Raw genomic sequence first — 56,629 nt, 5'->3', positions numbered from 1 at the left:
CCGAACGTTATCCGCACGAGTTTTCGGGCGGGCAGCGGCAGCGCATTGGCATTGCGCGAGCGCTGGCGGGTGAACCCAAGCTGATCGTCGGCGATGAACCCGTCTCCGCACTCGATGTCTCCGTTCAAGCTCAAGTCATCAACTTGCTTGAGTCGCTGAAGCAGAAGCTTGGCCTGACGCTGATCATGATCGCGCACGACCTCGCGGTGATCCGCCATATGAGCGATCGCGTGGCGGTGATGTATCTCGGCGAGATCGTGGAAATGGCGGATGTGAACGATCTGTTCGATCAACCGCTTCACCCCTATACGCAAGCGTTATTGCAAGCGATCCCGGCGAGCAGTCCGCGTCAGCGCCGCAGCAAACCTTCATTGACCGGCGATCTTCCGAGCCCCACCGCACCGCCTTCAGGATGCCGTTTTCATCCGCGATGTCCGCATGCGCGCTCACGTTGCGCCGACGAACAACCGGTCAGCGAAACGCTCGCAAACGGCCACCGGGTTGCGTGTCATTTCTGGCGTGAGATCCAAAACGCGGGTGGCGGCGCGCCTCTTGTTTCCATCGTCAGCCCGAAGCTTACCGAGCGTCTGGCGGTGTATCGACAACGTCAGGCTACGGTCGACGGCGCTGCGCAAGAACAATCGAACTAAACGTACACGGGGAAGTCCAGATGCGAAAGATTTTGTTGGCCGCGGCGCTCGCCGCGGGTTTTTCAGGCACTAGCGTTGTGATGGCTCAGTCGAACTCTACGATCCGCATCGGTTTGCAAGACGACATTGGCACGCTTGATCCGGCGCGCAGCAGTCAGGTGGTCGATCGCATCGTGTTCAGTTCGCTCTGCAATTCGCTGGTCGATATTGGCCCGGACCTGAAGATCGTGCCCATGCTCGCGACCTCGTGGAGCATGAGCGCAGACAACAAAACGCTCACATTCAAGCTGCGCCACGGCGTGAAATTCCACGACGACGAGCCGTTCAACGCCGCCGCCGTGAAGGCAAATCTCGACCGCGCGCGTTCCATGCCGGCGAGCAATCGCAAGAGCGAGCTGGCTTCCATCGATCACGTGGATGTAGTCGATGAGTTCACCGTCGCGATCGTGTTGAAAGCGCCCGATGCCGCGTTGCTCGCCACGCTTACCGATCGCGCCGGCATGATGCTCGCGCCGAAAACGCTCACCGATGACGCGGGCGTTTCCACGCATCCTGTGTGCTCGGGTCCGTACAAGTTTGTCGAGCGCGTGCAGAACGACCGCGTGGTGCTGCAGAAATTCGCGGGTTACTGGGACGCCGATAAATACCCGATCCAGAAAGTGATTTTCCAGCCGATTCCTGACAGCACGGTGCGCCTCGCGAACCTGCGCTCGGGTTCGCTCGACATGCTGGAACGCCTCGCGCCTTCCGATGTGGCTTCGGTGAAAAGCGACAAGAATCTCAACTTCATTTCGATGAGCGGTTTGGGCTTCTATGACCTCACGTTCAACGTCTCGAATGGAGCGCGTGCGCCGAAGGCGTTCAAGGACAAACGCGTGCGCCAGGCGTTCGAACTTGCCATCGATCGCGACGCGATCAACCAGGTGATCGGCGGCGGGATTTTCTCGCCGATCAACCAGGCGATACCATCGAACAGCCCGTACTTCGACGCATCGATCAAGACGACCAAGCGCGATATTCCGAAGGCAAAAGCGTTGCTCAAGGCGGCGGGTTTCGAGCAGCTGAATGTGGAGCTGACCTTCGGCAACAACACGGTTTCGAACCAGATGGCGCAGATGCTGCAAGCCATGCTGTCGGAAGCCGGCATCAACCTGAAGCTGCGCCCGACTGACTATGCCGCCGCGCTGAATGCATCGACGAAAGGCGACTTCGAATTGCTGTATCTCGGCTGGTCGGGCCGCACGGATCCGGACGGCAACCTGCATCAGTTCGTGACCTGCAAGGGCAACCTGAACTACGGGCGCTATTGCAATCCGGACGTGGACAAACTCCTCGACGACGCACGCGTTAAACCGACCGTCGCCGAGCGCAAGCCTATCTACGATGCCGCGCAGAAGTTGCTCGCCGACGAAGACCCGATCATCTATCTCTACGCGCAACCTTGGCCTTATGCGTTGTCGAAGAAAGTGCAGGGTTTCACGCCCTATCCTGACGGGCTGATCCGTCTGCGTGGCGTGAGCATCAAGGGATAACCGTTCATGTTGCGAATCATCGCCAACCGCGCGCTTGTCGCCATCCCGACACTCATCCTCGTGTCGATGATGATCTTCGGCCTGCAAAAAATGCTGCCCGGCGATCCGGTTCTGGCGATGGCCGGTGAAGACCAGAACCCGCAAGTCATAGCAACGCTACGGCTGAAGTATCACCTCGATGAACCCGTGCCCGTGCAGTACGCGCTGTGGGTGAAGGACATTCTGCACGGCGATTTGGGCGCATCGCTCAGAACCGATGTGCCGGTGACCAAACTCATCGCGCAGAAGTTGCCGGTGACGTTGCAACTGGCCGTGATGGCGATGATCTTCGCGATTGGCATTGGCGTGCCGCTGGGGGTTTTATCGGCGGCGAACAAGGGAAAAGCGCTGGACTATGGCGCGAATATCCTCGCGCTCACCGGCATGTCGATACCCAATTTCTGGCTCGGGATCATCCTCATCTTTTTGGTGTCGGTGAAATGGCAGTTGTTGCCATCGTCCGGGTACGTGTCGCCGACCGAGGACTTCTGGCTGAGCATCAAGACCATGTTGATGCCCGCGTTTGTGCTTGGCGCGGCGCTCGGCGCGCAGTTGATGCGGCATACGCGTAGCGCCATGCTGAGCGTTCTGCGCAGCGACTACATTCGAACGGCGCGCGCTAAAGGGTTGCTACGCGGCACGGTCGTGGTCAAACATGGCTTTCGCAACGCGCTGATTCCGATCGTCACGGTGCTCGCTTTGTTGTTCGGCGAATTGCTTGCGGGCGCGGTGCTGACCGAGCAAGTGTTCACTATTCCAGGCTTTGGCAAGCTGGTCGTCGACGCGGTTTTTAATCGCGATTACGCCGTCGTTCAAGGTGTCGTGCTGGTCACGGCGGTAGGGTTTATCGTGGTGAATCTTTTCGCCGATGTCTTATACGTCCTGCTCAATCCGCGCCTGAGGAAAAGCTGATGGCGACTATTGTTGAAACTTTGGAAACAGCAGCGCTACCGCGCAAACGCAATCGCGCATTGGGTCGCTTCATGCGCAACCGCGCGGCGGTGGCGGGCGCGGTGATCGTGCTGCTGGTGATTCTGGTCGCCCTATTCGCGCCGTGGCTCTCGCCCTACGATCCCATTCAGGCGAGCTTCATGACGGTGCGGCAAGCGCCATCGGCGAGTCATTGGTTTGGAACCGATGAACTCGGCCGCGATGTGCTCACGCGCTTGCTGTGGGGCGCACGCGCTTCGCTGCTGGCGGGCGTTGTCTCGGTGGGAATCGCCGTGGTGATTGGCGTTCCGCTTGGTTTGCTCGCGGGCTACTTCGGCAAGCTCGTCGATGGCGTGATCTCGCGCTTTACCGACGCGTTGCTGTCCATCCCGTTCCTGATCCTCGCCATTGCACTTGCTGCGTTCCTCGGTCCGAGCCTCACCAACGCGATGATCGCTATCGGCGTCTCAGCCATGCCGCGCTTCGTGCGTCTCACGCGCGGTCAGGCGATCAGCGTCAAAGCCGAGGATTATGTGGAAGGTGCACGCGCTATCGGGCTTGGGCACTTTCGCATTATCGTCCGTTATATTTTTCCCAACGTGCTGCCGCCGATCATCGTGCAGGCGAGCCTCACGGTTGCGATGGCGATCATCGCGGAAGCCAGCTTGTCGTTCCTCGGCCTTGGGCAATTGCCGCCCGCGCCATCGTGGGGATCGATGCTAAATACTGCGAAGGATTTCGTCAGCCAGGCGCCGTGGATGTCGATCTTCCCGGGCATTGCCATCTTCCTGGCTGTGCTCGCCTTCAATCTCCTCGGCGATGGACTGCGCGACGCGCTCGATCCGCGCGAGCTTTGATTTGTGCCCCAACAACTTTCATCACATAAGAGACGAGTTTCTCATGACCCGCTTCAACTGGCAGAACCCCTATCCCACGCCGCGCTTGCCCGTGTTTGCGCGCAATATTGTTTCCACATCGCATCCGCTCGCCGCGCAAGCCGGCTTGCGGATGTTGTGGAAGGGCGGCAACGCCGTCGATGCAGCTATCGCGGCGGCAGCGGCCATCACGCTGGTCGAGCCCGTCTCGTGCGGCCTTGGCGGCGATGCGTTCGCACTCGTGTGGGACGGCGCGAAGTTGCATGGTTTGAACGCGTCGGGGGTATCGCCGGCGGCGTGGAATGTCGATTACTTCAAGAACAAATACGGCGAGCAAAACGGCTTGGCGAACCAGCCCAAGCGCGGCTGGGATGCGGTCACCGTGCCCGGCGTCATCGCGGGATGGGAAGCGTTGCACGCGAAGTTCGGCTCGTTGCCGTTCGGCGACCTGATGGAACCGGCCATTGAAATTGCCGAGCGCGGTCACGCGGTGGCGAGCATCGTTGCGTATAAATGGGCTGCGGCTATCCCCGAGTTGAAGGACCAGCCCGGTTTCGCCGATACCTTCATGCCACGCGGCCGCGCGCCGGAGATCAGTGAGTTGATGCGTTATCCCGGTCATGCAAAGACCTTGCGCATACTTGCCGAGCACGGACCGCGTGCGTACTACGAAGGCGAGATCGCGGAGAAGATCGCGGCGTTTTCAAAGCAGGGTGGCGGCGCGATGACCGCTGCTGATCTGCGTAACTACAAGGCTGACTGGGTCGAACCGATATCGAAGGATTATCGCGGTCATACGGTCCATGAGATTCCGCCGAACGGACAGGGCATTGCCGCGCTGATCGCACTTGGCATCCTCGATAAATTCGATGTGAAGTCGCTGACCGTCGACAAGATCGAGTCGCAGCATTTGCAGATCGAAGCCATGAAGCTCGCTTTCGCCGATGTCTATCAGTACGTCGCCGATCCCCGTTCCATGGACGTCACCCCGGAGCAGATGCTCGACGATGCGTATCTCACCGAACGCGCCAAGCTGATTGATCCGAACAAGGCGAAGCACTTCGACTTTGGCATGCCGCCGGCGGGCGGGACGATCTATATGTCCGTGGCGGACGAGCGCGGCATGATGGTGAGTTTCATCCAGTCGAACTACATGGGATTTGGCTCAGGCGTGGTTGTGCCGGATACGGGTATCGCGATGCAGAACCGCGGGTTTGGTTTCTCGATGGATCCCAAATCGGCGAACGTGGTGGAAGGCGGCAAGCGGCCGTTCCATACCATCATTCCGGCGTTCCTCACGCAGGACGTGAACGGCACGCAGGAAGCGGTGATGAGCTTCGGCGTGATGGGCGGCGACATGCAACCGCAAGGCCATCTGCAATCCATCGTGCGTTTGCTTGATTACGGGCAACAACCGCAAGCTGCTTGCGACGCACCACGCTGGAAAGTGAATCGCGATTTCACCATCGATGTGGAATCGACGTTGGATCGCGAAACGGTCAAGGCGCTTGAGGCGATGGGCCACACGATTAAATCCGTCGATGATCCGTATATGGACTTCGGGTCGGGGCAGTACATCTGGAAGCTGGATCGTAACGATCCCGAGCGCGGGTATGTGGCGGCTAGCGATAGCCGTAGGGATGGGCTGGCGGCGGGGTTTTAAACCGAGATACGTCCAGTTACCTTTATCGCATTCCGGTAGCACTTGTATCTGACCGCTCTCCCTACACTTGGTTACGTAAACCACACGTTTGCACATCAAGTGCACGGAGAGATGCAATGAACAAGAAGATCCTGGGTGCGGTACTGGGCTTGAGTGTATTGATGGTGTCGGCGGCAGCGTCCGCTCACGTTAATGTCGACGTGGGGATCGGTGTACCGGGTTATTACGCGCCCCAGCCGGTGTATGTTGCGCCGCCTGTTGTCGTAGGGTACGGATACGGCGGTTATCGCGACGAAGGATGGCGCGAACGCGAATGGCATCGCCGCGAATGGCGCCATGAGCAATGGCGCGAGAATCATTGGCGTGAACGCCGCGGCTATGGTTATTGAGTGTTGACGGGCTGTTCAGGAGATCGCCAAACCAGGCATCAAGTCAGTCTGTACGAAGAAGGCCCGTTCCAACGTTGGTTGGAACGGGCCTTCTTTTTAGTTGGTCGATGAACGCAGGTTCCGTTACGACGCCGACCCCAGCGCATATCGACGGCAATGTTCGAGATAGCCCGCCTCGTGACTGCTAACCAACTCCACGATGCTTTTCCACAACCACGACGGCGCATCCAGCGACTTCGATTTCGCGCGACGCAACTCCGATAACCACGCGCGCCGCTGCGCCGCATCCATCTGCCGCGCGTGCGCTTTGCCAACAACCATCGCGAGATAGCTCGCCGCCTTGATCGCTTCTTCCTGCGTTAATTGCTCGACCGTCAGTTTCATGTCCTGCGGCAACAACTCGCGGATCACCACCGACCGGTCGTTCAACCGCGCCGAGCGCATCCGTTCACCGAGCCACGGCGTCAGATGCCGCGCGCCTTCCACGATGCGTTCGGCGTTATCGCGCGGCATGCGCTTGGTCACATCTGCATCCGTGTAACGCGGGGCCGCGGCCTTCACGCCTTCCTTGATATCGATCAGGCAAAGATCGTCGCCTTCTACCGCGCCGCCGTCGATATCCAGCAACACCGCATATCGCAAGCGGCCGAGCGAGCTGCAGCCCTTCACCCAGTACGCAGCATCGATCACGGTGACGTTTTCTTCGTCGGCATCCTTGCGCAAGGCGGTTGCTATATCCGCAATCTCGCGCTGCCGGAACAACGTGTCTATTGCAATGCGCTCGGTTTTATCTAGCGGCCAGAAACGCTTGCCGAGAGGAATGCTCGGCTCAATGTCTTCAATGCGTTCGATCGCCAGTTGCTGCCACGTGCGTCGGACCGCTTCTTTCATCATCACCCGCACCTCTTCGGGTTTCGTATCCCTGACGGAGCGGTGACTGGAACGATCGAACGCATGCTCGTAGCCTTGCGCGACAGCTTCCATCATGCGTGCTGTCGTCACGCCGGGCAGGTCCGAGCCGCGCGCGGCCGTCGCCAGCGATAACCCTAGCCGGATGATGTCGTGCGCCGGATTGCCGATTACGGTCTGGTCGAGATCGCGGATCTGGATTTCCACGCGGCCGTCGGCGTTGGCGATAGGTCCGAGATTGCCGGTGTGGCAATCTCCGCAGATCCAGATAGCCGGGCCTTCGGGGAGCGTGTGACCTTCAATGCCGTCGAGCCATTCATAGAACTTGGTTGTACTTCCACGCACGTAGGCATGCGCGGATTCGGCCATTTTCATGTTGCGGCGCTCGAACAGGAGCGCTTGACGATCATTGGGGCGGGGAAGCTTGAATTTCTTTTTCTTGGGCATGGGATCGTCCTGTGGTGCTCAATTGGAGCAAAGCGCATGCCGTCGCAATGTAATGCAATTGAAGGTTTATTAGGCGACGCTTGTCGCTGGCGCTGATAGTGCCGCAATCTGATGGAGCGTTGTGATCATCGGGCGCGGCGGCTGGATTTTTGATCCGGTACGGTATCGGCCTGATCTTTCGAAGGAGACACAATGACGTTGCCCATATTTTCCATGGTCGATACCGCGCCCGCCCCGGTCGGTCCTTTCTCTCACGCGGCCGAAGCGGACGGCTGGGTGTTTCTCACCGGCCAAATGCCGACCGATCCCGCCGATGACGCTAAGCCCTTGCCCGAAGGCGTTGAAGCGCAAACGCGGCGCGTGATGGATAACCTGATTCTCGTGCTGGAGGGGATTGGACTATCGCTTGATAACGTGGTCAGCGTGAGGATTTTCCTGACCGAATTCAAACGCGATTACGCCGCGATGAACATTGTTTATAAGGCCTACTTTCTGCCTAAGCCGTTGCCGGCGAGGACGTGTATCGGCGTGACGGGATTGGCGCGCGATGCGCTCGTCGAGATTGATTTCGTCGCCAGGCGCTGAGTTGATCTATGGGCGCTTGGGCGCTGCCGATGCGTCCACGTATCGGAACGTCAGGTTGATGCGTTCACCGCGCGCCTCGGGTTCTTTCGGCACCCTGTGCGCCCAGTCGAGTTGAGTGCGCCCCTGCATGATGAGCAGGCTGCCGTGCGTGAGTTGAAGCGTATGTGTTTGCCGGATCTTCGTATGCCGGAAGTCAAACGTCCGCGTCGTGCCCAGACTCACCGACGCAATCACCGGTTGCGGCCCGAGTTCGCGCTCCTTGTCGGCGTGCCAGCCCATGCTGTCCATGCCTGTGCGGTAGCGGTTGATCAATACGCTGTTGAACGCAGTTTGAGCGGCGGCTTCGGCTTTTGTTTTCAACGATAAAACCGTTGGCGTCCACGGTTTCGGGACGTTGCGGATGCCGGAGTACACATACACCGCGCCAGGATCGCCCTGCCACGCGGTCAAGCGCGGGAAGGGGATTTTGCCCGCGGGCGTGTTCATCGAGTCCTGCTGCCAGGTGATTTCATCGAGCAAGGTGGCTAGCGTGTCCGACGCAGTGGCTGCGTCCAGCCACTCAGGCAGCCAGTCGATGTCAGGCTTGGGGATGTCGTCGAAGAGATCGAACATGGAGGGTAGGTCTGCTAAGCCGGTATCTGTCGATATCTATAACTTAGCAGATTCCTTTTCCCGAAACTTGCGCACTCTTTCAACGCGCCAGCTTCGTCACCGTCACCCGCTTCTTCAGCACGCGCGCTTGCAGCACGATCACCAGCAGCAGGAACACGCCGCGAATCACCGATTGCCAGTACGCCGACAGGCTGATAAAGCCCAATCCATTCTCGAAGTTCAAGAGGTTGAACACCAAACCCAGCAGCGCGACGCCGGCTATCGTCATCGCGATCGATCCTTGTCCGCCCGTCAATAACGTCCCGCCCAGCACCACCGCCGATATCGCGAACAACTCCCAGCCCACGCCTTCATTCGGCTGCCCTGCACCAAACTGCGCCGCCAAAATCGCGCCCGCTATGCCGGCCAGCAAGCCGCTCAACGCATAGACCATGACCAGCGTCCGGTCCACGTTCAAGCCCATCAAACGCGATGCCTCTTCACTGCCGCCGATAGCCAGCGCATGTCGCCCGAAGCGTGTGCTTCGCAATGCCAGCCAGCCCAAAACAGCCGCCACCGCCGCAACGATTCCCGGAATCGGCAGACCCAAAACATCGCCTTGTCCAAAGTTGCCGAAACTGGAGGTGGGTGCAATCGATACAGCATCGTTATGGCCCAGCAACAACGCCAAGCCATGCGCCCCCAGGCTCGTCGCCAACGTGACGATAAACGGCAAGATCCGCATATGCGTGATGACGAGGCCGTTCAACACGCCGATAGCGAGCCCCGCGCCCGCGCCCGCGAGTACCGCGACCAGACCGCCATGCGGACTCGCCAGCGCGGCCACCACGCTCGCCAGCGCCGCCACCGTTCCCACGGACAGGTCTATCCCTCCCGTGATGATCACAAACGCCATGCCCACCGATATCAACGCGAACATCGAGTTGTATCGCCAGAAAGAATTGATGTTGTAGGCCGATGCAAAGTGGTCGTATCGAAGCACACCGAGCAGCAGTAGCGCCGCTAACGCCAACAGAATGGGAAGGTTCTTTCTCATGTCGATGTCTTCCTATCGCTGACGCCGCTGGACATACACCGCGACAATGATGATGCCGGCCTTGACCACGAGCGCAGCAGCATCGGGAATGCCGTGGGCGAGCAGCGTGTATCGCAGCAACTGGATAATGAGCGCGCCTATCAGCGTGCCCACGATGTACGCCCTGCCGCCCGTCAATGCCGTGCCGCCCACGGCGACCGCGGCAATGGCATCGAGCTCGGAGCCGAGGCCGATCACGTTGGCGTCCGACGACGAATTAACCGAGATCGAAATCAACCCCGCCAATCCTGCCAGCGCCGCGCACAAGGTGTACGCGATCATCTTCACGCGCGCCGTCGGAATGCCGCTCAGATACGCAGCCTGTTCGTTGCCGCCCGTCACGAGCAAGTACTGCCCGAACAAGGTCTTGCGCACGACCCAGGCGAACAACGCCACGAGCGCGAGCATCAGGAACACTTGCGCCGGCACGCCCGCTACGCGGCCCAATGCGATCCACTGGAACGCGGGGTTATCGAAAGCTTGCAGGCTGCCGTCGGTGAACACTTGCGCAATGCCGCGCCCCGCGATGAACAGCACCAGCGTCGCGACAATCGGTTGCACAGCAAGCCTTGTAACGAGGAAGCCGTTGAACACACCGCAGAGCGCGGCGGCCAGCACGGGCAACACAAACGCCAGCGCAATGCCGAAGGGTCCGGCCACGTTCATGAAGATCATCGGCGCGAGCGAACCGGCAATCGCCATGGAAGCGCCCACCGATAAATCGATACCGCCCGTCGCCACGACCAGCGTCATCCCAATGCCGACGATCACGATCGTCACCACTTGCGTCAGGTTGACGTTGAACGTCTGCAACGACCAGAAGTGCTGCGTGAACAGGAGGTTGAAGACAATCATCGCGAGCAGCACGGCGATTTCGCGCTGAATCGTGATTCGATGTTTTTTCTTCTGCGCAGCCTGTGCGATTGGCGCAGCGGTCGCCGGTTGAGTTTTCTGATTCATGACTGACCTTCTTTGGCATCGACCGAATCGACCGCTTCCGCCAGCGAGGATTCTTCACCCGAGCCGTACGCAATCGCATCCATGATCGATGCTTCGCTCATGCGCGCACCGTCGAGCTCGGCGACGGTCTTGCCGTCGCGGATCACGACAGCGCGATCGGCCACCGCGGTGAGTTCTTCCAGCTCGGACGCCGACAGCAACACGGCTAATCCCGAGTCGCGGAGTTCGCGGATGATCTTGGCGACATCGGCTTTAGCGCCGACATCGATCCCTCTTGTGGGTTCATCGAGAAGCAACAACGTCGGGTTCGTCGCCAGCCAGCGCGCGAGCAAAACCTTCTGCTGATTGCCGCCCGAGAGTTCCCGTATCGGCTGGTCGGGCGAACGCAGCTTGATCCCCAACGATTCGATAAACCGGTCCACGATCTCGCGTTGCTTCGCGACATCGACCGCGCCGCGTTTGGTCAGCGTACGCAGGCACACGAGCGTGAGGTTATCGCGCACGGAAAGCTCCGGCACAATGCCTTCGCCCTTGCGGTCCTCGGTGAGATACGCAATGCCGCGCGCAATGGCGTCTTGCGGCGACTTCAGCGTGACCGTCTTGCCATCGATGGAAAGCGACCCACGCTCGGTCGAATCCGCGCCGAACATCAACCGCATGGTTTCCGTGCGGCCCGAGCCGAGCAGCCCGGCAAGACCGACGGCTTCGCCAGAGTGGACATCGAGCGATACGTCCGACACCTTCAACCCCGCGCCAAGGTTCGTCGCGCTGATCGCCGTCGACCCGCGCTTGGCGAGATTCGCTTCCTTGACCGCGCTGTCCTCCTGCACGACGGCGGCAAGCGTGCGGCCGAGCATGGTGGTGACGAGCTGCAGCTTGTCGAGCGAAGCCATCGGGCTTTCCGCGACCGTCTGCCCGTCGCGCATGACCGTGACGCGATCGCACAGCGCGTACAGTTCATCCAGCCGATGCGAAACGAAAATCACCGCGCGGCCGTCGTCTCTCAAGCGACGCACGACGGTGAACAGCAACTCCACTTCGCGTTCATCGAGCGACGAGGTGGACTCATCCATGATGACCATCTTCGCGTCCGACGATACCGCCCGCGCCAACGCCACCATCTGTTGAATCGCGGTTGAAAACTCGCGCACGGGCTTGCTGACATCGATCTGTAATCCGAACGAATCGAGCAGTTCCTGAGCGCGGCGATGAATCGTCTTCCAGTCAATCATCCCAAACCGGCGCGGCTCGCGGCCGAGAAAAATGTTCTCGGCAATCGAGCGGAACGGGACGAGATTGATCTCCTGATAGATCGTGCTGATACCGGCTTCGCGCGCTTCTTTCGGGCTGCGGAAATCGGCTTCGCGGCCATCGAAACGAATCGTGCCCGACGTGCGCCGGTATGCGCCCGTCAGGATCTTGATCAGCGTCGATTTACCCGCGCCGTTCTGCCCAATCAGCGCATGCACTTCTCCCGCCGACACCGAGAGCCGCGCGTGCCGCAACGCGGCGACACCGCCAAAGCTGATGTCGATGTCCTGCATCTCTAGCAGGGGTGTTCCGGAATTTAGCGTGTTCATCTAGTGCGTCTCCCTGGCGGCTGGTGTTACGCACTGAATGCGTTCCGTCCGCCGGATACAAAAGAAGCGACGGCCCGCGAAAGACGGGGCGCGCCGCTTCGAACACCTTCGTTGCTCATTAGCTCAAGCTTGGTACGTTCGCTTCAACGTTCAATGAACGCATTCGCTCAATAACCGTACTGCATGCTCTCTTTAACGTTGCTCTTATCGTAAAAGCGGTCGGAGACTTTCACCCACGGCGGAACGGTTTCACCCTTCGCGAACTTCTGCGCCACGTCGCAAGCGAGCGGCCCGAAGAACGGGCTCGACTGCACGCTCGCGCCGAGTTCGCCGGCAGCGATAGCGTCCATGCCGCCCTTCGTCCCGTCGATCGTCACAAGGGTGATGTCCTTGCCTGGCTGCTTCCCGGCTGCCTTGATAGCGGCAATTGCGCCGAGCGCCATTTCGTCATTGTGTGCATAAACGGCGGTCACGTCGGGATGCGCCTGAAGCAGCGTTTCCATGACCTGGCGACCCTTGTCACGCGCGAAGTCACCGCTTTGCGACGCGATGATCTGCATGCCTGGATTCTTTGCGATCACATCGTCAAAACCCTTCTTGCGATCGTTCGCAGCGGACGCGCCCGTGGAGCCTTCCAATTCGATGATTTTGGCCTTGCCGCCGGTCGATTTGACCAGCCAGTCAGCCGCACGTTGTCCCTGGTTGATAAAGTCCGAGCCGATGAACGTGATGTAGTCCTTACCCGCTTTCGCCACCGATTGATCGACGTCGCGGTCGACCAGGATCACCGGAATGCCGGCTTTCTTCGCTTGCAACACGATAGGCGCGAGCGGCTTTTCTTCACGCGGCGGGAACACGATCAGGTCGACGTGCTGCGCGATCATGCTTTGGATGTCGGCGACTTGTTTCGATGCCGAGCTGTTCGCGTCGGTCATGACCATCTGCCAGCCGCATTTCGCCGCGACGTCCTTGAAGCTCTTGGTTTCGGCGAGACGCCACGGGTTGTTGCTTTCGGTCTGGGCGAAGCCGACGCGCAAGGGTTTCTTGGTCGCGAGCTTGGGCAGCGGAGAGTCGTCGGCGTGGGCAATGCTGACGCCTGCCACCATCGACAGCGCGAGCACTGATGAAGCCAGCACGCGCAACGGGAATTTGCGTTTGTTGAAGTTTTCAAGCGACAGCATGTCTTCCTCCGGTATGGATGGTCCTGCTTTTTTAAGTACGTCGGTCCAGCTGAGTTTTCCGTCTTTTTGCTCTATCTCAATAAGTCGGCGTGCGATGATTATTCCACCGTATTTTATTATTGGTCAATCGCTAATATTATTAATTACGAGTTGTTTTGCCACGGTGATTACCCTTACCGACGCGCGTTCGACGAGCGGCCCATCAAGCTTCACCGTACGTCGGCGCACGGGTGCACCGGCGGCGCGGTTGTGTTCTTCCTGGAGCAGCGTTTCGACCGCCCATCGGCCCAATTCGTAGTTCGGAAGGACGACGGTGGAGAGCGGCGGATGCGTGTGGCGGGCGATTTCCTGGTCGTCGTAACCGAGTACGGAGACGTCTTCGGGCACGCGTAATCCAAGCTGCTTCAAAGCTTCGATCGCGCCGAGCGCCATCAAATCGTTCGCGCAGAAAATGGCCGTGGGCGGATTGGTCTCGCGCATCAGTGAGAGCGTTTGTTCGAAGCCCGAACCCGAGCTCCAGTCGCCTTCACGCACCAGCTCAGCGGCGAACGGGAGGTCCGCAGTTGACAGCGCAGTTCGATACCCTTTCAGGCGATCGCGCGCCGCGTCTTGCCAAGGTTCACCGTTCACATATCCGATCCTTCGATGCCCCGCGTTCAGCAGATATTCCGTTGCGGCATGTCCTCCAGCAACTTCGGCCGGCACCACCGAAGAAAGCTCGGAATCGCTTGTGTAGCAGTTCAGGAGGACTGTTGGGACCTTTGAAAGCGCCGAGGGCAACATCACCTTGCGCGTATAAACCGTCGCGTAAATCACGCCGAGCACGTTGGGATTAGTCAGTGTGGCGTCGAGTACTTGCTGCTCGATTTCCGCGTTGCCGTGCGTCGAGTAAACCGCCAGCATCCGGCCATTTGCGAACGCTGCATCACGGGCGCCGTCGATGTTCACAACGGGATGCGGGCTCGTCGAAATTTCATCGGCGAGATACACAATCAGGTTCTTCTCGTTCGGCGCGATTGCTGCGGCCAGCGGCTCGCGAGCCGTCATCCGATAGCCCAGATCCTGCGCTGCCTTCAGTACCTTATTGCGCGTAGAGTCGGAGAATTTTGCGCTAGTCGCGTTGTTCAGCACCAAGGACACGGTGGATTGCGAAACGCCGGTCAGTTTCGCGATGTCGGTCATCGTTGGACGGCGTTGCGTGGATTTTTTCATTGTCTCAGGCCGCGAAAAGGCGGCGGCGGTGTGGTTGTTGCGTGGCGCTAAAGCGTTCTACGGATGCCGCCGACGGTAACACTAATATTTCCAGTCGACAACGCTCGCAAACCATTGTCTGCATTACTTTCGCGGCGAATAAAGCGGCCCTAAGTGTTATTACTAATAATATTGACTACTCCATGGTGATCGTGCGATTCTCGGGGCGCGCGCCGGGCTGTCGGATGAGTGAAAGCCAGGCGCGCCGACCGCGCCCGACTCGCGTGGCGCAACCAAGGAGACGATGATGGCCCGCTATGACGAGCGCGCTCGCGATGCGCTTGCAAAGGATTTCGAGCGTGACAGCTTTGTCCTGTTGCCCAACCATTTTCCGCGCGCAACGCTTGAGGCCTGGCGCGCGGCTTTCGCGCCGCTTTTCGAGCCGCACGAAACGGCGGCGCGCGAGCAGGGTGGCAGTGGCAATCGCGGGCCGGGGCGCTATTACGTCACGTTGCCGTTCGAGCGCGAGTTCGCCGATCCCGCCATTTTCTGCGATGACGATGTCTTGGGGATCGTCGAGCGCATCGCCGGACCAGACCCCGTGATGTGCCAGCTCGCCACCGATACCCCTGTGCGCGGTTCCGACTTTCAGGACTGGCATCGCGACACGCCGCCTTTATTCGATAACTTCCCGGAAACGCCATCGTTCCAGCTGGCGGTGAATTTTCCGCTTATCGATGTGAATGACGAAAACGGCTCGCTGGAAACGACGCGCGGAACGCACCGGATATCGCGTGAGGAAGCGCTCGCTGGTTTGGCCGATGGACGATATCCGGCGGAACGCGTTCCCATGCAACTCGGCGACGTGATGATCCGCGATGTGCGCGGGTTGCATCGCGGAACGCCGAATCTCACCGATACCCCGCGTCCGATGGTCGTGATCGGTTACAGCCGTTCGTGGTATTTCCGGCCGGAAGTGCAGGTGCAAGTGCCGCGCGACGTGTTCGCCGCGCTGCCCGCCCGCGCAAAACGGTTGCTGCGCTATAGCCCGCAAGTCGACAAGACAGCGCGGACCTTCGACGAAAGTTATCAGCGGTTCGCATATTGAACACCGATCAACGGACCCGCGCCGATGAAAGCGCCGCCGATCAAACTACTGAATTCATTCAGCTCGCGCCGGCCGCTGACGACGGGTTTCGCGTCGCGTTGAATGACGCCGCGCTGATTGAGCTGCGCTTTGAGAATCGGCGCGCGTTGCTGGCGCCGCACGTCGGCGGCGCGATCGCGGCGTTTTACGATTTGCGGGACAGCAGCAACATGCTGCATTGGTTACGCCCTGCATCGGCCGATGCGCTCGCGGCGCGCAACCCGCTCGGCATGGCGAGCTTTCCGTTGCTGCCGTACTGCAACCGGCTGCGCGATGGACGTTTTGCCTTCGATGGCCGTGAAGTCGATCTATCCGCCGATGGCAACGCGTTCGATCACGCGCTGCATGGACACGCGTGGCGTCGGTCCTGGCGCGTGGGATTGGTTTCACCCACCGCGGTGGAATTGCATCTGAATCACGAACCCAGTGACGAACCGGCGCACCACTGGCCGTATCGATACGAAGCGACCCAGCGTATTGAACTCGATGACACAGGCTTGTTCGTCACCCTGTCGATACGCAGTCTTGACGATCAGCCTATGCCGTTCGGCATGGGTCATCATCCTTATTACCCTCGCACGCCGGCCACGCGCATCCACACCAACATTCGCGCGATGTGGCACGCCACGCCGGATCTCCTGCCGACGTTTCTCGGCGCGCATCCGTGCGTTGATGCGTTGGCATCGCCGGAAGGGTTGTCCGCCGATGCCTTCGATCTCGATAACAATTTTGCTGGCTGGTCGAGGTCGGCGACCATTGACTGGCCTGACGAAAATCGCAGCGTGACGCTAACCGCCGATGCGCCGTTCGACCACATGGTCCTGTTCGCGCCCTCGTCGCATCCGGACCAACTGTGCGTGGAACCGGTCACGAACACGGTCGATTTCCTGAATCTCGACGCGCCCCGCAAGGACATCGGCGGTGGAGTGTTAATGCCGGGAGAAATAATCGAAGCGCGATTTGGCTGGATTCCGCGCACCCGTGCCATCGGCTGAACGGAGCGAATCCACTTTCCCGGTATCATCTTGAAATTATCCGCACGCTTGTTGCGCTCGGCGTGCGAGCACCTTCAGCACTCTCAAAATTTCAGGAAAGTACCATGACGATGATCGACAGCACGCCGGGCGAATCGACCCAACCGCGCCGGGTCTTGCTCGTCGATGACAGCGTCGATGCCGCCGAAGCCATGTCGATGCTGCTCGAAACGCTCGGCCACGAAATTCGCGTGATGCACGATGGCCCGAGCGCACTTGCCATGGTCGATGACTTCGCGCCCGATGTCGTGATCCTGGATATTGGTTTGCCGGGCATGGACGGCTTCGAGGTCGCGCGGCAGATGCGCACGCGGGCGGTGACCAAAACCGCATTGCTGATAGCGCTGACGGGCTACGGCGCGGAAAGCGACAAGCAGAAAGCACGCGATGCCGGCTTCGACCACCACTTGGTCAAGCCCGTCTCTTTCACCGCGATAGAAACCGTGATTGCCGCGTCATTCGCCGGCGACGCACAATAAAAAGCGGCTTTATTCCACCCGCAGCTTCGCCATATAGGGCAGATGGTCGGACAGCCATGCGGTGTCCTGCGTCGGTGTGATCCACTCGACTGGCTTCATTCCGCGCACGAACATCTTGTCGAGCGCGAGCGCGGGTGAAAACGCCGGATAAGTCCGCCCCGATTCACCGAGCATGGTCGCCACTTCGCTCATCCCCAGCTCGCCGAAGACACCCACGGAGTCATTGCGCCAGTCGTTGAAATCGCCTGCCAAAACGAGCGGCCCTTCAGGCGCTTCTTTCGAAATCCACAACGCGATCCAGTTCATTTGCCGCAACCGCGCCGCCCGCGTCAGCGCGAGATGCGCGCACAGTAACGTGACCGAGCGCCCGGCAAACGTGGCGCGCGCGACCAGCAAGCCACGCCGCTCGAATCGATGCGCCGAGATATCCCAACGTCCGCCCAGATCCAGCGGATGGGGTGAAAGAATCGCGTTGCCATGCCGCCACGATGGCTTGAACACGTTCTGCCCAAGCGCGATCTGCAGGTCAAGCGACGTCGCGATTTCCGTCGCCTGGCAATGCCAGATGTCATCGACGGGCGCATCGAGCGGATTGCCGAAACTCGCCGCCAGCACCGGCTGGGGCATCCGGCGCGCCATGGCTTCCTGCAGGAAATAGGCATCGGCTTTGGTCGACTGCACCCAGCGCTGCATTGCGCTCCACGCCTGGAGACCAAGCGGTGAGCGCCCCTTGTGCAGGTTCCAGCTCACGGCCACGAAATCAGGTGTGTCGCGAACGGAGGGAATGCCGGAGGTGAAATGTTCTGGATTTCGCATGCGATGAATGAGGTGTGGGACGCGGCTGCGTCGAGTGTGATCGACGCGCGGCGCGCTATTGCGCAGCCGTTGCCAGCGTCGCACGAACCTTATAGGTGATCGACGGATTTTTATCGACGATTTGCCACGTCGACCATTCGCCCGGCTTCAGCACAAGCCCGGGATGCGTGGCGCTGACCTGACGCGGTTGCGGCGGCAGCTTGCAACCCGCCACCGTCACCGGTGCGTCATTGCTTTGCAAGGTTTCCTGCGCGTCGATCTGCAACGTGATGTCGTCGCCGTTGGCGTGGATAGGGGAAATGGTGAGCGTGCGCTGCAGGTCGATGTCGCCGGCGGGTTTATCGGCACAACCTACGTTGTTTTTTATCACGTGATGATGGGTATCGGTGCGGGCCTGGCCGACGCTCGTCGTGCCGGTGAAACTGTCGATCTGCTGACCGTCCTGCAAAACCTGCAGTTCCCATTTGACCGGCTGCGGCGGCGTACTTTGCGCAAGGGCGCTGAAAGGCGCGGCGATCGCGGCGCAAAACAGCAACGCTGCCGTGTGATGTTTCAACATAAGTGCTTTTCTCCTGATCCCTTATTGCGTCTGGGCCGTGGCCTGTTCGATCCGGGTAGCTTGCTCTGAGACTGATTTCTGACCGTGATCCGCTGCGGGCGTTCAGCGTGGAAATGTTTCCAAAAGCGACCCGAGGCGCATTTCCTACCGCACTTTTCGCACCCGCTTGCACCCCGCTTGCACTCGACACGGCACCGCTTTTCCACAAGCGCAACCTGACGATCATACAAGCGCTTGGGCTCGCCTGCCGAAGCCATCGTATTTTTATGCGATTAGCAGCAGACGCCCGGGACTGCTCGCTTGCGTGCATCTTTATGGCCGATAAACTGAATTTGCCGATCAACAAAACCGGGGTAAGCCATGAGCACCGCCGTAGTCAAACAAGAACTCGCCGTGGCTTCGTTCAGCAAGGTCTACGACCTGGACGAGGTGGAAACTGCGTTGAACGACCTGAGCGAAGGGGGCAGCGAGGCGCTGCGCGCGACGTACGAAAAGATGCTCAAAGCGGGTAATTTGCGCTTTTGCGTCAAACCTAACCGGATGCCGTCCATAGACGATCTGGTGGCCGATCTGCCCAATTTCCAGGAGCCGCTCAACGATATCCGCAAGCAGATCGCGCTGTGCCTTGAAACCGAGGATCGCCTCGAATTGATGCCCATGCTGTTGCTCGGCGATCCGGGTATCGGCAAGACGCATTTCGCGAAGCAACTGGCGCGTTTGCTCGGCACGTCCTGCCACTACCTCGCCATGAGTTCGCTGACGGCCGGGTGGATCTTGTCGGGCGCGTCGTCGCAATGGCGCAACGCGAAGCCGGGCAAGGTGTTCGATGCGCTCGTGAACGGCAGTTACGCCAATCCGGTGATGACAGTCGATGAAATCGACAAAGCCACCGGCGATGCCCAATACGACCCGCTCGGTGCGCTGTACGCGTTGCTGGAACACGATACGGCGCAGAGTTTTATCGATGAATTCGCTGAAATACCGATCAACGCGGGCAATGTGGTCTGGATCGCGACGGCGAATCAGGCAAACACGATTCCCGAGCCGTTGTTGAACCGGATGAACGTGTATGAGATCGCGCCGCCGGATCGCGACGGCGCGCGCCGGATCGCGCAATCGATTTATCACGAGATCCGCAGCGCACACGCGTGGGGCGCACGCTTTCCGGAGACACTCGGCGGCGCGCCGCTCGACGCGTTGACCAAGGCTTCCCCGCGGGCCATGCGGCGCGCAATGCTCAATGCTTTTGGCAATGCACGTATCGATAACCGGCATGAAGTGCAGGCTCGGGACATCGAATTAGGCAATGGTGCGAGGAAGAAGTCGATCGGGTTCTGAAGGTGCGTTTTGGAGAATTCTGCAAAAACCCCTCAAAATATGGCCTGAAACTGACTTTTCCCGGGCAAAAAGGCCATATTTCCTGTTTTGGCCCGGATTATTTCGGAAAATGAGGCCTTCCTGAAGCCAATATTGCCAAGGGCACAAAAACCGCAATAAAGTGCCCGAAACGGCTCCACGGGCTGGCCTAGAATAGTGAGATGGACAGAATCGAATGTGTAGTGATTGGCGCGGGCGTGGTCGGACTCGCCATTGCGCGAGCGCTGGCCGCGCGTGGCCGCGAGGTGATCGTGCTCGAAGCGGGCGAAGCGGTCGGCACGGGCACGAGTTCGCGCAACAGCGAGGTTATCCACGCGGGGCTGTATTACCCACGGGGCTCGCTGAAGGCGGATTTGTGCGTGCGCGGCCGGGCGATGCTCTACGAGTATTGCGACGCCCACGGCGTCCCGTACAACCGCTGCGGCAAATTGCTCGTCGCCACGGCGCGCAACCAGTTGCAACAACTCGCCGCAATTCAGCAAAAAGCGCTCGAAAACGGCGTTACGGACCTGGTGCGCATAAGCAGCGCCGAAGCTGCGGAGATGGAGCCGCAACTTCAGTGCGTGGAGGCGGCGTTATCGCCGCAAACGGGCATTATCGATAGTCATCAATTCATGCTCGCGTTGCAAGGCGACGCGGAACGCGACGGCGCGACCGTGGCGTTTCATACGCCGGTGACGGATATCGATGCCCGCGACGGTGGGTTTATCGTGGAAACGGGAGGCGAGGCGCCCATGGCCTTTCAGGCCGGCTGTGTGGTCAACAGCGCGGGGCTCTCGGCGAACCAGATTGCGCGCACTATCCGCGGACTCGATGCGCGCCATGTGCCGCCGCTGTATTTCGCGAAGGGCAATTACTTCACCGTGAGCGGCCGGACGCCGTTTGATCGCCTGATCTACCCAATGCCCAATGAAGCCGGGCTCGGCGTGCATCTCACCATCGATATGGGCGGTCAGGCCAAGTTCGGTCCTGACGTCGAATGGATCCAGAAGATCGATTACACCGTTGATCCGCAGCGCGCGGCCAGCTTTTACGCCGCCATTCGAGCGTATTGGCCCAATCTTCCCGACGATGCACTGCAACCCGCTTACGCAGGAATTCGTCCGAAACTATCCGGACCGGGTCAGCCGGCGGCCGACTTCATGATTCAGGGGCGGGCGGCGCACGGCAAGGCGGGGTTGGTGAACTTGTTTGGGATTGAATCGCCCGGGTTGACGGCGTCGCTGGCGATTGCGGAGAAGGTCGCGAAAATGCTGGGCTGAGGTGACGTGAGTGCAAACCCGTTGCGACCTTTCGTCATCGGTTATCTATAAGATTTGACTGAGTTTGCTGTGCTTCGCGTTGATATGCTTTGGAGATCGTCGTCGATAAGAACGGCGCACACCCCCAATACAACGGAGCACATTCTCATGAAGTCCTCACGACGCACGTTTTTGATTTCGAGCATTGGCGTGGCATCGGCACTCGCGGTATCGCGTACCGCGTTCGCCGACCCCGTCAAACTGGCGGAATCGGATCCCATGGCGCAAAGCCTCGGTTACAAGCTCGACGCAGCAACCGTCGATAAAGCCAAATTCCCGCGCTACGCCGCCGGCCAGGATTGCGGCAACTGCTCGTTCTATCAAGGCAAGGCCACCGATGCGTACGCGGCCTGCCCAATGTTCGCCGGCAAGCAGGTTGCATCGAAAGGCTGGTGCAACGCTTATAACAAGAAAGCCTGAGCTACACGCAACGTAGCCAGGTCATGATCGAAACGCGCCCCGCCACACAGGCCGGGCGCGTTTCTGCGTGGCCGCTTGAAAACGATCACGGCGCTCTTTACACTCGCCAGCACTTGACCGGCCGTGCACGCGCCTTGTCTTGATACGTTGATCTTGACCTCTTGCAGGAAGACCCATGAAAGTTGTTAAAAGCCGCGAATTTACCGCCGAGCGTGCATGGGGTGCACTCGATATCACCACGATGAACGGCGTCTCATGCCGCCTTCACTGGACTGACGCTCCCTATAAATGGCACGTGAACGACGGCGAGGAAGTCTTCGCGGTCATGCAAGGCCAGGTGAGAATGCGCGTGCGGCGAGAGGGCGTTGAGGAAGAATTTCTGCTCGATGCCGGTGATATCTTTCACGCTCAATCCGGCGATGAACACATTGCGGAGCCGGTCGGCATTGCGCGAATCCTGGTGATCGAGAAAGAGGGGAGCGTCTGAAAAGACGCACGTAAAAAACCGTCCCTGACACGCCGGAACGGCTTCTCTATTCAGCAGACAATATACGCAAGCGGCGCTTTGGCTTAGCCCAACCTCATTCGGCCGGCAGACTCACCGAATTCGCTTAAACCGCTGCCTTGGCTTTCAGTCCTGCCTTGATCAACAATTCCGCCAGCGCTTCCGTCATTCCGCCTTCGTGCTTGGCGGCATGTTCCTGCAATTGCTTCACGAGATCGCTGTCCAGCTTGCAGGCGAAGGGCACGAGGCCTTTTTCCTGATCCTGACGGCGCTGTTCGCGCTTGTCCAGTTTCGGCTGCCCGGCTTGCGGGCCAAAGCTCGACGCGCTGTTTTGCTTCAGGCCGTTGGCCAGCTTGAGCGCCTTGTTTTTTTCCAGATCGAATTTTTTCACGCGAAGCTCCAAAAGCTATAAAGGCACAGTGCCGAGGCGCGTATTGTACGCACCTCCGCGCCCGCGCCTCGCTTGTGCCTCTCTATTGCCACTAGCCAGACGCCGGAACGGGCGGATTCCCGGGCGCGCCATCCATCAATTCTTCGATTCGCGCCCGCATCCGCTTCCAGTGCGATCCTTCCCAAAATACTCGCCTGCACACATCGCATGTGACAAATCGTGCATGCCGTTCAAGCACACCTTCTGGCACGCGATCACTTACCTCGTCCGCGCTCGCACGACGCAGCGGCGCGTTGCACATCAGGCAGAGCCGGAACGGGCGGACGTGCTGCGCAAGCCCGAGCCGCGCAGCGACTTCGCGCCACTGCGCATCGGGTTGTAGCGTGCGCACATAACAGCCGTGGACGAGCGAGCGGCGCTTCAGTAATTCACGATCGCGCGTGAGCACCACGCGATGTTCGGCGAGCGCGAGTTGCTCGATTTCATCGTCGGGAAAATGGTTGTCGTAGCGGGTATCGAAACCGGCCAGCCGCAGCAGTTGAGCCAGGCCGCCAAGATGCGCATCGGCGATAAAACGCAGCGACTCCAGCCGCAATGGCGCGCGCAAGGGATGCACGATTTCAAGCGCGCGCGGCATCATGCCGGGCGGGTAAATATCGATAAAATCGGCGTCTGCGACGAGGGTATCGAAGCCGTCGGGCAGGCCGTTGCGTAGAATCAGCGCCACTTCCGTGTGCGGCACGCCGAGTGCTTCGATCATATGCTTGGTCGTCGACGCCACCGGACACACGCACGCAAACGCCTGTTCGCGCTGCGGCCGCGCCAGGAACTCATTCAACTCCCGATGAAAACGGAACGTGGCAGTCGTCATGGATTCGAGTATCGCATCGGTTTGACGCGTCTGCTTCGCGGCGTATGGGGGCGAGGTTCGTCGTGGAGCGATGGTATTCGACATGTAATCGTCAATTGCAACAGCATGGGACCGGAGTAACCCGCTAAAGCGGGAACTCCGGTCGACAGGAGAAGAGCATGGACATTGGATTTATTGGACTCGGCAACATGGGCGGCGCGATGGCGCTGAATGCGTTGAAAGCGGGCCACACAGTGCGCGTCTGGAACCGTTCTCCCGACGCCACGAAAGTACTCGCTGAACAAGGCGCGCGCGTGGTTGCTTCGGCGGATGAAGCGTTTTCAGGCGACGCCGTGTTCTCCATGCTCGCCGACGACTCCGCGCTACGCGCCGTGCTGCTAGACAGCGGCTTGCTCGAACGTGCGCCAAAGGGCTTGGTGCACGTGAACATGGCCACGATCTCGGTCGCGTTCTGCGAAGAGTTGGCAAGCCTGCACGAGCAGCACGGCGTGGCCTACGTCGCGGCGCCCGTGCTCGGCCGACCGGACGTGGCGGCCGCGGGCAAGCTGAATATCGTGGCGGCAGGCGCCGATGACGCCATCGCCCGCGTGCAGCCCGTCTTCGATGTCATCGGCCAGAAGACATGGCGCGTCGGTACCGCACCGCAACACGCGAACGTGTTCAAGCTGGCGGCAAACTTCATGCTGGCATCGGCGATCGAAACAACGGCTGAGGCCGCATCGCTGATGGCGGGACATGGCATCGATCAACACGCATTCCTCGATGTGATCACGAACACGCTTTTTCCGGGGCCGGTGTACCAGGGATATGGCCGGATGATTGCCGACAACCGCTATGAACCCGCGTTGTTCAAGGCGCGGCTTGGCTTGAAGGACGTGCGGTTGGCACTGGCTGCCGGCGATGCCGTGAACGTCGCGCTGCCCGTGGCAAGCCTGGTGCGCGACAACCTGATCGACGTCCTCGCCCAAGGCGATGGCGACAAGGACCTGGCCGTGCTCGGAAAGGTTGCCGCGCGGCGTGCGGGGAAGAAAGTGTGATCAATCCGGTTTGATTTTTGCTCGCGGGTAAATGTAAAGCCCGTGTGAAGCCCGGATGCGCCGGTGTTGTATCGACAATAAATAGCGGCAATGGAAGGGAACGTTGCCTATACTTGTCGCGCCGTTTGCCTCAGATTCATGATTGTTTCGAATCAGACAGCATTCGGTGGCGCACAGACGGACACACGCCGGCGGTGCAGGCTTTGCAAAGGCCTCATCGGCGATGAAACCGGCTTGGAAGCGGCTTAGGAAACGATGTTGAAACGACCTGGGCGCGGGCTTCCGCGTCCATTTCCCGATTTCCCGGCCAGCTTATAAAAAGACGAAGCGGAGACAGGACAGCGCCCACTATGAAAAGCACTCTTCGGGGTCTCATGTACGTGGCGGCATCGGCGGGCCTTGGCTTGGCTTGCTTGAGTACGCCCGGGATCGCTCTCGCCGACGACACCCCCAATCCCTGCGATGCACTCAAGCGCATCGTGGCGGCTGCGCCCGATGGTTTCACTTCCTTGCGACCCGACGACGGCAAAGCAGTTGCATTGCCTTACGGCCAGGACGCGCAGTGCGCGGTGAAAGCCGGCGCATATTCCTGCTCGTGGACGAAAGGCGCGAACGCCGGATCGGCGGCCGACGCTTTACAGGGTGTCGCCGCGGATATAGCTGCGTGCTTGCCGGACGCTACGCACGATCAAAACTCGCCGGGCCGGCAGCATTTTTATATCGGGGCGCGGGGGCAGCGCACGCAGATCACTGCAAAAACGGCTGGTGCAGGAAAGTTGACGCTCGCGGTGTCGGGCAAATGAGGGGGCAGTCGTGACCAAGCGTGTTCTCATAGCCGATGACGACGATGACGCCCTGAGCTGTCTGGCCAATCTGCTGACGGGGTTGGGGCATCAAGTGGCGCAGGCTTCATGCGGCACTCAGGCACTCGATGTGGCGCGGCAGTTCGCACCGGATGTCGTGATTTTGGATCTGGGCATGTCGCCAATGGATGGTCTTTCCGCCGCGCGTGCCTTGCGGGCGTTACCCGAAGGCCCGGCCATGTTGCTGGTTGCGCTGACCGGCTGGGGCCAGCCGCAGCATCACGCCATGACGCAGGAAGCCGGTTTCGATATCCATCTGGTCAAGCCGGTCTCCATCGACCAATTGGGTTTCATTCTTTCGATGACGCAGCCGTAGCTTCGTAGACGTTGTACATCCGCAACAAATTGACGAGGGTCGACAAGGGGATGTTGCGCTGCACCAATAGTTTTGGTACAGTGGGGTTGTCTCCTCCATGTCTCCACTGATATGGATTCAGCCCGCCCATCTTAGGCGGGCTTTTTTTTATCCTTTTTTAGCCCTTTTCAGCCCCGCGCGCCTTCAAAACCGATACGACACCGCCAGGAACGTAATCAGCGGATTGGCGTTGAGCTTTGACTTCGTCGTAGCCAGTTCGGTCCCATCGGCCGCCTTGATAATCAGCGACGACGTCGTCTTCAACGGAATGTAGGTCAGTGAAGCGATCAAACCCCAGTGTTTGTCGAAGTTATAGGTCGCGCCAAGATTGAACACCGGCTGCCACGACGACGATGCCTTCGCCGACACCGACGTCGGTCCCGGCTTGCCCGCGCCCGCCGCCAGCACCGCGCCAAGATTATTCTGCGTCGAGTTCACGAAACCATTGGTGAGCTTGATGTTCGTGAAGAAGTTATACGACACGCCCAGGCCCGCGAACGGCCGGAACGCGGAAGTCGGCGAATTGAAGTAGTACTGGAAAATCAGCGCCGGGCTCCATTGCCGCACGCTTTTCACGATCGGATTGGTCTCATCGAGATTCTGGTTGCCAAGCGCGCCCGCGGGCCCGGGCGGTTGAATCGTGCCGTGACCATCGAGTTCGAACTCGGGCGGCACGCCGCCCACGAACGTGGTCGCAATGTGATCGGTGAAAAAGTGCGTGAAGACTAGGCCGAATGTATCGGAGCTTTTCGTCGATAAACTCGTTCCCGCCGACGTGAATTGCGACGGCAAGCGCAGCGGCGTATTGATCGGCGTGGGCGCCACATGCGTGGTCAGCTCGTCGCTCGAATCCTGCGGCATGACGTGGAACCAGCCGAGTCCCACGACGTTATCGCCGGCACTTTGCGCATGGGCCGACATCGATACACACGCCGCTATTGCAACCGCCAACGGTTTTCCCGCAGCCAAAAGCTTTTTCATTTCGTCTCTCTTCGGTTACAGGCCGTCATGCGAACGCGGCGCGTCTTCGTGAAAAATCGCGCGTTGTTCGCATGCAGCCGTTCTTGATGGGCTGCAGGACGGTTACTGCACAAATGAGCCGATGGTGAAATACGGTGTCGTCGGGTCGCTCTGGTCGAGGTAGCCGAACACGCCGCCGGAGAAGATGAACTTGCCGGTCGGTGTCGTGCCAGTCGATGCACCCACTACCGTCGATGTCACCAATCCCTGAACGGCTTCCGTGTAATCCAGGTTCAGCGCACGCGACAAAGCGACCTGCGATGGCTGGAAGGGATCGATCAAGGTGGCTTGTGCGCCAGCAAGCGCGGTCGTGCGGTAATCGAAGGCGTTATCCACGCCGACGTATTCGCCATTCACCGATCCCGACGCCACGCTGGTTTGCGGCGACATCATCGAGATGCCCGACTCGTCGTCGGCGAACGGCGGAATGCCCGTGGTGATCGTCGCGTTCGCCGTACCGGTGCGCACGAGGATCGGCACGTTCTGGCCACGCAGCTTGCCCACGATCATGTAGCCCTTGCCAAGCGGACCGGCGGCGAGTGTCGGCTTGCCTTGCCCAAGGAAGTTGCTGGTGACGAACGCACCGCTGCCATCCGGCGATGGCGCGAAGTTCGATCCGGCCTGCTGGCATTTGCCGGTATTCACGCCCGTGTTGTCGCACTCTTGCCAGGTGCCGTCGGCATTGATCGTGATCTTTGAATCGACGGAAAGGCGCGCGTAGTTTTGCGACGGAATCTCGTGATAGCCGAGTTGGTTGTAGGTCCCGGCGACATTGGCGAGATTCGTCTCGAGCGTCGAGAAGCCAATGAACGGGTAATACGGGAATGTCCGGTCAGGCACCACGCCTTGACCTAGAATGCCGCCGAACTGCAGTTCCTTGCCCGGAATTGTGCCGCCCGCGACGCCTTCGCCCACGAAGATGCGCGCGGGACGCGTTGGATCGAGCGTCGCGCCGTTCAACTGGTACGCGCATTGATTGAGCTTTTGCGTGGGCAGGCCGGTTTCCATCGTCAGCGTGCCGTTTTGAGACGTGCCGGCGCGAGTCGGGGAGACCGTGCCGGTGACGGCGGGTATCGGAGATTCCACGTAGGTCACTTGCCACGTGAGTTTCGTCGTGTCGAGTTGCAGCTTGATGAGTTCGCCGCTGCCGCCGCCGCCCGTGAAGGTGGTCGTGTAGTCAAGCGATGCCGGGCACAACCGGACGACCGGCGCCTGAGGCGCATCGCTGCCGCCGCCGCAACCGCCAAGCAACGGCGTAACGCCGGCGACTGCCGCACCCATCGCACCCAACGCAAAAGTTCTCCATTTCATACTGCTGTCTCCATCGACATTTGTTCGTTCGTTGGTAGCCGGCGCATGCCGGCTACCCTGGTCTTGCGTGCTTGTACCCGGCAGTGCTTATTTGCTGAGCAACGCACCGATACCGAAGTACGGGCTCGCCGGCGTATCGGCGTTAGCGGACGTGGAAGTCAGGCCGCCGTTCACCGTGCTGCCGGCAATGAAGACGCCGTACAACCCGCCTGCGGAGATCAGCGCACCCTGGCCGCCGTTCTGGTCCTGCACGCCGATCAAGCCGGGCAATTGCTGCGCGTAGCTCATGCCGAAACCGGTCTCGGTCGCTTGTGTCGATGGATTGATGAACGAGCCGACCGGACCTTGCAGCAGCGTCGCCGTGTACTTGAAGTTCGAATCCGCGCCGACATAACCGCCATCGAACGCGCCCGACGTGAGCGCCGTATTCGGAGCGAGCATGGCGATGCCGGATTCATCGTCGACTTGTGCCGCCGATGTATTCAGCGGCGTGAGCGGCGAGGGTACGAAGACCTGACCCGAGCGCACGACGACCGGCACGATCGCGCCGTTGATCTTGCCGATCACCATGTTTGCGTTCGCCACGGCCGGGAACGTGAGCGCGCCGACGAGCGGCAACACGGGCGTCGAACGTTTGCCCTGCACTTGCGGGGCGAGCGCGCTGCTGAAGTACGCGCCGCCCGCGTTCGCCGTCCACGCACCGCCGGTCGTCTGGCAAGACGTATTCGATGCCGGCACGGGCACCGTGCAGTTGCCGGCGGCATCGAAGGACTCTTGCGCTTGCGTGGTCGTGGTCGAGTAGTTATTCGACGGAACCGTGTGGTACAGCAGCGCGTTATACGTGCCCTTCAGATCCGCGACGTTCGTGCTCACCGTCGAAAAACCGATGAACGGATAGAAGTCGAAGTGACGGTTCGGCACCGGGAACAACTGTGGGAAACCGGGGATCGCATGGACGCCGTCGGCGGTCAGCGTCGCGCCGTTGTATTGGACGGTCGCGCCCGGAATGCCACCGCCTGCCACACCCTGGCCGATAAAAATCGTCGGCGGATTCGCCTGGTTGAATGCAGCGGCCGTGGTGTAGATCGATCCATCGGACGCCTGACCGCCGCCCGGTGTCAGCACGAACGCGCATCGCGTTTGCTCAGCCGTGGGCAGCGTGCCTGCGGGCGGATGGACCACGGCGCCTGCGATCGTCGTGCCTTTCCGAGTCGGATTAACGGTACCGGTGACGAGCGGAATGGGCGATTCGAGCCACTTCAGCGTGTACTTCATGTTCACGGCGTCGATGTTCAGGCTCACGATCTCGCCGCTGCCCGCGCCGCCCAGATACGTGCTCGAGACAATATCCGCGTTAGCCGGACACAACGGTGCGGCGCCTGCGCCCACACCCGGCGCCCCTTGCGTGCCACAACTCGCGCCGGAACATTGCGGCGTGTTGATCGGACCCGGGTTGTCGGCGTTACCGCCACCGCACGCAACAAACAACGGCGCGGTCGCAAGAGCGAGCGCGAGTCCTTTCGAAATGGCATACGACATACCGCTGTCTCCCTTATCTAGTTTTGCGCGTGTAATTTCGCGGCCGCCTTTTCGTGTGTCAACCGACTGAAACATCTAAATCGTCGATTCAAACAGCGTGCTTCCGGCCAAGCCTTGACTGACAAGGCGATGGCGGCGCATTGAAACAAAATTTTTACCGTAAAGTGAATTGGAGAAAATTTGTTTCGATACGACGCAAAACGAAGAAGGTTTAAGCGCGAAAACGCGTAATCATCTACGAACGAACGTTCGTAAATAAATTAGGATAATCCCTATGGAAAACGCGACGGAAGTTCTGTTTGACCTGCGCGGGGATTTGGGGGGTGAAAATCAGGCCGGGGCGCTGAATCGGAAGGGGAAAATGCAGACGTGAAAAAGCCGGTTTCGCGCAGCGGCGGAAACCGGCTTTTAGTTAGGTTGAGCGCTCGGCGCGCTCAACTATTGCTGCAATCGATACTCTGCTTAGCGCGCGAGCCCGGCTTCTTCATCGGCACCGATCGCAAGGTTCATGCACTGGATCGCTGCGCCGGACGCCCCTTTGCCCAGGTTATCCAGTCGGGCAACGGTGACGAATCGCTCTTCATTGCCGAACACGAACAACTCGACGCGGTTGCTGTCGTTGCAAGCCTGAACGTCGAAAAAACCGTCGTCGAGATTGCTGTCTGCATTGAACGGCAGCACGCGCACGAACGGTTCGTTCGCGTAGTACTCGGCAAACAACGCTTGCACGTCTTGCGGCTTGGCGGCGCGCGACAGTTGCTTGGGCGAGAAGTACGTGGTGACGGCGAGGCCCTTCAAAAAGTTGCCCACAATAGGCGTGAACACCGGCGCGTGCTTCAGCCCCGAGCGCACGGCCATTTCCGGCAGATGCTTGTGGGCAAGACCCAGCGCGTAAGGCCGCGGGCTGTCCAGCTTCGCATTCCCGCCTGCTTCATAGTCCGCGATCATCTTCTTGCCGCCACCGCTGTAACCGGTGATGGAATACGCGTGCGCGGCGAAATCGGCGGAAACAAGACCACCGGCTACCAATGGCTTCATTGCCAGCAGGAACGCCGATGCGTGACAACCCGGCACAGCAATGCGCTTCGCCGTGCGCAGACGCTCACGTTGCGCCGGCATGAGTTCCGGCAGACCGTATGCCCAGTCGTCATGGGTGCGGAACGCCGTGCTGGCGTCAATGACCACGGTGCGGTGATTGTCCGCGTTCACCAACGAAACCGATTCGCGCGACGCGACGTCCGGCAGGCACAGGAACGTAACGTCCGATGCATTGATCAGCCGCCGGCGCTCCTCCACGTCCTTGCGCCGCGCTTCTTCGATACGCAACACCTCGACGTCACGGCGCTCCGACAGATATTCAAAAATCTTCAGGCCGGTGGTGCCTTCCTGTCCGTCGACAAATACTTTCGTGGTCATCTCGATCTCGCTGGGTCGGTCGCGCGCCGGCGTCTTACAGCCGGAGCGCGGTCAAAACGACATTTTAATGCGCTTCCGCGACAACACGATGGCATTGCCGGGCACATCTGCCGATCGGCCTGAAAAACGTTGCAATGCCGCCAAAAAATTACTTCGCGTTCCAGCGCGCTGTCACGGCCGCGATCCTTGCACCGAACACCTTCGCCGTCTCCAGATCGCCGGGCGGCGGGGCTTCGTCAGGCGACGCGTCCGCCGGAGATTGCGTCAGCAAGCCCGAAAAACCACCAATAAAGTTCAGGTCGTTGCGTGTGGCCGCCTTCGTATTCGACGGCATCATGCCCGTGCCAGCCCAGATCATGCTGTGCTGCATCGCGAGGGTGATCAAGTAGGCAATGGTCGAGTGCTTGTCGCCATTCATGGTCGCCGAGTTGGTGAATCCGGCCGCGATCTTGTCCTTCCACGATTGCGCGAACCACGGTTTGGAGCTGGCATCGGCGAATTTCTTGAAGTCGGCTGACGGACCGCCCATGTACGTGGGCGCACCGAAGATGATGGCGTCCGCGGCGTCGAGTTCGGCCCAGCCGGCGTCGTCCAGATCGCCGACGGCAAGCAGTTTCGCGTCCGCGCCGGCGTCGATCGTGCCGGCCAGCACGGCTTCGGCGGCCTTTTTCGTATGGCCGTAGCCGCTGTGATAAACGATAACGATTTTTGGCATTTCATTCCCCGTTTGCGACACAAAGCCGCGGGTTGCGCAGGAACAACCAGAACCAGGCGTCTTCGAGCTGATTTAGCCAGCTGAAAAACGACGCCGGTGATCGTTCAGCGGCCAGTCTAGCAAAGCCAAATTGGACCTGCCGACGCACCATCAACGCCGTTCATCGCCCGTAGGTGACGATGAGTTGTGCGCTGGCGATGGTCGTCGTGCGGATTTCGTGCTCGAACATGAGCGAAGGGCTGCTCTGGCGCAGGCGCAAGTCGCTGCTGTTGAGCGCGTAGACCGTGATGATGTAGCGATGTGGTTTGCCCGGCGGCGGGCAAGGACCCGCATATCCGTCGATATCGAAGTCATTGCGGGATTCCACCGCGCCCATTTTGCGCAAGACGCCCGAAGCGCTCGCATTAGACGGCAACTGCGAGACGTTCGCGGGAATGCCCGCGACGGCCCAGTGCCACCAGCCGCGGCCGGGCGCGTCCGGGTCGAAGACGGTGATCGCGAAACTTTGCGTGGCTGCAGGCGCACCGTGCCACGACAACTGCGGGGAACGGTTGCCGCCTTTGCAGTCGCTCTGGTCGAAGACGAGCGCAAGCGGGACTTGCTGGTTCGGACGGAAGTCGGTACTTGTCAACGTGAAAGGGGCTGCACCGTTAACTTCAGCGACTGCACGCGGCGCATTTGATACTATCGCGGCGCAGAAAACCGGGAGCAGCAGCGCGCGGCAAGATATTCCCAACATGACGACACGCCAATCAACAGCGCGGCGCATAGCACAAACCACAAGCCCGATCCCCAAGCGCATGGTGCAAATTCTCCGGTCACGGGCGCGGCCAAATCTGGCGTTTCACCCACTGTAACGATGTACTTTGTCTCAGAAATTGGCTTAGAGCTGGATTCAAGTTTAACATCCCGGGAATGGACAAAATTTTTCAAATGTTAAAAACAAGACTCAGCAAGGTTCAACACCATGACTTCGGGTTTAGCCGAAGTTTCGCTCTCCCGGTTGAAGGGCCAAATGTAATGAGTGGAGGGTAAATTTCTTATAATGCGTGAGGGATTTGTTCATTTACGAGCGAGGGGTAAATAATGGGTCAACGGATAAAAGTCATTATTGCCGATGACCATCCTGTCATTCTGTTTGGCGCCGCTCAGGCGCTATTGAAGTTTCCCGAGATCGAAGTGATCGGGCAAGCGCGCCAATCGACGGAATTGATTCAGCTTCTGCAAAAATCACCTTGCGACGTGGTCGTGTCGGACCTTGCCATGCCGGGCGGCCAATATGGTGACGGAATGCCGCTGCTGGGTTATATCGGGCGTCAGTTTCCGACCGTGCGCATTGTCGTGCTGACCATGCTGGAAAATCCCGCGCTCCTGAAACGCTTGCGTGAGGTAGGTGTGACGGCGGTCATCAATAAGTCAGACGATTTGAGCCACATCGGACTGGCCATCGTTCATGTGATGCGTGGACAGGACTACATTGGCCCGTCGGTGCGCCTCGCGCTGGACAGCATGGGCTTGTCGGCCAGTGGCCAGCAGCGTGACGTGGTGTTGTCGAAGCGGGAACTGGAAGTGGTCCGTTTATTTGTGTCCGGCATGACAATTACTGAAATTGCCGCGCAGTTGAAGCGCAGTATTAAAACGATCAGTACGCAAAAGAATACCGCGATGCGCAAGCTGGGAATTGAGCGTGATTCTGAATTGTTTCAATATGCTAAAAGTAATGGATTATTGAATCTGTCGGCCTATGTAGGCGATGGAAATTTGGATGATGTCATTCCAATTAATACGTAATAGTTGTTAATTACGTTTCATAAAGAAGCCGCTCGTTTATAAAGACGCGCGGCTTTTTTTAATGCACGGATATTCACAATCGGGCGATTATTGCGGTGACGCCGTTACGCCGCCGTGCGCTGCCGACCATTGCGCCGGCGCATGCAGGAATTTCTCGACTTCATCCAGCGTCTTCGTCTCAAAATAGCCCGCTTCCTTCGCGACGCGCAACACGTCCCACCATGTGGCGAGCGCGTGCAGTTCCACGTCGATATCTTTCAGCACCGAGATGCTTTCCTTGAAGATGTTGTAGTGAAACAGCACAAAGCAGTGATTCACCTTCGCGCCAGCCGTGCGCAGCGCGTTGATGAAATTGATCTTGCTGCGGCTGTCGGTGGTCAGGTCTTCCACCAGCAGTACGCGCTGGCCTTCAGTCAGCAACCCTTCAATTTGCGCGTTCCGGCCGAAACCCTTTGGCTTCTTGCGCACATATTGCATGGGCACCATCAGCCGGTCGGACAGCCACGCGGCGAACGGGATGCCGGCCGTCTCGCCGCCTGCGATTGCATCAATCTGCTCATAGCCGATGTCGCGCAGGATCGTCGTCTCGGCCATCTCCATCAGGCCGCGGCGAACGCGTGGATACGAGATCAGCTTGCGGCAGTCGATATAAACCGGGCTCGCCCATCCCGACGTGAAAATGTACGGTTTGTCCGCGTTGAAATGCACGGCCTGGACTTCGAGCAGCATCTTGGCGGTGGTGTCGGAGATCGTCTGGCGGTCGAAGCCTGTCATGGGCGAATCCTTGGATTGACGAGTTGACGCTCGACGCCCGTTTTTAGCAGGCGATCAAGCGGCGGCGGCCAAAGGCGCCTGGCGCAGCGGAAGCGTCCGGTCGGGCAAAGATGGACTGTGTTCGATGCGCGCGTAGGCCAGAATTTTACTCGACCCATAAGACACGGAAGAAACACTACACCCGACAAACCCCGTCTTGCGAATTCAGGATTTACCGAACAATCCGTGCATCCACTTTGGCCGCTTACGCGCTGTTTCTGTCACAAATGGTGCTGTGCGTCAATTTTAACGCGCGGTGTACACTATTTATCCCCGAAAAATGCCACGGCCAGGTGTTTCGCTGTCGGTGCACACGCGCTTGGTCTCAATGCGCCTCGCCACCGCGCAGTGTCCCCGGCCCTCCGCTTCGCCCATTTTTTGCCCATTTTTCAACTCTTTCCCTAAACGTCTCAGGCTAATCATGGACGAACAACTGAAGCTCAGCGCCCTCGCATATCACCAGTACCCGAAGCCCGGCAAGATTTCGGTCACGCCGACCAAGCCCTTGTCCAACCAGTTGGATTTGTCGTTGGCTTACTCGCCCGGCGTGGCCGCAGCCTGCATGGCGATCTTCGACGACCCGCTCGACGCCCAGAAGTACACCTCGCGCGGCAATCTGGTCGGCGTGGTGACGAACGGAACGGCCGTGCTTGGGCTCGGCAATATTGGGCCACTGGCCGCCAAGCCCGTGATGGAAGGCAAGGGCTGCCTCTTCAAGAAGTTTGCGGGTATCGACGTATTCGATATCGAGCTCGCGGAGACCGATCCGGACAAGCTCGTCGATGCCATCGCCATGCTCGAACCCACGCTTGGCGGCATTAATCTCGAAGACATCAAGGCGCCGGAATGCTTCTACATCGAGAAGAAGCTGCGTGAGCGCATGAAGATTCCTGTCTTCCACGACGATCAGCACGGCACGGCGATCATTGCATCGGCGGCGATTCTCAACGGCCTGAAAGTGGTCGGCAAGAAGCTCGACGAAGTGAAGCTCGTGTGTTCGGGCGCGGGCGCGGCGGCTATCGCGTGTCTCGATTTGCTCGTCCACCTCGGGCTTAACAAATCCAACATCCTGGTCTGCGATTCGAAAGGCGTGATCTACGAAGGACGCGGCAATCTGGATCCATCGAAGGAACGGTACGCCGCGAATACGAGCGACCGCACACTCGCGGATGCCATCGACAAAGCCGACGTTTTCCTCGGCTGCTCGAGCGCCGGTGTGCTCAAGCCGGAAATGGTCAAGGTCATGGGCACGCAGCCGCTGATCCTTGCGCTCGCCAATCCGGAACCGGAAATCCGCCCGGAAGAAGCGAAGAAGGTGCGCCCGGATGCGATCATTGCCACTGGCCGTTCGGACTATCCGAACCAGGTCAACAATGTGCTGTGCTTCCCGTTCATCTTCCGCGGCGCGCTGGATGTGGGTGCGACTACGATCACCGAAGAGATGAAACTCGCGTGCGTTCGCGCAATCGCGGAGCTGGCCGAAGAGACCGATCAAGGCGATGAAGTCGCGAAAGCCTACGAAGGCCATTCGCTTGAATTCGGCCCGGACTACTTGATTCCGAAGCCGTTTGATCCGCGGCTGATCATCAAGATCGCGCCGGCCGTTGCTCAAGCCGCGATGGATTCAGGCGTGGCGACACGGCCGATTCACGACATGGACGCGTACCGCGAAGAGCTGGGCACAACGGTTTATCGCACGGGCATGGTGATGCGGCCGGTGTTCGCGGCGGCCAAGTCGGCACCGGCGCGCATTGTGTTCGCCGAAGGTGAAGACGAACGTGTGCTGCGTGCCGCGCAATTCGTGCTGCTGGAGAAGATCGCGAAGCCGATCATCATCGGGCGGCCAGCGGTGGTGGAAATGCGTCTGCAGAAGATGGGCTCGAAGCTCAAGCCCGGGATCGATTTCGAGATAGTGAATCCGGAAGACGATCCTCGTTACCAGAAGTGCTGGCAGGAGTATCACAACATCGCTGCACGCGAAGGCGTGACGCCGGACAACGCGAAGGCCGCGCTGCGCAAGTTCAACACGTTGATTGGCGCAATCCTGGTCCGTCTCGGCGATGCCGACGGCATGATCTGCGGCATGATCGACACGTATCACGACCATCTCAAATTTATCGAGCAGGTTTTGGGCAAGGCGGAAGGGGTGGAGAATTTCGCTGCGATGAATTTGCTGATGCTGCAGGGGCGCAATCTCTTCATCAGCGATACCTACGTCAACGAGGTTCCAACGCCCACGCAACTCGCCGATATGACGATTCTGGCGGCGCGTGAAATCGGGAAGTTCGGGATTGCACCGAAGGTCGCGTTGCTGTCGAACTCGAACTTCGGCAGCGTGCCGACGGCTTCATCGAAGCGCATGGCGGGAGCGCGAAAGCTGATCGCCGAGCGTGCGCCGGATCTGGAAGTCGATGGGGAGATGCACGGCGATGCGGCGCTGTCGGAAGTTGTTCGCAAGGCCGCGATGCCGGCGTCGACGCTGACGGGCGAGGCCAATCTGCTGATCATGCCGAACGTAGAAGCGGCGAACATCACGTATAACTTGCTCAAGATGGTGAGCGGCGAAGGCGTGACGGTCGGGCCGTTCCTGCTCGGCGCGGACAAGCCTGTGCACATTCTCACGCCGGCCGCGACCGTGCGACGGATCATCAATATGACGGCGGTGGCGTCAGCGAATGCGCGGGTGAAGGCGGCCAGCAACAACGTGTGATGAAATGGGTTTATCGGTCGTCCTTACTATTAGAGCCGGCTGATTGAGAAGCGGTGAAGCGGCGACCGGGGGCAGCGGTTGCCGCTTTCTTTTGGGAGTGCGCGTTACGTGTGCGCGCGCGTTATCTAGCGCAAATATGGTGTTAGCGCTGACTGAATGTTAAAGAGATGGACGAGCGGCACGGACGCAGCCAACCTGAATCAGGTCAACGATTTGCATAACGAAGTGGGCCAGAGCATGTCGGCGTCGCAACGAAACGCGTTCGGCGGGGTTGCATCGGCAATGGCCATGCCAAGCCTCTCGCCGGGCCAACCGGCAAGACCTTAGTGGCTGTCGGCATGGCGAACTACAAGGGCTATGGCGCCGTCGGTGCGGGCGCAACGTATAGGTCGCGTGATGGCGCGTTGTCGTTGACGCCGCATGGCGATACGGGCGCGCGCGCTCAGGCGGGCTACGCGTTCTGAGTTTGAGCAGGTTGCAATCAACAAGGAAAGGCGATCCGGATGTTCGGATCGCCTTTTTTACTTGTGCAAACCGTCTCACCAACAATCAATGGCTGCTCAGCGCGCTAATTCACCACGGGTACGTTAGGCGAACGTTCGCATGTACGCCACGCCGATGTCTCTCCTTTTCTCGTCATTCCTTGCTGGCGCGTTTCGAGGTGCCGACGATTGTCCGCCCAGACGTTGATCTTTCATATTCACGGCGTCATCAATAAAGCCTTTCTGTTTCGGTAACGTTTTGTAGGGCTGCGCCTATTCGACTCCTCGCTCCATCCTAATAGATTAGGTTCTGACGCGAGTGAAGTGCAACCCTCGCTTTTGATTCATCGACACATCGCTCGCCGCCATTCGACATCTTATTGAGTGACCGTACGCGGTAGCACCGCTTCGGTGGCGAATTAATCGTATTGATCCGCTGATTCAGGCGATGCCTCGAATCGATCGCTAGTGTGCAGACAGAACCTAAAATTAGGAATACATAGTAATCGTGAACAGATCATATAAATCAGTCTTGAATCGTTCCACGGGTACGTACGTGGCCGCTAGCGAAAATGTAAAGTCGGCGAAGAACAGGCTTGCAGTGAAGGTAGCATCGGCCTCGCTGGCTTTCGGTGCGCGCCGAGTTGCATAGGCATTAAACGATCGAAGCTTGGAAAACAAAACGCCCGATGAAATTCATCGGGCGTTTTGTCGTGCGTGCAGTGAACAGACTTAAGCCGCCTTTAAGCCACTTGCCGCGTCTCACCGCCTGCCGGCGCACGCCACTTCGCCAATAGCGCATTCCACTTGATACGCGCCGCGTTCACGTTGTTGTCCTTCACGTGACCGTAACCGCGCATTGAATCAGGAAGATTCGCGAGTTCTATTGCCAGCGGTAGCTTCTCCGCCGTCAATCCGCCCATCACTTCCTTCACCAGCGCCTCATACTCTGTAATCAACTCGCGCTCCATCTTCCGTTCGCCGGTCTTGCCGAAGACATCGAGTGACGTGCCGCGCAGGAACTTCATCTTCGCCAAAACTTTCATCGCGGATAAAACCCACGGGCCGTATTGCTTCTTGATGAGATGACCGTGCGCGTCTTTCTTCGAGAACAAAGGCGGTGCGAGGTGGAATTTCAGTTTCCAGTCGCCTTCGAAGCTGCCCTTCAGCCGTTCCACAAATGCCGGGTCGGCATAAAGGCGTGCGACTTCGTACTCGTCCTTGTAGGCCATCAGCTTGTGCAGGTTCTTCGCGACGGCTTCCGTCAACGCGTATTGACCATCGATTGAACCGATCGAGGCCTCCGCCTTGCGCACTTCCGCCACCAGCCGGGCATACCGTGCCGCATATGCTTCGTTCTGGTAGTCGACGAGATAAGAAACGCGCTTCTCGATCAACGCATCCAGCGCTTTCGGCGTGTGCAACGCAATGATCTTGCTGCCGCCTTGAGGCTCCGAAACGCCGCGATTCTGTCCTTTGACCAACCGCATCAAACCGTCAAGATCGTGCGCCGCATGACGACCCCATTCGAACGCCGCCAGGTTCTTTTCAACCTGGACCGCATTCAGTTCGATAGCGCGGACCAAAGACTCATGCCGCAATGGCACCCAGCCGCGCTGCCAGGCAAATCCCAGTACGAACGGGTTCGTGTAAATGGCATCGCCGAGTAAAGCTACGGCGAAGCGATTGGCATCGACGAGAGCAACGTGCTCGCCCGCAGCCGTACGGATATCCGCTTCCGCGCTCGCGCCCGGGAAACGCCAGTTCGGGTTCTTGATGAACTCCGCGGTCGGCGTTTCGGCGCTGTTCACGACCACGCGCGTGTGGCCGGGCTGCATGCGCGAGCCGCATTCATCGCTGGCGGTGACGATCGGATCGCAACCGATCACCAGATCCGCTTCGCCCATTGCAATGCGGGTGGCGTGGATATCGCCGGGATGGGTGGCGATCTGCACATGGCTCATCACGGCACCGCCTTTCTGCGCGAGGCCGGTGACGTCCAGCACGGTCACGCCCTTTTGTTCCAGATGCGACGCCATGCCGAGCAACGCGCCGATCGTCACAACACCGGTGCCACCGACGCCCGTGACCAGAATGCCGTATGGCCGATCAATCGACGGTAATTCAGGCGTGGGAACGGGCGGCATTGCATCGCCGGCAATACTCGATGCCTTCGGCTTCTTCAACTGTCCGCCTTCAACCGTGACGAAGCTCGGGCAGAAACCGTTCACGCACGAGTAGTCCTTGTTGCAGGTCGACTGGTTGATCTGGCGTTTCGTGCCGTATTCGGTGTCGAGCGGTTCGACCGACAGGCAATTCGATTTCACCGAGCAATCGCCGCAGCCTTCGCAGACGGCTTCACTGATGACCACGCGCTTCGCGGGATCCGGGTACGTTCCGCGTTTCCTGCGCCGACGTTTTTCCGTCGCGCACGTCTGGTCGTAGATCAGGATCGTGGTGCCGGTAATCTCGCGTAGCGAGCGCTGAACTTCATCGAGCTTCTCGCGATGGAATACATCGATACCCGGCGCCAGCCCCACATTCGCCTGATATTTCTCGGGTTCATCGGTGACGATCACAATCTTCGTCGCGCCTTCGGCCGCGAGTTGATGCGTGATTTGCGGCACGGTGAGCACGCCGTCTACGGGCTGGCCGCCGGTCATCGCGACGGCGTCGTTGTAGAGGATCTTGTACGTGATATTCGTCTTCGACGCGATCGCCGCGCGGATTGCCAACAGCCCCGAGTGGAAGTACGTGCCGTCGCCGAGATTGGCGAACACGTGTTTGTCGTTGGTGAACGGCGCCTGGCCGATCCACGCGACGCCCTCGCCGCCCATCTGACTGAACGTGCTCGTGCTGCGGTCCATCCACACGGTCATGTAGTGGCACCCGATTCCGGCCAGCGCGCGCGAACCTTCCGGCACGTTCGTCGATGTATTATGCGGACAGCCCGAGCAAAACCACGGCTTGCGTTCCGCCTCAACGCGCGGCCGTGCCAGCGCTCTTTCCTTCGCTTCGATCACCGCAATACGCGTGGCGATGCGCGCGCGGACATCGGCGGGAAGATCGAACTTGTCGAGCCGCGTGGCAATCGCCTTCGCGATAATCGCCGGCGACAACTCGTAGTGCGCCGGCAGCAGCCAATTGCCCATTGGCACGGACCATTCGCCGCCAGCGCCATCTTTCTCGTCGAACTTGCCGAAAACGCGCGGGCGTTGTGCATCGGGCCAGTTGTAGAGCTCCTCCTTGATCGCGTATTCGAGGATCTGGCGCTTCTCTTCAACGACCAGAATCTCTTGCAAGCCGTGAGCGAACGCGTGCGCGCCCTGCGCTTCGAGCGGCCACACGCAACCCACTTTGTACAAACGAATGCCGATGCGCGAGCAGGTTTCATCGTCGAGACCGAGATCCGATAAAGCCTGACGCACGTCCAGATAGGCCTTGCCCGCCGTCATGATGCCAAACCGCGCATTCGGCGATTCAATCTCGATCCGATCCAGCTTGTTTGCACGCACATAAGCAAGCGCGGCATACCACTTGTAGTCGAGCAGACGCGCTTCCTGAACCAGCGGCGGATCGGGCCAGCGGATGTTGAGACCACCATCGGGCATCGCGAAGTCGGTCGGCAAAACAATCTCAACGCGGTTCGGATCGATATCAACCGAAGCCGACGATTCCACCACGTCCGTCACGCATTTCATCGCGACCCAAAGGCCGGAATAGCGGCTCATGGCCCAGCCGTGCAGCCCGAAGTCCAGATATTCCTGCACGTTCGATGGAAACAGCACCGGCAATCCGCACGCCTTGAAGATGTGTTCGGACTGATGCGCGAGCGTGGACGATTTAGCGGCGTGATCGTCGCCGGCGAGTACGAGTACACCGCCATGCTGCGATGACCCGGCCGAGTTGCCATGCTTGAACACGTCGCCGGTTCTGTCGACGCCCGGCCCTTTGCCGTACCACATCGAGAACACGCCGTCGTATTTGGCGCTCGGATAAAGATTGACCTGCTGCGAGCCCCAAACGGCAGTTGCCGCGAGGTCTTCATTCACGCCGGGCTGGAACACGACCTGATTCGAAGCGAGATGCTTCTTCGCTTTCCACAGATGCTGATCGAGTGCGCCGAGCGGGGAGCCGCGATAGCCGGAAATGAAACCGGCGGTATTGAGTCCCGCGGCGTGATCGCGTTGTTGTTGCAGCATTGGCAGCCGAACCAGCGCCTGTATGCCGCTCATGTACGCGCGACCGCGTTCCAGGGTGTATTTGTCGTCGAGAGTGACGGAATTCAGCGCGGCTTCTAGGGAAGCTTTTTGTTCCGCGTCAAGGGGGGCATTCATTGTGGGGTCTCTCCGCCAACGTTTGGGATCGCCAAAGCAATTTAAGGGCGTCCGCGTCTTGTGGACGCATCGGCCGGGATTCTGAGTGTGCCTGTTTTGATTTTTTTCCAGCACTGGTAATAACCCGCTGAAAAGCTATTTCGACATTGCACCGATGTTACGACGTGTAAAAAGCGGCCGGATTTCGATGTCATTCGATGTCATCGGGGAACCGCTCGCGTCGAGAGCATTCAAACCCGCGATCGATGCACATTCGTTCTGGCTTTATCGGCGGGACGAGCACGATTGTTGAACACACCGATGCACGCAGTTGAAGGAGATAGCAGTGAAACAACGATACATCCAAAGCTTTTTGATGGTTTCCGCAGCATTTTTTGCGATGAACGCACCGGTTCGCGTTGGCAACCCGATTGGATCGGAGGCAACGATCTCCGGCAGACCGCGAATTTCGCAGGTTCGGATTGAACAGGTTTCGGTCAAGCAGACGGCGGACAATAAGGACGACGCCGACGCTTGAGGGTATTTCCAAAAAAATGCCGGGGACCTGAAGATCCCCGGCATTTTTTTTTTGCGCCGCGTGTTCTAGCTGGCGCTTGTGTCCTTCACTACGCCGCGCCGAATCTGATCGAGTTCAATCGATTCAAACAGCGCCTTGAAGTTGCCTTCGCCGAAACCCTGATTGCCCTTGCGCTGAATGATCTCGAAGAAGATCGGGCCGATCTGGTTTTCCGTGAAGATCTGCAGCAGGATTTCGTCGCGCACGCCGTCGATCAGGATCTTGCGTTTGCGCAATTCCGCCACCGATTCTCCGTGATTCGGCACGCGCCGGTCGACGAGTTCGTAATACGTATCGATGGTATCCAGCAACGCGATTTTCGCGCCGCGCAAATGATCGACGGTGCTGTAGATATCGTCGCTGCCTAGTGCAATGTGCTGAATCCCTTCGCCGTGGTACGCATCGAGATATTCCTGGATTTGCCCCGATGTATCCGAGCCTTCCTCGTTGATCGGGATGCGGATCTTGCCGCACGGTGAACTCATCGCTTTTGACTTGACCGCGGTCACCTTGCCTTCAATATCGAAGTAACGCGCCTCGCGGAAATTGAATAAACGCTCGTAGAACTCGGCCCATTCGATCATCCGTCCGCGATGAACGTTGTGTGTCAAATGATCGATGTATGTCAGTCCGTGGCCGACCGGATTTTGCTCGGCGCCTGGGATGGGTTCGAAGTCGACGTCGTAGATACTGATGTCGCCAATGCTGCCCTGTTGCGCGTCGTTCTTGCCGCGCCACCGATCCACGAAGTAAATCAGCGAATCGCCAACGCCCTTGATCGCGGGAATGTTCAATTCCATCGGTCCGGTTTTGTTATCGAAACCCCAGGCGCCGAGGTCGAGTGCACGTTTGTACGCCTTGCCGGCATCGGCGACACGGAAGGCGATCGCGCAAATCGACGGACCATGCAAACGCGCGAAACGCTGCGCGAAGGAATCGGGCTCAGCATTCACCAGGAAGTTGATCTCGCCTTGCCTATAAAGCGTCACCTTCTTGTGACGATGCCGGGCAATCGCAGTGAATCCCATTTGCTCGAACAATTGCCCGAGCGCCACGGGATCGGGCGCCGTGTATTCGATGAATTCAAAACCATCCGTGCCAACGGGATTGTCCCAAGTCGTTGCCTGCATGCTTTGTCTCCTGAACCGTAAAGATGATTCGATGATTAGTTGGCGATTATTGGGACAAAGTTTATCGACGGAAGCGCGGCAGATACTTGCGAAGTAAATCGCCTATCTCTACGATGACGCACGTTCATGGCGTAATGCAGCGTGTAGGAGACAGAAAATGGCTCAAATCGAACTCGATGCGATCGATCGGAAAATTCTCGCCATTCTTCAGGTGAACGGGCGGCTGTCGAACCAGGACATCGCTGATCAGGTGAACCTCTCGCCGAGTCCCTGCTTGCGGCGAATTCGTCGGCTTGAAGAGGAGGGCGTGATCCGCGGTTATGTCGCGCTGCTGGAACCGCGTCTGCTCGGACTCGGGTTGCTCGCGTACGTCAACGTGAAGCTGGAAAAACGCGGCGGGACGCCGGTATCGGCGGGAATGAAAAATCCGCCGACGCATGCGGACCGCTTTCGCGAAGCCGTGCGCTCTTGGCCGGAAGTGGTGGCGTGCGACGCCATGACGGGTGACATGGACTATCTGCTGCGCGTTCTGGTGGAAGACATGGAGCACTTTTCACGCTTCGTGCAGGCTCAATTGCTGCACCATCCGTCGGTAATCGACGTCAAAAGCAGCTTCTCGCTGGAACGCTTCAAGGAAACGACGGCGTTGCCGATTCGCTGAATTTGCGGTCGATGCCCTTTGCCCGATATTCAATCCAAAACCTGCAGACGCAAAAAAGGCGGCTTTCGCCGCCTTTCGTGCTTTTGCGCATGCTTGCTGATTTGTACCTGGGACTCAGGACTCGAGGTCCTGATTTAGGCCGCGTCCGCAGTAGGCATGAACGCCTGAAACATTTGCGATGCCCGGCGCGCTTGGCGCTTCACCGCGTAGTCGAAGACCGCTGCTTGTTCTTGCAACATCTCCGTGAGGATGCTGCCTTGATCGGCGGGTGTGAGCGACAAATAAGCGTCGGCTTCGCCATACGCATACTCGATCTTCATTCCCGACTTCTTCGCAATGTGCATCATGGTCGAGTTACGTGACAAACAATGCATGTAGAGCATTGAAACGTGCGTGTTGCGGCTGCGGATGGCGGCGCGCTCGAACAAGCGGCTGCCGACACCACGGCCGCGCGCGCTTTCCAGCACCGACACGCCGAACTCTGCCGTGCGTTTGTCGCCTTCAGCCGGCAGATAGGCCAAATGGCCGACGCCAACTACGTTCAACTGTTCGTCGAAGACACCAAAAACCGTGTCACGCGAGAAATCGATATTCCCGACATAGTTCTCGATCACATGATCCGGCACGATCTGGCCGAAGCGCAGAAGGCGGTCGTCTTCATCGAGAGCAAGGAAATGGGTGAGAAGACGCTCGCGATCGCTCGACGACAGCTCACGGACGAGAACGGGCAAACGACCGGCAGCCGTTTGCGAGCGATCGGCTGCTGCGAAGGTCGATGCAGTGTGGCGGTTGAAGGGCATGTTCACGATGGTGGCTCCTTGATTCGTCGCGCGACATGGTGCGTCGCAAAACGAATTTTAGCCGAACCACAGCAAGAGCACTAGGGAAAACCCGTAATACCCTGTGGAGCATGTCATCTAAATCTCAAATAACATGAATAAAATCGTTTTTAAAACAATGACTTACCGGGAGTTACATGAATCGTGCAGTCGTGCTGTAACGTAATGTCGCACTGCACCATTTGCTTAATTGTCGCCGTTCATCCCGTGTTCGATCACGTCCACGACCTGCTCAGCGAACTCGCGGTAACCCAGTTTTCCATCGGGTTTGAGCCACGTGAAGGTCCAGTTGATCATGCCGAACACCATCATGGTGAGCGCGGTCTGGTTCTCTTTCGTCGCCCGTTTCGGATACGCGCGCGCGAGTTGCCGGGCGAACGCCGCGACAATGCCGCGTTGGCGTTCCAGCACGATTTCACGCTGCGTGTCTTCGAGATATTTGACGTCGTTGAGCAATGCAACGTGCCGGCTATGGGAAGTTTCGTACTCGGTGAGGAACGCGCGAATCAGCTCGGCGAACGCCTCGCGCTCCGTCAATCCGCGCCGTTGGCTCGCTCCTTCCACTTCCGCGATGATCAGCATCAACCGCTTCGTGTAGCGATCGAGCAGGTCGAAAAGGATGGCTTCCTTGCTCGCGTAATAGTGATAAAGCCGCGCTTTGGACGTGCCGCTGGCCGCAGCAAGATCGGCCATCGACGTGCTCGGGTAGCTGGTCTGCGCAAATTTAGCGGCGGCGAGTTCGAGAATCTGCTCGCGTTGTGTGTCGTGGTCAGGCGCTCTTGTACGGGCCATTGAGTCTCTGCGAATTGCTGGGTCGATCGGGGATTCTAATGCGCGGCTAGTGCACGGCGCGCCGGAGATTGGCGTCGGCTATCTTGGCGAGATCACCCCGAATCTCCAGTTTGCCCGCGGCGACGAGTTCACGACAGCGCCAGAATGCAATGGAATCGCTCACCAGAAAACCGAAGCTCGCGTCCATCACCTGGCCGGCGAGCCGGCGGGCTTCCTGCCAGCCGTCGCTGGCTATCTGGAGGATGGTTTCATCGACGTCGGAATAGGTGCCGGAAATAAACGTGTTGTCGCGCCATCGGCGAGTTTCGCTATTGATCTGCTTCACTTCCTGCCATTCCAGCGCGAGACGGCTGATGCGCAACACCGAAATGGGCGCGGCTGTTGGCAGTTTGGCGCCCAACTCGTCAGCCGTGAACATGCCGACCGCCGTTGCGCCGTCTTCGCGGCCACGGCGCTGCTGCGTGCCGTCGGCGGCGGTGACGAAAGGCAAATCTTCGTGAGTGAGCTTGGCTTCGTTCAGGCGCTGTGGCACGTTGCGCAGCGTGTAGGCGACGCGTCGCAGCGTTAGCTGGTCACTAGCGCTTTGTCCGTGCCAGACCACGACCTGTCCGCTATCCTGCGCGAGGTCACGCAGGAGCGCGTCCTGTTCCTTGAGCTTCGATATGAAATCGAACTTCTGTTCGTTCAGCACCTGCTGCCAAAAGAGCGCCCGATTTTCCGGATTGTCGTCGATGCCCCGCAACTGGCCGACCGCAAGATCGTCCTTCAGCGGGATGACGCGTTCGTCGCGAGCCGCTGTTTGCAAGGCTTCGCGCAGAATCTCGGCGGCATGGTCGCCGTTGGTAACGTGGATGGTGCTCATCAGTGACGGTGACCGCAAACGTAAGTAGGTTGCCCGGCGCGCAGCGAGTGTGGCGACTGGGCGCGTCACACTGCCTTGGTAAGGGGCGACCCCTAGTGTAAGCGAATCGAATCAACGCAATCCGCCAACCCGGCGTTCAACGTTCGTCATAGCTCACAACCACGCGATCCGAAATCGGGTGGCATTGGCAAGTCAGCACGAAACCCGCGTCAATCTCATGCTGCTCCAGCGTGTAGTTCTTTTCCATGCGCACTTCGCCTTCCAGCACCTTCGCGCGGCACGTGCAGCACACGCCGCCCTTGCACGCGTAAGGCAGCGCAAGCCCCGCTTTCAAGCCGACGTCCAGTACGCTCACGCCCTGATACGGCAGGCGCAGCTTGCGCTTTTTCCCATCGATGATCAGTTCGAGATCCGCCGCCGGCGTGTCGTCGGTGATTTCGATTGCCGGCACGCCTGCTTGCGGCAACGGCGTGCCAAAGCGCTCGACGTGGACCTGCTGCGGCGGCACGCCCGCGCTTTTCAGCGCGGCTTCGGCGGCGTCCATCATCGGGCCGGGACCGCAGATGAAGGCTTCATCGATTGCATTGGCGGGAACGAGCGACTCCAGGAACGCCGCGCACTTCTCCTGGTTCAGCACGCCGTTGAACAACTCGACATCCTGCAAATCGTCCGATAGCACGTGATACAGCGAGAACCGGCTCATGAAACGGTTCTTCAGGTCCTCCAGCTCTTCGGCAAACATGATCGCGTCCACGCTGCGATTTCCGTAGATCAGCGTGAAACGGCTGGTCGGCTCGGTTTCCAGCGTCGTCTTGATGATCGCGAGCACCGGCGTGATGCCCGAGCCCCCCGAGAAAGCCACGTAATGCTTCACGTGATCGGCGTTCAGGTGCGTGAAAAAGCGGCCATCCGGCGTCATGACTTCGATTTCGTGGCCGGGTTTCAGCGTATCGAAAGCGAAGTTCGAGAAACGGCCGCCCCGCACGCGCTTGATGCCAATACGCAATTCGCCATCGCGGTCGTAATCGGTCACGCCGACGCAAATGGAATACGAACGCCGCATTTCCTCGCCGTCCATATGTGTCTTCAACGTGACGAACTGGCCTTGCGTGAAGCGAAATGCATCGCGCAGATTTTCGGGGACATCGAAGGAAACCGTAACAGCGTCGGCGGTTTCGGGACGGACGTCGCGGATGCGCAGCGAGTGGAATTGCGGAGTCGCCATGGTCGTTTTCAGTACGGTTTGAAGTAGTCGAACGGCTCGCGGCAATCCATGCAGCGATACAGCGCCTTGCACGCCGTCGAGCCGAATTGCGCGAGGCGTTCGGTATGCGATGAGCCGCAGCGCGGGCATGCAGGTTGGTCCACGACGCGCGGCACGAAGCGGATGGGCCGCTCTTGCGGCGCGTGCTCGTTCGAACCGCAATTGCCCATGGGCGGAGCGATGCCGTATTGCCGAAGCTTGTCGCGGGCCGCGTCGGTCATCCAGTCGGTGGTCCACGCGGGCGCCAGAACCGTTTCGATTCGATGCTTCGCGAAGCCCGCTGCATTCAGCGCCGCGCCAATGTCTTCGGCGATCTGGTACATCGCCGGACAGCCCGAATACGTGGGCGTAATGACGATTTCCACCGTGTCGTCGGCGGCGCGTCGGACATCGCGGAGAATGCCCAGCTCACGGATGGATACCACCGGAATTTCCGGATCGGGCACGGCGTCCAGCACTTCCCATACGCGATCGAGCGTTGCTTCGGCAGTCGTCATCGTCGCGTTCACCAACCCGCGCCAGGATGCTGCCGCGCCAAGCTTTGCATTTCCGCGAGCAGGAAACCCATGTGCTCGGAATGCTCGCCGAACTTGCCGGTGCTCACGTGCTTGGCATCGGCGGGCTTTTGCAGCGTGGCCTGCGCCAGCGTTGCGTCCACGTCTTCACGCCACGCGGTTTCCAGATCGGCGGTGAGCGGACCGATACCCGCATCGGCGATGCTCGTTTCCACGTCATCGGTGCTGAAAAATTCGCGCGTGTACGGCATCAGGTAATCCACCGCGGCTTGAGCCCGACGATGCGACTCCTCGGTGCCATCACCGAAACGCAGCAGCCAGTCGCTGGCGTGATTCAGGTGATATCGCGTTTCCTTGATCGACTTCGACGCGATTGCCGCGAGTTGCGCGTCAGTCGATTGCGTGAGCGCCGTCCAGAGATGCGCCATCAGCGTCGAATACAGGAAGTTGCGCACGACCGTCACCGCGTAGTCGCGATCCGAACGCGCCGTGCCCGACAACGGGCCCGCGTGCGGCAATTCGGTCAGCGTGTAATTGCGGAAGTCGCGTTCGTTGCGGAAATACGCGTAGTCATCTTCGGTTTTCTTCGTGCCATTAAGCTCGGCATCGAGCGTGGCCGCGTGCGAATAAAGCAATCTCGCCTGGCCGATCAGATCGAGACTGATATTGGCCAGCGCGATATCTTCCTCGAGCACCGGGCCGTGTCCGCACCATTCGCCGTTGCGCTGACCGAGGATCAGCGCGTTATCGGCGAGGCGTAGTACGTAGGACAGATGTTGGGGCGTCGTCATGGGCTTGACCCTTCGCTCACATGTGGTTGATTTCGTCGGGCAGCACGAAGAACGTCGGGTGACGGTAGATCTTGTCGCCCGCGGGTTCGAAGAACTCTGCTTTATCGGCGGGATCGGAGGCCGTGATCGCCGCCGATGGAACCACCCAAATGCTCACGCCTTCCTGGCGCCGCGTGTAGACATCGCGTGCCATGCGCAGCGCTGCGGGTGCGTCCGGCGCGTGCAGGCTGCCGCAATGCTTGTGATCAAGGCCCTGCTTGCTGCGTACGAACACTTCCCAGATCGGCCATTCGTTGTTCATTTGTCGCTCCTTCAGCTTTACTTTATGCAGCTTGCTTTTGCGCACGCGCGGCTTGTTTGGCGGAGTAGGCGAGGGCGGCTTCGCGAACCCATTGGCCGTCGTCGTGTGCCTTGACTCGCGTGGCGAGGCGTTCCTTGTTGCAGGGGCCGTCGCCGTTCACGACGCGCCAGAATTCTTCCCAGTCGATCTCGCCGTAGTCGTGTGCTTGCCGTTCTTCGTTCCATTTCAGATCGGGGTCGGGCAGCGTGACGCCGAGAATCCTGGCCTGCTCGACGGTGGCATCGACGAATTTCTGCCGCAAATCATCATTCGATATCCGTTTGATGCCCCATTTGAACGACTGCCCGCTATGGATGGAATCCTTGTCGCTCGGGCCGAACATCATCAGCACCGGCCACCACCAGCGATCCACCGCCTGCTGGACCATTTCCTTCTGCGCGTCGGTGCCTTTCATCATGGAGAGCAGCGCGTCGAAACCTTGCCGCTGATGGAACGACTCTTCCTTGCAGATGCGGATCATGGCGCGCGCATATGGGCCATAGGTGCAGCGGCAGAGCGGGATCTGGTTCATGATCGCCGCGCCGTCCACCAGCCAGCCGATCACGCCGACGTCCGCCCACGTGGGCGTCGGGTAATTGAAAATGCTCGAATATTTGGCTTTGCCAGCGTGCAGGGCATCGACGAGCTGGTCGCGCGACACGCCCATGGTTTCCGCCGCGCTATACAAGTAGAGGCCGTGACCGCCTTCGTCCTGCACTTTCGCAAGCAGGATCGCCTTGCGCTTCAGGCTCGGCGCGCGCGAAATCCAGTTGCCTTCGGGCAACATGCCGATGATTTCCGAATGCGCGTGCTGCGAGATCTGGCGGACCAGCGTCTTGCGGTAGGCGTCGGGCATCCAGTCTTGTGGCTCGATCTTGCCGTCGGCGGCCATCACAGCGTCGAAATGGCTCAGTTCCGGCGATGTGGACGCCGGATCGATGGACTGCACATTGCCGGGGATATCGAGGGATTGCGTGTACATGACGATCGCTCGCTGTAGGAAGTCACTGTGCCGCAATTATAAGCCGACCGTCCGGTCGGTTAATAATTATTTTTTGAGATGGCCTCAGATATCCCTGTTCCTACTGCACCATCTACCCAACACTCGCCTCAAACACCCGCCTGTAATTCTCCCCAAGAATCTTGCGCGTTTCCTCGCTCGAGAATCCCGCTGCGAGGAGCTGATCCGCGAAATCGGGCAACTGGCCGTAGTGCCTGAAAACCGGCGGAGAAATAAAGCCCAGCATGTCCGTGCCCATGCCGACATGGTCGATGCCGACGACATCGGTCATCCGCTTGACGCCTTCCGCCATTTCCTGCAAATCCCGGAATGATCCCGAGCTCGGCCAGACGCCGATCACGCCACCTGTATCGGCGACGGCGCGAGCGTGGTCAGGGCTGATCAGCCGGCTTCGGGCTCCGGGATGCGCGGACAGCGCGGTATGAGACAAAACCAGCGGTTTCGTCGATACCGACGCCGCCCGTTTGACGAGATCGAATGTTCCGTGCGCGACGTCGACCACGATCCCAAGGTCATTGCATCGCCGGACCACTTGGCCGCCGAAATCGGTCAAACCTCCCTGCTGGGGCGGTTCGGTCTGTATATCGCCGAGTTCGTTCACCCGGTAGTGCACCAGTTGCAAGTGCCGTAACTGGTGCTGCGTGTACGCTTCATCCAGACGATCCAGTTGGCCCTCCAGAAAATCGCCCCCTTCTGAAGCGATGATCGCGCTCGGCCCCGCGTTCGCATTCGCTTTCAGCGACGCGCTGCTGGTGATCACATTCATCTGCTCGCGCGCGATCAATGCGTGCACCCGCGCAAATTCCGTTTGCCCGAGCGCGTACAGTTCGCCCGGCGCGGGCGTTCGGTACGCTTCAATACGCTTGCGATTCGCAGATATGTGCGTAACCACGGTATCGGTGACGATCGCCAGCGTGACCACGTTCATGCCGCCGCTGCGCATGGGCGCGGCAAGCGCGGTGAAAGGGCGGTTCGCGCCAATCGCCGGATCGTGGGAGATGATCACCCGGCCGGCGTGGCTGTGCATGTCCATGGTCAGCGTGTCGCTCGAGCGCCAGCTTTGAGCGGCAGCACGCGCGTCCGGGTTGTCGGTATATCCTGAGAAGCGGCCGCGGGCGCAGGCGACCAAACTCAACGCGGCCGTCGATGCCAGGAACGCTCGCCGGCTGAATGGCCTGTCCTGGCTCGTCACGCGGGCATCGATAAGTTGATAACGCCAGCCCGCCGGATCATCGATCAAACGGCGCAGCCGTCCGCGAATGGTCACTGGTCCGTCCTGCACCTGGATCAGTGAAGCACCAATAACCTCGATGCTCGACCGCAGATCTGCCGGCACGCAGCCCGCACAACACGGCGCATCGGCGACCAGCAGAAAATAATCGACACAAGGTTGCGACTCGAGCGGAATCATCCACCCGGACAGTTCGACTATCGCGTCATGCAGCGCGTCGGCCTGACCGGAACGGATGCTCGACCATTCGATTTGCATCGACATCTCCTTTTCGAACTTCGTCGCCGGATTATGCAGCGGGAGGTCGGGCGCACTCAGTTTCGTCCCGGCCCGTTCGTGGGTCCTCGACGCCGAATGCGACAATGCGGCTTCGCCTCCAATCGTGTCTTTTCGCATGCCGTTATCGTCGCCTTCCTCCTCAGAAACTCGTCGCGCGCGCGTCGCCGTTATTGGCGGCGGCCCCGCTGGCTTGATGGCCGCCGAAGCGCTGGCGGCGGGCGGTGTCGAAGTGGATCTGTATGACGCCATGCCGTCAGTGGGCCGCAAATTCCTGATGGCTGGCAAGGGCGGCATGAATCTCACGCATTCCGAACCCGCCGAACCGTTCCTCTCCCGTTACGCCGCGCGCCGCGCACAGATTGAACCGCTGCTGCGCCGCTTCGATGCCACCGCCTTACGCGCATGGGTTCACGGATTGGGCGTGGATACGTTCGTCGGCAGCTCGGGCCGCGTGTTTCCCATCGATATGAAAGCCGCGCCGATGCTACGCGCATGGTTGCATCGGCTACGCGGGTCGGGCGTGCGGTTTCATATGCGGCATAAGTGGCTTGGCTGGGGCGACGAAACTTCGCCCCTTTTGAGGTTCGCCACGCCGGAAGGCGAGCGCTCGGTCGAAGCCGATGCCGTCGTGCTCGCACTCGGCGGCGCGAGCTGGCCACGACTCGGCTCGGACGCAACGTGGGTTCCGCATCTTGAAGCGCGCCACGTGCGCGTGTCGCCCTTCGTCCCGTCAAACTGCGGCTTCGATATCGACTGGAGCGAGCATTTCAGCAGCCGTTTCGCGGGCGAGCCGCTGAAAGCCGTTGCGATCGGTTTGCCGCGGGAGGATGGGGATATCGACTGGCGCACGGGCGAGTGCTTGCTGACATCGACCGGTATTGAAGGCAGCTTGATCTACGCGATGTCCGCGCGCATCCGCGATCGTTTATCAGCGGGTGACGGCACATTTTTCCTCGATCTCTTGCCGGCACTGACGCCGCAACGTGTCCACGATGAAGTGAGGCATCCACGTGGCGCCCGTTCCATGTCGAGTCATTTGCAGAGCCGCTTGAACCTGACGGGCGCCAAGGCGGGTTTGCTGCGAGAGGTATTGAGTCGCGAAGATTTCGCCGATACCACGCGCCTCGCTCAACGGATCAAGGCATTGCCGCTGACGGTGACGCGCCCGCGACCCATTGCCGAGGCGATCAGCAGCGCGGGTGGCGTGACGTTCGAATCACTTGATTCGCACCTGATGATCGACGCGATACCCGGCGTTTTTTGCGCTGGAGAGATGCTGGATTGGGAAGCGCCGACGGGCGGTTATCTGCTCACGGCGTGTCTCGCGAGCGGTTTGGTCGCGGGCGAGGCGGCGCTGGCTTACATAGCGGGCACGAAGGCCGCCTAAACGCCGACGCCCGCGTGAAAGAAAAAACTCAAGCCGGCACAAGCCGCCACAACGATGTGACTTCGGCCGAACGCGCGTGATAGAGCGGATCGGTTTTATCGGCGGCGCGCGGGTGATGCGGACGGATGTCCATACGGCCGTCGGTCTTCAGTCCGGCGCGGTCGACCCACTCCTGGAATTGCGCACGCGTTCGCAGGCCAAGATGTTCGGCGATATCGGAAAGAATCAGCCAGCCTTCGCCGCCAGGCGTCAGATGCGCGGCGAGGCCATCGAGAAACCCGCGCAGCATGCGGCTTTCCGGATCGTAGATCGCGTGTTCAATCGCCGAACTCGGCCGGGCCGGCAGCCAAGGCGGATTGCAGACGATCAACGGAGCACGGCCTTCGGGGAAAAGATCGGCATCGAGCACCTTCACTTGCTGATCGAGCCCCAATAATTCGATGTTTTCACGTGCACAGGCCAGCGCACGGGCATCGTTTTCCGTCGCAATCACGCGCTTCACGCCGCGCTGGGCGAGCAAAGCGGCGAGCACGCCCGTGCCGGTGCCAATATCGAAAGCCAGTTCCTTCGATGGCAACGGCTGATCTGCCACCAGCTTGATGTACTCGCCGCGCACGGGGGAAAACACGCCGTAATAAGGATGAATCCGCGCGCCAAGCGCCTCGACGTCGACGCCCTTTTTGCGCCACTCGTGCGCGCCGACCAGCCCGAGCACCTCACGCAGCGACACCACGGATTCACCGGCGGCCGCGCCATACGCCTCCTCGCACGCTTCCTTCACAACCGGCGCGCGACGCAGCGGAATTGCGTATTCGGCATCGAGCGGCAAGAGCAACATGCCAAGCGTGCGCGCCCGCTGCGACTGGGCGAGGCGGTGCAAATTGAACGCCTCGGCGGGAGCGGGCGGCGCGGCCGGCGGTGCATCGGGGGCCGCGCTGCGTTCCTTCGCTTTTGCCTTGGCGGACTTTTTCGGCCGCGTTTCGATGCGTCGAGTCACCGCTTGCAGCAACTGGCGTGCGTTCTGGAAATCGCCGCGCCAGAGAATGGCCGTGCCTTCGCAAGCCAGCCGATACGCCGAGTCGGCGGTCATCTGGTCATCGCCGATCACCACGCGCTTGGGCGGCGCGATTCCGCTTTCCGAGTGCCAGAGCGCCGAACGGTTCTCGCCTTTTTCCTCCCATTCGATGTGGGAAGGTGCGGCGCTGGTGCAAGGAGAAGTTTTGGAATGCATGCTGAATAAGTACCGGACAAAGTGAGAACCGCGAGGCGGAATGCCGACATTCTGAGGGCTTTTCACAAATTGGTCCGATTTTCGACGACAAAAAGGCGTTCGGAGCGTCTGCGTGGGAATCGGGCGACGGGATTTTAATCGCTGCGAAAGCATGTCGGTTTGCGCATTTGAAGTCGGTTATCCAGACGGCGTGGAGGTGCGTTCCACGTCACCTGTCCGCGAGTAATGCGCCCGTGCAGCAGGCTCGGGCTAAGCCGCACATACACTGCTGAGATCCGTCCGCCGAACTGTAAGCGCCTGGTTTGCCCGTTCAGGCACAATCGCCTTTTCCCTCAAACATCCCCCGTTCCCCGATGAACCTTCGCGCCCTTTCCGCCGTTGCCGCCGCGACGCTGTTTGCTTCCTTGCTGCCGTCCACCAGCGCTCTTGCCGACGACGCGCCGGCCGAACACTGGGTCAGCGCCTGGGGCACGGCGTTGCAGGCAATTCCGCAGCGGGCTGATTTGCCGGCGCTGTATCGCGCGCCTGAGATTGGCGGCCGGACGGTTCGGCAGATTGTGTATCCCGCTATCGACGGCCGGCACGTTCGGCTCCGTCTTAGCAACGTGTACGGCACGGTGCCGCTGGTGATCGAGGGCGTACAGGTAGCGCGCTCCGTGTCCGGCGGCGCGGCCGCGATCCGGGCGGGCACCAGCCGTCCCGTGACGTTCGGCGGCAAAGCAGGCGTGACGATCGCGCCGGGCGGTCAGATCGACAGTGACCCGATCGCCTTCGATGTCACCGCCCATCAGCCACTTGCAGTCAGTACCTATATGGGAGCAGGGCAAAAAATGGCCGCGTGGCATAGGGTGGCGAACCAAACGAATTACGTATCGACGCCAGGCAACCATTCTTCGGACACCGACGCCGCTGCGTTTCGCACGCGTTTCACGCAATTCGTATGGCTGACGAGCGTTTCCGTCGATACCACGCCGGCGCGGGCGTTGGTGGCAATCGGCGACTCCATCACCGACGGCATGCGCTCCACGCCGAACGCGAATCGCCGTTGGCCGGACGCATTTGCGCGTCGGCTGACGCAAAAGGGTATCGACGGCACTGCGGTCGTGAATGCAGGGATCAGCGGCAATCGCTTGCTGAGCGGGTCGCCGTGTTACGGCGATGCGCTTTTGAGCAGGTTCGATCGCGACGCATTGCGCCAGCCCGGTGTGCGCGCGGTGATCGTTATGATTGGCATCAACGACATCAATTTCCCTTCGATGCGCCCACGCGCCGGCCTGGATTGCGACGATCCCCACACGTCTGTCACCGCCGATTCGCTGTTGCGCGGATATCAACGGCTGATCGCGCAGGCCCACCAGCGCGGTGTGCGGATCTACGGCGCAACCTTGACACCGGCCTCGTTGCCTCCGGAGCGCGAAGCAATCAGGACGGCAGTGAACGATTCAATCCGTTCAAGCCATGCATTCGATGGCGTGATCGACTTCGACCAGGCGCTACGTGACCCGGCTCATCCGGACCGCCTCCAGCGCCGCTATGACAGTGGCGACAATATCCATCCAAGCGACGCGGGATATGCGGCCATGTCGGAAGCGGTTCCCATCGACGCGTTGGGGCTGGCGAAGAGTCATTAAGGGGTTGTTAAGGGGGCTGCTAGGGTATTCCCGAAAATAGTTTGCGGATGTCCTTGCCTTAGTACGTTCCATCACCTATTATTCGTCTCCTCGTTTCGCAACGAGGGCCGCTAAAGAAACAGGTGGCCTCCAAAATCGGTAAGTTTGAAAGCAAACGCTCACAAGCTTGTTGACATGGAGAAAAAGATTCTT

The 56,629-nt window shown here is 59.7% G+C and carries 54 protein-coding genes and 1 pseudogene (1 of these 55 cut by a window edge); 25 read left to right on the top strand and 30 right to left on the bottom strand.

The features are described from left to right. The 6 genes from ACSQ83_RS25215 to ACSQ83_RS25190 all read left to right on the top strand — a co-directional run. Positions 1–650: the 3' portion of an ABC transporter ATP-binding protein gene (locus tag ACSQ83_RS25215; RefSeq protein WP_414954049.1), read on the top strand. The gene continues 448 nt to the left of window position 1, outside the view; 650 of the gene's 1,098 nt are visible here — the last part of the coding sequence; its start codon lies off the left edge, out of view; its stop codon occupies positions 648–650. 20 nt (positions 651–670) lie between these two features. After that, positions 671–2,182, top strand: coding sequence for an ABC transporter substrate-binding protein (locus ACSQ83_RS25210; protein ID WP_414954048.1), 1,512 nt, complete (start codon positions 671–673; stop codon positions 2,180–2,182). Positions 2,183–2,188: 6 nt separating this feature from the next. After that, a complete protein-coding gene (locus ACSQ83_RS25205; RefSeq protein WP_414954047.1) occupies positions 2,189–3,133 on the top strand; it encodes an ABC transporter permease in 945 nt (314 codons plus the stop codon). After that, positions 3,133–4,008 (top strand): ABC transporter permease, encoded by an 876-nt coding sequence (locus ACSQ83_RS25200; protein WP_436229998.1) that lies wholly within the window; start codon positions 3,133–3,135, stop codon positions 4,006–4,008. Before ACSQ83_RS25205 ends, ACSQ83_RS25200 begins: the two co-directional genes overlap by 1 nt. A gap of 43 nt (positions 4,009–4,051) precedes the next feature. Beyond that, entirely contained in the window at positions 4,052–5,689 is a 1,638-nt protein-coding gene (gene ggt / locus ACSQ83_RS25195) for a gamma-glutamyltransferase (RefSeq protein WP_436229997.1), read from the top strand. Between the two features lie 116 nt (positions 5,690–5,805). Then, entirely contained in the window at positions 5,806–6,078 is a 273-nt protein-coding gene (locus ACSQ83_RS25190) for a hypothetical protein (protein WP_414969065.1), read from the top strand. A 123-nt stretch (positions 6,079–6,201) separates the two neighbouring features. Here ACSQ83_RS25190 and ACSQ83_RS25185 read toward each other — a convergent pair whose 3' ends face one another. Then, the gene (locus tag ACSQ83_RS25185; RefSeq protein ID WP_436229996.1) at positions 6,202–7,434 is read right to left on the bottom strand and encodes a DUF2252 domain-containing protein; all 1,233 of its coding nucleotides are present in this window, start codon (positions 7,432–7,434) and stop codon (positions 6,202–6,204) included. 192 nt (positions 7,435–7,626) lie between these two features. Between ACSQ83_RS25185 and ACSQ83_RS25180 the strand changes: the two genes are divergently transcribed. After that, entirely contained in the window at positions 7,627–8,019 is a 393-nt protein-coding gene (locus ACSQ83_RS25180) for a RidA family protein (protein WP_436229995.1), read from the top strand. A 6-nt stretch (positions 8,020–8,025) separates the two neighbouring features. Here ACSQ83_RS25180 and ACSQ83_RS25175 read toward each other — a convergent pair whose 3' ends face one another. The 6 genes from ACSQ83_RS25175 to ACSQ83_RS25150 all read right to left on the bottom strand — a co-directional run bounded on the left by ACSQ83_RS25175 (position 8,026) and on the right by ACSQ83_RS25150 (position 14,609). Beyond that, positions 8,026–8,631, bottom strand: a complete 606-nt coding sequence (locus ACSQ83_RS25175) for an alpha-ketoglutarate-dependent dioxygenase AlkB family protein (RefSeq protein ID WP_436229994.1) — start codon at positions 8,629–8,631, stop codon at positions 8,026–8,028. Positions 8,632–8,710: 79 nt separating this feature from the next. Further along, positions 8,711–9,667 carry an ABC transporter permease gene (locus ACSQ83_RS25170; protein ID WP_414954041.1) on the bottom strand — a complete coding sequence of 319 codons (957 nt, stop codon included), beginning with the start codon at positions 9,665–9,667 and terminating at the stop codon, positions 8,711–8,713. Positions 9,668–9,679: 12 nt separating this feature from the next. Further along, complete coding sequence (locus tag ACSQ83_RS25165; protein ID WP_436229993.1) at positions 9,680–10,666, bottom strand: ABC transporter permease; 987 nt, start codon at positions 10,664–10,666, stop codon at positions 9,680–9,682. Continuing rightward, on the bottom strand, positions 10,663–12,246 hold the full coding sequence (locus ACSQ83_RS25160; RefSeq protein ID WP_436229992.1) for a sugar ABC transporter ATP-binding protein: 1,584 nt from the start codon (positions 12,244–12,246) through the stop codon (positions 10,663–10,665). Before ACSQ83_RS25160 ends, ACSQ83_RS25165 begins: the two co-directional genes overlap by 4 nt. 167 nt (positions 12,247–12,413) lie before the next feature. Continuing rightward, entirely contained in the window at positions 12,414–13,427 is a 1,014-nt protein-coding gene (locus ACSQ83_RS25155; protein WP_299718975.1) for an ABC transporter substrate-binding protein, read from the bottom strand. Positions 13,428–13,550: 123 nt separating this feature from the next. Then, on the bottom strand, positions 13,551–14,609 hold the full coding sequence (locus ACSQ83_RS25150) for a LacI family DNA-binding transcriptional regulator (protein ID WP_436230044.1): 1,059 nt from the start codon (positions 14,607–14,609) through the stop codon (positions 13,551–13,553). 313 nt (positions 14,610–14,922) lie between these two features. Between ACSQ83_RS25150 and ACSQ83_RS25145 the strand changes: the two genes are divergently transcribed. The 3 genes from ACSQ83_RS25145 to ACSQ83_RS25135 all read left to right on the top strand — a co-directional run bounded on the left by ACSQ83_RS25145 (position 14,923) and on the right by ACSQ83_RS25135 (position 17,278). Then, positions 14,923–15,726 (top strand): phytanoyl-CoA dioxygenase family protein, encoded by an 804-nt coding sequence (locus ACSQ83_RS25145; RefSeq protein ID WP_436229991.1) that lies wholly within the window; start codon positions 14,923–14,925, stop codon positions 15,724–15,726. Then, positions 15,723–16,760 (top strand): aldose 1-epimerase, encoded by a 1,038-nt coding sequence (locus ACSQ83_RS25140; RefSeq protein ID WP_436229990.1) that lies wholly within the window; start codon positions 15,723–15,725, stop codon positions 16,758–16,760. Before ACSQ83_RS25145 ends, ACSQ83_RS25140 begins: the two co-directional genes overlap by 4 nt. A gap of 104 nt (positions 16,761–16,864) precedes the next feature. Then, positions 16,865–17,278, top strand: coding sequence for a response regulator (locus ACSQ83_RS25135; RefSeq protein WP_436229989.1), 414 nt, complete (start codon positions 16,865–16,867; stop codon positions 17,276–17,278). Between the two features lie 9 nt (positions 17,279–17,287). On the opposite strand, the gene ACSQ83_RS25130 is transcribed toward ACSQ83_RS25135, so the two are convergent. Both ACSQ83_RS25130 and ACSQ83_RS25125 read right to left on the bottom strand, forming a co-directional pair. Continuing rightward, complete coding sequence (locus ACSQ83_RS25130) at positions 17,288–18,094, bottom strand: endonuclease/exonuclease/phosphatase family protein (protein WP_158937667.1); 807 nt, start codon at positions 18,092–18,094, stop codon at positions 17,288–17,290. 55 nt (positions 18,095–18,149) lie between these two features. Beyond that, positions 18,150–18,653, bottom strand: coding sequence for a hypothetical protein (locus ACSQ83_RS25125; RefSeq protein WP_414954036.1), 504 nt, complete (start codon positions 18,651–18,653; stop codon positions 18,150–18,152). A gap of 360 nt (positions 18,654–19,013) precedes the next feature. Here ACSQ83_RS25125 and ACSQ83_RS25120 point away from each other — a divergent pair, with 360 nt between their 5' ends. The 4 genes from ACSQ83_RS25120 (at position 19,014) to ACSQ83_RS25105 (ending at position 22,238) form a co-directional block, all read left to right on the top strand. Beyond that, a complete protein-coding gene (locus ACSQ83_RS25120; protein ID WP_436229988.1) occupies positions 19,014–19,991 on the top strand; it encodes an AAA family ATPase in 978 nt (325 codons plus the stop codon). Between the two features lie 200 nt (positions 19,992–20,191). Continuing rightward, the gene (locus tag ACSQ83_RS25115; RefSeq protein ID WP_436229987.1) at positions 20,192–21,292 is read left to right on the top strand and encodes an NAD(P)/FAD-dependent oxidoreductase; all 1,101 of its coding nucleotides are present in this window, start codon (positions 20,192–20,194) and stop codon (positions 21,290–21,292) included. A gap of 147 nt (positions 21,293–21,439) precedes the next feature. Beyond that, the gene (locus tag ACSQ83_RS25110) at positions 21,440–21,751 is read left to right on the top strand and encodes a high-potential iron-sulfur protein (protein WP_414954033.1); all 312 of its coding nucleotides are present in this window, start codon (positions 21,440–21,442) and stop codon (positions 21,749–21,751) included. Positions 21,752–21,926: 175 nt separating this feature from the next. Then, on the top strand, positions 21,927–22,238 hold the full coding sequence (locus ACSQ83_RS25105; RefSeq protein ID WP_414954032.1) for a cupin domain-containing protein: 312 nt from the start codon (positions 21,927–21,929) through the stop codon (positions 22,236–22,238). A gap of 124 nt (positions 22,239–22,362) precedes the next feature. On the opposite strand, the gene ACSQ83_RS25100 is transcribed toward ACSQ83_RS25105, so the two are convergent. Together ACSQ83_RS25100 and ACSQ83_RS25095 are read right to left on the bottom strand one after the other, a co-directional pair. Further along, complete coding sequence (locus ACSQ83_RS25100; RefSeq protein ID WP_436229986.1) at positions 22,363–22,647, bottom strand: hypothetical protein; 285 nt, start codon at positions 22,645–22,647, stop codon at positions 22,363–22,365. 91 nt (positions 22,648–22,738) lie between these two features. Further along, positions 22,739–23,518, bottom strand: a complete 780-nt coding sequence (locus ACSQ83_RS25095) for a Mut7-C RNAse domain-containing protein (RefSeq protein WP_414969080.1) — start codon at positions 23,516–23,518, stop codon at positions 22,739–22,741. Positions 23,519–23,670: 152 nt separating this feature from the next. Between ACSQ83_RS25095 and ACSQ83_RS25090 the strand changes: the two are divergent. The 3 genes and pseudogenes from ACSQ83_RS25090 to ACSQ83_RS25080 all read left to right on the top strand — a co-directional run. Beyond that, positions 23,671–24,555 (top strand): annotated as a pseudogene (locus tag ACSQ83_RS25090) (NAD(P)-dependent oxidoreductase); the annotation flags it as partial. A 350-nt stretch (positions 24,556–24,905) separates the two neighbouring features. After that, positions 24,906–25,358, top strand: a complete 453-nt coding sequence (locus ACSQ83_RS25085; RefSeq protein WP_414969070.1) for a hypothetical protein — start codon at positions 24,906–24,908, stop codon at positions 25,356–25,358. 10 nt (positions 25,359–25,368) lie between these two features. Continuing rightward, positions 25,369–25,734: a response regulator gene (locus ACSQ83_RS25080; protein ID WP_414954028.1), complete on the top strand. Its 366-nt coding sequence runs from the start codon at positions 25,369–25,371 to the stop codon at positions 25,732–25,734. Positions 25,735–25,917: 183 nt separating this feature from the next. Here ACSQ83_RS25080 and ACSQ83_RS25075 read toward each other — a convergent pair whose 3' ends face one another. From ACSQ83_RS25075 to ACSQ83_RS25050, 6 genes are all read right to left on the bottom strand, one after another. Beyond that, positions 25,918–26,754 carry an OmpW/AlkL family protein gene (locus tag ACSQ83_RS25075; RefSeq protein WP_436229985.1) on the bottom strand — a complete coding sequence of 279 codons (837 nt, stop codon included), beginning with the start codon at positions 26,752–26,754 and terminating at the stop codon, positions 25,918–25,920. 102 nt (positions 26,755–26,856) lie between these two features. Further along, on the bottom strand, positions 26,857–28,104 hold the full coding sequence (locus tag ACSQ83_RS25070) for a DUF2957 domain-containing protein (RefSeq protein WP_414969072.1): 1,248 nt from the start codon (positions 28,102–28,104) through the stop codon (positions 26,857–26,859). 87 nt (positions 28,105–28,191) lie between these two features. Further along, positions 28,192–29,643: a DUF2957 domain-containing protein gene (locus ACSQ83_RS25065; protein WP_414969073.1), complete on the bottom strand. Its 1,452-nt coding sequence runs from the start codon at positions 29,641–29,643 to the stop codon at positions 28,192–28,194. 462 nt (positions 29,644–30,105) lie between these two features. Next, positions 30,106–31,059, bottom strand: coding sequence for an N-acetyl-gamma-glutamyl-phosphate reductase (gene argC / locus ACSQ83_RS25060; RefSeq protein ID WP_436229984.1), 954 nt, complete (start codon positions 31,057–31,059; stop codon positions 30,106–30,108). 148 nt (positions 31,060–31,207) lie between these two features. Continuing rightward, positions 31,208–31,774, bottom strand: a complete 567-nt coding sequence (locus ACSQ83_RS25055) for a flavodoxin family protein (RefSeq protein ID WP_414954023.1) — start codon at positions 31,772–31,774, stop codon at positions 31,208–31,210. 160 nt (positions 31,775–31,934) lie between these two features. Continuing rightward, complete coding sequence (locus ACSQ83_RS25050) at positions 31,935–32,543, bottom strand: YbhB/YbcL family Raf kinase inhibitor-like protein (protein WP_436229983.1); 609 nt, start codon at positions 32,541–32,543, stop codon at positions 31,935–31,937. A gap of 317 nt (positions 32,544–32,860) precedes the next feature. Between ACSQ83_RS25050 and ACSQ83_RS25045 the strand changes: the two genes are divergently transcribed. Beyond that, positions 32,861–33,565: a response regulator gene (locus ACSQ83_RS25045; protein WP_436229982.1), complete on the top strand. Its 705-nt coding sequence runs from the start codon at positions 32,861–32,863 to the stop codon at positions 33,563–33,565. Between the two features lie 87 nt (positions 33,566–33,652). On the opposite strand, the gene ACSQ83_RS25040 is transcribed toward ACSQ83_RS25045, so the two are convergent. Next, positions 33,653–34,339, bottom strand: coding sequence for an orotate phosphoribosyltransferase (locus ACSQ83_RS25040; protein ID WP_436229981.1), 687 nt, complete (start codon positions 34,337–34,339; stop codon positions 33,653–33,655). Positions 34,340–34,799: 460 nt separating this feature from the next. On the opposite strand from ACSQ83_RS25040, the gene ACSQ83_RS25035 reads away from it, so the two are divergent. From ACSQ83_RS25035 to ACSQ83_RS25020, 4 genes are all read left to right on the top strand, one after another. Then, complete coding sequence (locus ACSQ83_RS25035; protein WP_436229980.1) at positions 34,800–37,088, top strand: NADP-dependent malic enzyme; 2,289 nt, start codon at positions 34,800–34,802, stop codon at positions 37,086–37,088. A 156-nt stretch (positions 37,089–37,244) separates the two neighbouring features. Further along, complete coding sequence (locus tag ACSQ83_RS25030) at positions 37,245–37,415, top strand: hypothetical protein (RefSeq protein ID WP_414954018.1); 171 nt, start codon at positions 37,245–37,247, stop codon at positions 37,413–37,415. 11 nt (positions 37,416–37,426) lie between these two features. Then, complete coding sequence (locus tag ACSQ83_RS25025) at positions 37,427–37,552, top strand: hypothetical protein (protein WP_414954017.1); 126 nt, start codon at positions 37,427–37,429, stop codon at positions 37,550–37,552. Between the two features lie 526 nt (positions 37,553–38,078). Further along, positions 38,079–38,222 (top strand): ESPR-type extended signal peptide-containing protein, encoded by a 144-nt coding sequence (locus tag ACSQ83_RS25020; RefSeq protein WP_414955132.1) that lies wholly within the window; start codon positions 38,079–38,081, stop codon positions 38,220–38,222. Between the two features lie 91 nt (positions 38,223–38,313). On the opposite strand, the gene ACSQ83_RS25015 is transcribed toward ACSQ83_RS25020, so the two are convergent. Both ACSQ83_RS25015 and hppD read right to left on the bottom strand, forming a co-directional pair. Continuing rightward, positions 38,314–41,907 carry an indolepyruvate ferredoxin oxidoreductase family protein gene (locus ACSQ83_RS25015; protein WP_436229979.1) on the bottom strand — a complete coding sequence of 1,198 codons (3,594 nt, stop codon included), beginning with the start codon at positions 41,905–41,907 and terminating at the stop codon, positions 38,314–38,316. 582 nt (positions 41,908–42,489) lie between these two features. After that, complete coding sequence (gene hppD / locus ACSQ83_RS25010; RefSeq protein ID WP_414955134.1) at positions 42,490–43,593, bottom strand: 4-hydroxyphenylpyruvate dioxygenase; 1,104 nt, start codon at positions 43,591–43,593, stop codon at positions 42,490–42,492. Between the two features lie 157 nt (positions 43,594–43,750). Here hppD and ACSQ83_RS25005 point away from each other — a divergent pair, with 157 nt between their 5' ends. Beyond that, positions 43,751–44,254, top strand: coding sequence for an Lrp/AsnC family transcriptional regulator (locus tag ACSQ83_RS25005; protein WP_414955135.1), 504 nt, complete (start codon positions 43,751–43,753; stop codon positions 44,252–44,254). 134 nt (positions 44,255–44,388) lie between these two features. Here the strand turns inward: ACSQ83_RS25005 and ACSQ83_RS25000 are convergent, their stop codons facing one another. From ACSQ83_RS25000 to ACSQ83_RS24960, 9 genes are all read right to left on the bottom strand, one after another. Beyond that, complete coding sequence (locus ACSQ83_RS25000) at positions 44,389–45,054, bottom strand: GNAT family N-acetyltransferase (protein WP_436230043.1); 666 nt, start codon at positions 45,052–45,054, stop codon at positions 44,389–44,391. A 225-nt stretch (positions 45,055–45,279) separates the two neighbouring features. Further along, positions 45,280–45,885, bottom strand: a complete 606-nt coding sequence (locus ACSQ83_RS24995) for a TetR/AcrR family transcriptional regulator (RefSeq protein WP_414955136.1) — start codon at positions 45,883–45,885, stop codon at positions 45,280–45,282. Between the two features lie 46 nt (positions 45,886–45,931). Further along, entirely contained in the window at positions 45,932–46,747 is an 816-nt protein-coding gene (locus tag ACSQ83_RS24990; RefSeq protein WP_436229978.1) for a DUF1835 domain-containing protein, read from the bottom strand. A 136-nt stretch (positions 46,748–46,883) separates the two neighbouring features. Then, positions 46,884–47,972 carry a 1,2-phenylacetyl-CoA epoxidase subunit PaaE gene (paaE, locus tag ACSQ83_RS24985; protein ID WP_436229977.1) on the bottom strand — a complete coding sequence of 363 codons (1,089 nt, stop codon included), beginning with the start codon at positions 47,970–47,972 and terminating at the stop codon, positions 46,884–46,886. Positions 47,973–47,980: 8 nt separating this feature from the next. After that, positions 47,981–48,508 carry a 1,2-phenylacetyl-CoA epoxidase subunit PaaD gene (gene paaD / locus ACSQ83_RS24980; RefSeq protein ID WP_436229976.1) on the bottom strand — a complete coding sequence of 176 codons (528 nt, stop codon included), beginning with the start codon at positions 48,506–48,508 and terminating at the stop codon, positions 47,981–47,983. An 8-nt stretch (positions 48,509–48,516) separates the two neighbouring features. Beyond that, positions 48,517–49,317, bottom strand: coding sequence for a 1,2-phenylacetyl-CoA epoxidase subunit PaaC (paaC, locus tag ACSQ83_RS24975; RefSeq protein WP_414955140.1), 801 nt, complete (start codon positions 49,315–49,317; stop codon positions 48,517–48,519). Between the two features lie 16 nt (positions 49,318–49,333). Beyond that, a complete protein-coding gene (gene paaB / locus ACSQ83_RS24970; RefSeq protein WP_056364669.1) occupies positions 49,334–49,618 on the bottom strand; it encodes a 1,2-phenylacetyl-CoA epoxidase subunit PaaB in 285 nt (94 codons plus the stop codon). A gap of 22 nt (positions 49,619–49,640) precedes the next feature. Beyond that, a complete protein-coding gene (paaA, locus tag ACSQ83_RS24965) occupies positions 49,641–50,639 on the bottom strand; it encodes a 1,2-phenylacetyl-CoA epoxidase subunit PaaA (protein ID WP_414955141.1) in 999 nt (332 codons plus the stop codon). A gap of 112 nt (positions 50,640–50,751) precedes the next feature. After that, on the bottom strand, positions 50,752–52,305 hold the full coding sequence (locus ACSQ83_RS24960; RefSeq protein WP_436229975.1) for a dipeptidase: 1,554 nt from the start codon (positions 52,303–52,305) through the stop codon (positions 50,752–50,754). Between ACSQ83_RS24960 and ACSQ83_RS24955 the strand changes: the two genes are divergently transcribed. Continuing rightward, positions 52,304–53,575 carry a TIGR03862 family flavoprotein gene (locus ACSQ83_RS24955; protein ID WP_436229974.1) on the top strand — a complete coding sequence of 424 codons (1,272 nt, stop codon included), beginning with the start codon at positions 52,304–52,306 and terminating at the stop codon, positions 53,573–53,575. The genes ACSQ83_RS24960 and ACSQ83_RS24955 overlap by 2 nt on opposite strands. 28 nt (positions 53,576–53,603) lie before the next feature. On the opposite strand, the gene ACSQ83_RS24950 is transcribed toward ACSQ83_RS24955, so the two are convergent. Continuing rightward, positions 53,604–54,806, bottom strand: a complete 1,203-nt coding sequence (locus ACSQ83_RS24950) for a methyltransferase (protein WP_436229973.1) — start codon at positions 54,804–54,806, stop codon at positions 53,604–53,606. A 353-nt stretch (positions 54,807–55,159) separates the two neighbouring features. Between ACSQ83_RS24950 and ACSQ83_RS24945 the strand changes: the two genes are divergently transcribed. Further along, on the top strand, positions 55,160–56,437 hold the full coding sequence (locus tag ACSQ83_RS24945; protein WP_436229972.1) for an SGNH/GDSL hydrolase family protein: 1,278 nt from the start codon (positions 55,160–55,162) through the stop codon (positions 56,435–56,437). Positions 56,438–56,629: the final 192 nt, after the last annotated feature.

The sequence above is a fragment of the Caballeronia sp. LjRoot29 genome, from assembly GCF_964252755.1.
GTDB lineage: Bacteria > Pseudomonadota > Gammaproteobacteria > Burkholderiales > Burkholderiaceae > Caballeronia.
Note: the sequence above shows the minus strand (reverse complement) of the source record. Positions and strands in the feature narration are given on the sequence as shown.

Coding starts and splice junctions, on each gene's coding strand:
- ACSQ83_RS25210 (WP_414954048.1), top strand. CDS start 671: ATGCGAAAGATTTTGTTGGCCGCGGCGCTCGCCGCGGGTTTTTCAGGC.
- ACSQ83_RS25205 (WP_414954047.1), top strand. CDS start 2,189: ATGTTGCGAATCATCGCCAACCGCGCGCTTGTCGCCATCCCGACACTC.
- ACSQ83_RS25200 (WP_436229998.1), top strand. CDS start 3,133: ATGGCGACTATTGTTGAAACTTTGGAAACAGCAGCGCTACCGCGCAAA.
- ggt (WP_436229997.1), top strand. CDS start 4,052: ATGACCCGCTTCAACTGGCAGAACCCCTATCCCACGCCGCGCTTGCCC.
- ACSQ83_RS25190 (WP_414969065.1), top strand. CDS start 5,806: ATGAACAAGAAGATCCTGGGTGCGGTACTGGGCTTGAGTGTATTGATG.
- ACSQ83_RS25185 (WP_436229996.1), bottom strand. CDS start 7,434: ATGCCCAAGAAAAAGAAATTCAAGCTTCCCCGCCCCAATGATCGTCAA.
- ACSQ83_RS25180 (WP_436229995.1), top strand. CDS start 7,627: ATGACGTTGCCCATATTTTCCATGGTCGATACCGCGCCCGCCCCGGTC.
- ACSQ83_RS25175 (WP_436229994.1), bottom strand. CDS start 8,631: ATGTTCGATCTCTTCGACGACATCCCCAAGCCTGACATCGACTGGCTG.
- ACSQ83_RS25170 (WP_414954041.1), bottom strand. CDS start 9,667: ATGAGAAAGAACCTTCCCATTCTGTTGGCGTTAGCGGCGCTACTGCTG.
- ACSQ83_RS25165 (WP_436229993.1), bottom strand. CDS start 10,666: ATGAATCAGAAAACTCAACCGGCGACCGCTGCGCCAATCGCACAGGCT.
- ACSQ83_RS25160 (WP_436229992.1), bottom strand. CDS start 12,246: ATGAACACGCTAAATTCCGGAACACCCCTGCTAGAGATGCAGGACATC.
- ACSQ83_RS25155 (WP_299718975.1), bottom strand. CDS start 13,427: ATGCTGTCGCTTGAAAACTTCAACAAACGCAAATTCCCGTTGCGCGTG.
- ACSQ83_RS25150 (WP_436230044.1), bottom strand. CDS start 14,609: ATGACCGACATCGCGAAACTGACCGGCGTTTCGCAATCCACCGTGTCC.
- ACSQ83_RS25145 (WP_436229991.1), top strand. CDS start 14,923: ATGATGGCCCGCTATGACGAGCGCGCTCGCGATGCGCTTGCAAAGGAT.
- ACSQ83_RS25135 (WP_436229989.1), top strand. CDS start 16,865: ATGACGATGATCGACAGCACGCCGGGCGAATCGACCCAACCGCGCCGG.
- ACSQ83_RS25130 (WP_158937667.1), bottom strand. CDS start 18,094: ATGCGAAATCCAGAACATTTCACCTCCGGCATTCCCTCCGTTCGCGAC.
- ACSQ83_RS25125 (WP_414954036.1), bottom strand. CDS start 18,653: ATGTTGAAACATCACACGGCAGCGTTGCTGTTTTGCGCCGCGATCGCC.
- ACSQ83_RS25120 (WP_436229988.1), top strand. CDS start 19,014: ATGAGCACCGCCGTAGTCAAACAAGAACTCGCCGTGGCTTCGTTCAGC.
- ACSQ83_RS25115 (WP_436229987.1), top strand. CDS start 20,192: ATGGACAGAATCGAATGTGTAGTGATTGGCGCGGGCGTGGTCGGACTC.
- ACSQ83_RS25110 (WP_414954033.1), top strand. CDS start 21,440: ATGAAGTCCTCACGACGCACGTTTTTGATTTCGAGCATTGGCGTGGCA.
- ACSQ83_RS25105 (WP_414954032.1), top strand. CDS start 21,927: ATGAAAGTTGTTAAAAGCCGCGAATTTACCGCCGAGCGTGCATGGGGT.
- ACSQ83_RS25095 (WP_414969080.1), bottom strand. CDS start 23,518: ATGACGACTGCCACGTTCCGTTTTCATCGGGAGTTGAATGAGTTCCTG.
- ACSQ83_RS25085 (WP_414969070.1), top strand. CDS start 24,906: ATGAAAAGCACTCTTCGGGGTCTCATGTACGTGGCGGCATCGGCGGGC.
- ACSQ83_RS25075 (WP_436229985.1), bottom strand. CDS start 26,754: ATGAAAAAGCTTTTGGCTGCGGGAAAACCGTTGGCGGTTGCAATAGCG.
- ACSQ83_RS25070 (WP_414969072.1), bottom strand. CDS start 28,104: ATGAAATGGAGAACTTTTGCGTTGGGTGCGATGGGTGCGGCAGTCGCC.
- ACSQ83_RS25065 (WP_414969073.1), bottom strand. CDS start 29,643: ATGTCGTATGCCATTTCGAAAGGACTCGCGCTCGCTCTTGCGACCGCG.
- argC (WP_436229984.1), bottom strand. CDS start 31,059: ATGACCACGAAAGTATTTGTCGACGGACAGGAAGGCACCACCGGCCTG.
- ACSQ83_RS25055 (WP_414954023.1), bottom strand. CDS start 31,774: ATGCCAAAAATCGTTATCGTTTATCACAGCGGCTACGGCCATACGAAA.
- ACSQ83_RS25050 (WP_436229983.1), bottom strand. CDS start 32,543: ATGCGCCGCGCTGTTGATTGGCGTGTCGTCATGTTGGGAATATCTTGC.
- ACSQ83_RS25045 (WP_436229982.1), top strand. CDS start 32,861: ATGGGTCAACGGATAAAAGTCATTATTGCCGATGACCATCCTGTCATT.
- ACSQ83_RS25040 (WP_436229981.1), bottom strand. CDS start 34,339: ATGACAGGCTTCGACCGCCAGACGATCTCCGACACCACCGCCAAGATG.
- ACSQ83_RS25035 (WP_436229980.1), top strand. CDS start 34,800: ATGGACGAACAACTGAAGCTCAGCGCCCTCGCATATCACCAGTACCCG.
- ACSQ83_RS25030 (WP_414954018.1), top strand. CDS start 37,245: ATGTTAAAGAGATGGACGAGCGGCACGGACGCAGCCAACCTGAATCAG.
- ACSQ83_RS25025 (WP_414954017.1), top strand. CDS start 37,427: ATGGCGAACTACAAGGGCTATGGCGCCGTCGGTGCGGGCGCAACGTAT.
- ACSQ83_RS25015 (WP_436229979.1), bottom strand. CDS start 41,907: ATGAATGCCCCCCTTGACGCGGAACAAAAAGCTTCCCTAGAAGCCGCG.
- hppD (WP_414955134.1), bottom strand. CDS start 43,593: ATGCAGGCAACGACTTGGGACAATCCCGTTGGCACGGATGGTTTTGAA.
- ACSQ83_RS25005 (WP_414955135.1), top strand. CDS start 43,751: ATGGCTCAAATCGAACTCGATGCGATCGATCGGAAAATTCTCGCCATT.
- ACSQ83_RS25000 (WP_436230043.1), bottom strand. CDS start 45,054: ATGCCCTTCAACCGCCACACTGCATCGACCTTCGCAGCAGCCGATCGC.
- ACSQ83_RS24995 (WP_414955136.1), bottom strand. CDS start 45,885: ATGGCCCGTACAAGAGCGCCTGACCACGACACACAACGCGAGCAGATT.
- ACSQ83_RS24990 (WP_436229978.1), bottom strand. CDS start 46,747: ATGAGCACCATCCACGTTACCAACGGCGACCATGCCGCCGAGATTCTG.
- paaE (WP_436229977.1), bottom strand. CDS start 47,972: ATGGCGACTCCGCAATTCCACTCGCTGCGCATCCGCGACGTCCGTCCC.
- paaD (WP_436229976.1), bottom strand. CDS start 48,508: ATGACGACTGCCGAAGCAACGCTCGATCGCGTATGGGAAGTGCTGGAC.
- paaC (WP_414955140.1), bottom strand. CDS start 49,317: ATGACGACGCCCCAACATCTGTCCTACGTACTACGCCTCGCCGATAAC.
- paaB (WP_056364669.1), bottom strand. CDS start 49,618: ATGAACAACGAATGGCCGATCTGGGAAGTGTTCGTACGCAGCAAGCAG.
- paaA (WP_414955141.1), bottom strand. CDS start 50,639: ATGTACACGCAATCCCTCGATATCCCCGGCAATGTGCAGTCCATCGAT.
- ACSQ83_RS24955 (WP_436229974.1), top strand. CDS start 52,304: ATGCCGTTATCGTCGCCTTCCTCCTCAGAAACTCGTCGCGCGCGCGTC.
- ACSQ83_RS24960 (WP_436229975.1), bottom strand. CDS start 52,305: ATGCGAAAAGACACGATTGGAGGCGAAGCCGCATTGTCGCATTCGGCG.
- ACSQ83_RS24950 (WP_436229973.1), bottom strand. CDS start 54,806: ATGCATTCCAAAACTTCTCCTTGCACCAGCGCCGCACCTTCCCACATC.
- ACSQ83_RS24945 (WP_436229972.1), top strand. CDS start 55,160: ATGAACCTTCGCGCCCTTTCCGCCGTTGCCGCCGCGACGCTGTTTGCT.